46 protein-coding genes (2 of these 46 cut by a window edge) are annotated in these 57671 nt (G+C 42.8%); 38 read left to right on the forward strand and 8 right to left on the reverse strand.

Annotated elements, in window-relative coordinates; genetic code table 11:
* The 5 genes from MHH86_RS15790 to MHH86_RS15810 form a co-directional block, all read left to right on the forward strand.
* Nucleotides 1-2172, forward strand: partial view of a discoidin domain-containing protein gene (locus MHH86_RS15790; RefSeq protein ID WP_076316422.1) — the 3' portion only. 480 nt of this gene lie to the left of the window's left edge; 2172 of the gene's 2652 nt are visible here — the last part of the coding sequence; its start codon lies beyond the left edge, outside the window; it ends in the stop codon at nt 2170-2172.
* A gap of 287 nt (nt 2173-2459) precedes the next feature.
* Nucleotides 2460-5075 (forward strand): phosphoenolpyruvate synthase, encoded by a 2616-nt coding sequence (ppsA, locus tag MHH86_RS15795; protein ID WP_076223650.1) that lies wholly within the window; start codon nt 2460-2462, stop codon nt 5073-5075.
* A 92-nt stretch (nt 5076-5167) separates the two neighbouring features.
* On the forward strand, nt 5168-5776 hold the full coding sequence (locus MHH86_RS15800) for a TetR/AcrR family transcriptional regulator (RefSeq protein WP_036677176.1): 609 nt from the start codon (nt 5168-5170) through the stop codon (nt 5774-5776).
* 171 nt (nt 5777-5947) lie between these two features.
* Complete coding sequence (locus MHH86_RS15805; protein WP_342479348.1) at nt 5948-7273, forward strand: amidohydrolase family protein; 1326 nt, start codon at nt 5948-5950, stop codon at nt 7271-7273.
* Between the two features lie 66 nt (nt 7274-7339).
* Complete coding sequence (locus MHH86_RS15810; RefSeq protein ID WP_081386901.1) at nt 7340-9304, forward strand: M20/M25/M40 family metallo-hydrolase; 1965 nt, start codon at nt 7340-7342, stop codon at nt 9302-9304.
* Here MHH86_RS15810 and MHH86_RS15815 read toward each other — a convergent pair.
* Nucleotides 9251-10060, reverse strand: coding sequence for a MerR family transcriptional regulator (locus tag MHH86_RS15815; RefSeq protein ID WP_340940235.1), 810 nt, complete (start codon nt 10058-10060; stop codon nt 9251-9253). The two genes, MHH86_RS15810 and MHH86_RS15815, sit on opposite strands and share 54 nt — an antisense overlap.
* A gap of 357 nt (nt 10061-10417) precedes the next feature.
* On the opposite strand from MHH86_RS15815, the gene MHH86_RS15820 reads away from it, so the two are divergent.
* Nucleotides 10418-11854 (forward strand): amino acid permease, encoded by a 1437-nt coding sequence (locus MHH86_RS15820; RefSeq protein WP_076223656.1) that lies wholly within the window; start codon nt 10418-10420, stop codon nt 11852-11854.
* On the opposite strand, the gene MHH86_RS15825 is transcribed toward MHH86_RS15820, so the two are convergent.
* Together MHH86_RS15825 and MHH86_RS15830 are read right to left on the reverse strand one after the other, a co-directional pair.
* On the reverse strand, nt 11851-12483 hold the full coding sequence (locus MHH86_RS15825; RefSeq protein WP_038571226.1) for a LysE family transporter: 633 nt from the start codon (nt 12481-12483) through the stop codon (nt 11851-11853). The genes MHH86_RS15820 and MHH86_RS15825 overlap by 4 nt on opposite strands.
* A 119-nt stretch (nt 12484-12602) precedes the next feature.
* Nucleotides 12603-13124 (reverse strand): DUF3231 family protein, encoded by a 522-nt coding sequence (locus MHH86_RS15830; RefSeq protein ID WP_036677170.1) that lies wholly within the window; start codon nt 13122-13124, stop codon nt 12603-12605.
* 702 nt (nt 13125-13826) lie between these two features.
* Here MHH86_RS15830 and MHH86_RS15835 point away from each other — a divergent pair.
* On the forward strand, nt 13827-14135 hold the full coding sequence (locus MHH86_RS15835) for a WGxxGxxG family protein (RefSeq protein ID WP_038571232.1): 309 nt from the start codon (nt 13827-13829) through the stop codon (nt 14133-14135).
* 448 nt (nt 14136-14583) lie between these two features.
* On the opposite strand, the gene MHH86_RS15840 is transcribed toward MHH86_RS15835, so the two are convergent.
* Nucleotides 14584-15132 (reverse strand): TetR/AcrR family transcriptional regulator, encoded by a 549-nt coding sequence (locus MHH86_RS15840; RefSeq protein ID WP_076316426.1) that lies wholly within the window; start codon nt 15130-15132, stop codon nt 14584-14586.
* A gap of 183 nt (nt 15133-15315) precedes the next feature.
* Here MHH86_RS15840 and MHH86_RS15845 point away from each other — a divergent pair, with 183 nt between their 5' ends.
* From MHH86_RS15845 to MHH86_RS15855, 3 genes are all read left to right on the forward strand, one after another.
* On the forward strand, nt 15316-16317 hold the full coding sequence (locus tag MHH86_RS15845; protein ID WP_342479349.1) for an NADP-dependent oxidoreductase: 1002 nt from the start codon (nt 15316-15318) through the stop codon (nt 16315-16317).
* 231 nt (nt 16318-16548) lie between these two features.
* Complete coding sequence (locus MHH86_RS15850; protein ID WP_076316428.1) at nt 16549-17301, forward strand: SDR family NAD(P)-dependent oxidoreductase; 753 nt, start codon at nt 16549-16551, stop codon at nt 17299-17301.
* Nucleotides 17302-17585: 284 nt separating this feature from the next.
* Nucleotides 17586-18158, forward strand: a complete 573-nt coding sequence (locus tag MHH86_RS15855; protein WP_076184953.1) for a TetR/AcrR family transcriptional regulator — start codon at nt 17586-17588, stop codon at nt 18156-18158.
* 221 nt (nt 18159-18379) lie between these two features.
* On the opposite strand, the gene MHH86_RS15860 is transcribed toward MHH86_RS15855, so the two are convergent.
* Nucleotides 18380-20089 (reverse strand): glycoside hydrolase family 2 TIM barrel-domain containing protein, encoded by a 1710-nt coding sequence (locus MHH86_RS15860; RefSeq protein WP_076316429.1) that lies wholly within the window; start codon nt 20087-20089, stop codon nt 18380-18382.
* A gap of 150 nt (nt 20090-20239) precedes the next feature.
* Between MHH86_RS15860 and MHH86_RS15865 the strand changes: the two genes are divergently transcribed.
* From MHH86_RS15865 to MHH86_RS15880, 4 genes are all read left to right on the forward strand, one after another.
* Nucleotides 20240-21082, forward strand: a complete 843-nt coding sequence (locus MHH86_RS15865) for an AraC family transcriptional regulator (RefSeq protein WP_076316430.1) — start codon at nt 20240-20242, stop codon at nt 21080-21082.
* Nucleotides 21083-21195: 113 nt separating this feature from the next.
* Nucleotides 21196-21978, forward strand: coding sequence for an ABC transporter ATP-binding protein (locus tag MHH86_RS15870; protein WP_076303700.1), 783 nt, complete (start codon nt 21196-21198; stop codon nt 21976-21978).
* A 296-nt stretch (nt 21979-22274) separates the two neighbouring features.
* Nucleotides 22275-22958 carry a MarR family transcriptional regulator gene (locus tag MHH86_RS15875; protein ID WP_076130492.1) on the forward strand — a complete coding sequence of 228 codons (684 nt, stop codon included), beginning with the start codon at nt 22275-22277 and terminating at the stop codon, nt 22956-22958.
* Between the two features lie 234 nt (nt 22959-23192).
* Entirely contained in the window at nt 23193-24545 is a 1353-nt protein-coding gene (locus MHH86_RS15880; RefSeq protein WP_076201276.1) for an MATE family efflux transporter, read from the forward strand.
* Nucleotides 24546-24675: 130 nt separating this feature from the next.
* On the opposite strand, the gene MHH86_RS15885 is transcribed toward MHH86_RS15880, so the two are convergent.
* Nucleotides 24676-25653, reverse strand: coding sequence for a biotin--[acetyl-CoA-carboxylase] ligase (locus MHH86_RS15885; RefSeq protein ID WP_038571255.1), 978 nt, complete (start codon nt 25651-25653; stop codon nt 24676-24678).
* Nucleotides 25654-25900: 247 nt separating this feature from the next.
* Here MHH86_RS15885 and MHH86_RS15890 point away from each other — a divergent pair, with 247 nt between their 5' ends.
* The 16 genes from MHH86_RS15890 (at nt 25901) to MHH86_RS15965 (ending at nt 46946) form a co-directional block, all read left to right on the forward strand.
* Nucleotides 25901-26452 carry a biotin transporter BioY gene (locus MHH86_RS15890; protein WP_036677150.1) on the forward strand — a complete coding sequence of 184 codons (552 nt, stop codon included), beginning with the start codon at nt 25901-25903 and terminating at the stop codon, nt 26450-26452.
* Between the two features lie 119 nt (nt 26453-26571).
* Complete coding sequence (locus MHH86_RS15895; RefSeq protein ID WP_036677148.1) at nt 26572-28005, forward strand: helix-turn-helix domain-containing protein; 1434 nt, start codon at nt 26572-26574, stop codon at nt 28003-28005.
* Between the two features lie 161 nt (nt 28006-28166).
* Entirely contained in the window at nt 28167-28874 is a 708-nt protein-coding gene (gene deoD / locus MHH86_RS15900; RefSeq protein ID WP_036677145.1) for a purine-nucleoside phosphorylase, read from the forward strand.
* Between the two features lie 47 nt (nt 28875-28921).
* Nucleotides 28922-30226: a purine/pyrimidine permease gene (locus tag MHH86_RS15905; RefSeq protein WP_076213759.1), complete on the forward strand. Its 1305-nt coding sequence runs from the start codon at nt 28922-28924 to the stop codon at nt 30224-30226.
* A 15-nt stretch (nt 30227-30241) separates the two neighbouring features.
* Complete coding sequence (locus tag MHH86_RS15910; RefSeq protein WP_036677141.1) at nt 30242-31423, forward strand: NupC/NupG family nucleoside CNT transporter; 1182 nt, start codon at nt 30242-30244, stop codon at nt 31421-31423.
* A gap of 20 nt (nt 31424-31443) precedes the next feature.
* The gene (gene deoB, locus MHH86_RS15915) at nt 31444-32631 is read left to right on the forward strand and encodes a phosphopentomutase (protein WP_076190302.1); all 1188 of its coding nucleotides are present in this window, start codon (nt 31444-31446) and stop codon (nt 32629-32631) included.
* 347 nt (nt 32632-32978) lie between these two features.
* Nucleotides 32979-34721, forward strand: coding sequence for an alpha,alpha-phosphotrehalase (gene treC, locus MHH86_RS15920; RefSeq protein WP_076302138.1), 1743 nt, complete (start codon nt 32979-32981; stop codon nt 34719-34721).
* A 50-nt stretch (nt 34722-34771) separates the two neighbouring features.
* Nucleotides 34772-36742 (forward strand): PTS system trehalose-specific EIIBC component, encoded by a 1971-nt coding sequence (gene treP / locus MHH86_RS15925; protein ID WP_342479350.1) that lies wholly within the window; start codon nt 34772-34774, stop codon nt 36740-36742.
* 164 nt (nt 36743-36906) lie between these two features.
* Nucleotides 36907-37626, forward strand: coding sequence for a trehalose operon repressor (gene treR / locus MHH86_RS15930; protein WP_036677129.1), 720 nt, complete (start codon nt 36907-36909; stop codon nt 37624-37626).
* Nucleotides 37627-38279: 653 nt separating this feature from the next.
* Nucleotides 38280-40097, forward strand: coding sequence for a glycosyltransferase (locus MHH86_RS15935; RefSeq protein ID WP_081383661.1), 1818 nt, complete (start codon nt 38280-38282; stop codon nt 40095-40097).
* A gap of 19 nt (nt 40098-40116) precedes the next feature.
* On the forward strand, nt 40117-42423 hold the full coding sequence (locus MHH86_RS15940) for an exosporium glycoprotein BclB-related protein (protein ID WP_081383660.1): 2307 nt from the start codon (nt 40117-40119) through the stop codon (nt 42421-42423).
* A 92-nt stretch (nt 42424-42515) separates the two neighbouring features.
* Nucleotides 42516-44306, forward strand: a complete 1791-nt coding sequence (locus MHH86_RS15945; RefSeq protein ID WP_340940246.1) for a fibronectin type III domain-containing protein — start codon at nt 42516-42518, stop codon at nt 44304-44306.
* Between the two features lie 161 nt (nt 44307-44467).
* The gene (locus MHH86_RS15950; RefSeq protein ID WP_076106604.1) at nt 44468-45478 is read left to right on the forward strand and encodes a phosphotransferase; all 1011 of its coding nucleotides are present in this window, start codon (nt 44468-44470) and stop codon (nt 45476-45478) included.
* A gap of 137 nt (nt 45479-45615) precedes the next feature.
* Entirely contained in the window at nt 45616-46203 is a 588-nt protein-coding gene (locus MHH86_RS15955) for a DUF1349 domain-containing protein (protein WP_076099164.1), read from the forward strand.
* Nucleotides 46204-46362: 159 nt separating this feature from the next.
* Nucleotides 46363-46626 (forward strand): hypothetical protein, encoded by a 264-nt coding sequence (locus MHH86_RS15960; RefSeq protein WP_051490957.1) that lies wholly within the window; start codon nt 46363-46365, stop codon nt 46624-46626.
* Between the two features lie 128 nt (nt 46627-46754).
* Nucleotides 46755-46946 carry a hypothetical protein gene (locus MHH86_RS15965; protein ID WP_342479351.1) on the forward strand — a complete coding sequence of 64 codons (192 nt, stop codon included), beginning with the start codon at nt 46755-46757 and terminating at the stop codon, nt 46944-46946.
* 93 nt (nt 46947-47039) lie between these two features.
* Here MHH86_RS15965 and MHH86_RS15970 read toward each other — a convergent pair whose 3' ends face one another.
* Both MHH86_RS15970 and MHH86_RS15975 read right to left on the reverse strand, forming a co-directional pair.
* Complete coding sequence (locus MHH86_RS15970) at nt 47040-47852, reverse strand: class I SAM-dependent methyltransferase (RefSeq protein WP_038571275.1); 813 nt, start codon at nt 47850-47852, stop codon at nt 47040-47042.
* A gap of 310 nt (nt 47853-48162) precedes the next feature.
* Complete coding sequence (locus tag MHH86_RS15975; RefSeq protein ID WP_076141253.1) at nt 48163-48846, reverse strand: metalloregulator ArsR/SmtB family transcription factor; 684 nt, start codon at nt 48844-48846, stop codon at nt 48163-48165.
* Nucleotides 48847-49012: 166 nt separating this feature from the next.
* Here MHH86_RS15975 and MHH86_RS15980 point away from each other — a divergent pair, with 166 nt between their 5' ends.
* The 8 genes from MHH86_RS15980 to MHH86_RS16015 form a co-directional block, all read left to right on the forward strand.
* A complete protein-coding gene (locus tag MHH86_RS15980) occupies nt 49013-50416 on the forward strand; it encodes an MFS transporter (RefSeq protein ID WP_342479352.1) in 1404 nt (467 codons plus the stop codon).
* A gap of 21 nt (nt 50417-50437) precedes the next feature.
* Complete coding sequence (locus tag MHH86_RS15985; protein WP_342479786.1) at nt 50438-50794, forward strand: iron-sulfur cluster assembly accessory protein; 357 nt, start codon at nt 50438-50440, stop codon at nt 50792-50794.
* 23 nt (nt 50795-50817) lie between these two features.
* Nucleotides 50818-51102 (forward strand): hypothetical protein, encoded by a 285-nt coding sequence (locus tag MHH86_RS15990; RefSeq protein ID WP_076213782.1) that lies wholly within the window; start codon nt 50818-50820, stop codon nt 51100-51102.
* Between the two features lie 153 nt (nt 51103-51255).
* The gene (locus tag MHH86_RS15995; protein WP_244886340.1) at nt 51256-52053 is read left to right on the forward strand and encodes an AraC family transcriptional regulator; all 798 of its coding nucleotides are present in this window, start codon (nt 51256-51258) and stop codon (nt 52051-52053) included.
* Nucleotides 52054-52262: 209 nt separating this feature from the next.
* Nucleotides 52263-53573: an NtaA/DmoA family FMN-dependent monooxygenase gene (locus tag MHH86_RS16000; protein WP_076223664.1), complete on the forward strand. Its 1311-nt coding sequence runs from the start codon at nt 52263-52265 to the stop codon at nt 53571-53573.
* Nucleotides 53574-53598: 25 nt separating this feature from the next.
* On the forward strand, nt 53599-54648 hold the full coding sequence (locus tag MHH86_RS16005) for an NAD(P)/FAD-dependent oxidoreductase (RefSeq protein ID WP_076223667.1): 1050 nt from the start codon (nt 53599-53601) through the stop codon (nt 54646-54648).
* 25 nt (nt 54649-54673) lie between these two features.
* Nucleotides 54674-55621 carry an ABC transporter substrate-binding protein gene (locus MHH86_RS16010; RefSeq protein ID WP_076213785.1) on the forward strand — a complete coding sequence of 316 codons (948 nt, stop codon included), beginning with the start codon at nt 54674-54676 and terminating at the stop codon, nt 55619-55621.
* 133 nt (nt 55622-55754) lie between these two features.
* Nucleotides 55755-57671, forward strand: partial view of an AraC family transcriptional regulator gene (locus MHH86_RS16015; RefSeq protein ID WP_342479353.1) — the 5' portion only. Its footprint extends 3 nt past the window's final position; the window shows 1917 of its 1920 coding nt (coding positions 1-1917); its start codon is at nt 55755-55757; its stop codon lies beyond the right edge, outside the window.

Genomic DNA, 57671 nt, shown 5'->3' on the forward strand with positions numbered 1-57671 from the left:
CAGATGCTTCAGCAGAATAGTGACGGCTCCTTTCCTGCTGCTGACAAGTTGATCCAGGTTGCGAGCCATTACGGATTTGACGGCTGGTTTATTAACCAGGAGACTGAGGGCGGAACGCCGGCCGACGCACAGCAAATGAAAGCTTTCCTAAGTTATCTGGAATCACACAAGTCAAATTCTATGCACATCGTATGGTATGATTCCATGACCAATGAGGGCAGTATCAGTTGGCAAAATGCACTTAACGACAAGAATGCGATGTTCCTGCAAGACAATAAAAAGCAAATTACAGACAATATGTTCCTGAACTTTTGGTGGAAGGATCTTAAAAGCTCGGCAGAGAAGGCTAGAAGCTTGGGCAGAAGTCCATATGACTTGTATGCAGGCATCGATGTCGAAGCCAAGGGTTACGATACAAAGGTGAACTGGAATCTGTTGTTTCCGGATAAAGATCCTGCCGTTACTTCCCTTGGTATTTACCGTCCGGATTGGGCTTTTAACAGCGCAGAGAGTATGGAAGATTTCTTTGTACGCGAGAACAAATTCTGGGTGGGTCCAAACGGGAATCCGAGTAACACCTCGAGCGATCAAGCCTGGAAAGGTATCGCAAACGATGTGATCGAATCATCACCAGTAAATGAGCTGCCTTTCACCACTAACTTCAACACGGGAAGCGGACAGAAATATTTTGTACGAGGGAAGCAGGTGCGGGATAAGGGCTGGAACAACCGGAGTCTGCAGGATATTCTTCCATCCTGGCGCTGGATCGCAGACAGCAAAGGTACCCCACTTACACCAGTGCTCGACTGGTCCAATGCATATTACGGTGGCAGTTCGCTGAAGGTATCAGGCGTGCTGAACCCTAACAATGCGACACATCTGAAACTCTACAAGACCGACCTTAAGATCGAAGCAAGTACAAAGCTGTCTATTACGTACAAAACACAAAATAAGCCAAGCCTGAAGGTTGGTCTCGCTTTCGCAGACCATCCCAACCAATATGTCTTCCTTAACGTGAAGGATAAGACATCGCCAGACTGGACTACTGAAACATTGAATTTGACCCCATACAAAGGGAAACGGATCGTAGAGTTGTCACTGTATTTTGACTCTAAGGATGCAATTAATAATTACAACATTCAAATTGGCCAGCTCTCTATTCAAAATGCTAATGACTCGATCAAACCATTGCCCGCGGTTCGCGATCTTAAGGTCACTCAATCCGATTTCCGCAATGGTATTTATGGAGACGCCCGATTACAGTGGAAACAGCTTGACCAGCAGGTCAAACAATACGAAATCTATCGTGTACTGCCAGATGGTAGTGAAATGTTCATAGGTGCAACACCAAATCATGTGTTTTACGTTCCTGAGATACGAAGAATAGACAAAGAAACGGTCACAGTATTGAAGGTTGTTGCCATCAATGGAAGATACGAGCAAGGTCAACCCTCTAGCGTGAAGATCAGCTGGCCGGATTATCCAAAGCCGATTGCGGAGTTCAAGGCTGATCGAACCCTAGTGGCTCCAGGCGAGAGCGTAAACTTCACCGACCTGTCGACTGAAGTGACAGAAGGATGGTCATGGACCTTCGAAAGCGGAAGCCCGGCGGTCAGCACATCGAAGAACCCAGTTGTGACATTCGCTCAGGAGGGCGTTTATAGCGTGACGCTAACTGCAACCAACAGCTCGGGCCAAGACACAATTACGAAAAAAGGGCTCATCACAGTGAGCAAGGAAGCTAGCGCAGTGAAAAATCTGGCACTTGGTAAAACTGCAACAGCCGATCACGCCTGCGGGGAAAAGGAAGGGGCACCTAACGCCGTAGATGGTAAAGTGACGGATAACAGTAAATGGTGCGCAATTGGCAATCTGCCCCATTGGCTTCAGGTTGACCTCGGCGCCGAACATCAACTCAGCACTTTTGTCATCAAGCATGCTGAGAGCGGAGGAGAGTGGTCCGGTTTTAATACCAGTGATTATACGATTCAGGTCAGCAGCGACGGAACGAACTGGACGGATGTTGTCAACGTCCAAGGAAACTCGGCTGCCGAGTCGACTGATTCAATTGCGTTAGTAAAAGCCCGCTATGTAAAATTATTGATTCTCAAACCTACGCAGGGAGCCGATACAGCAGCGCGGATCTATGAGTTTGAAGTGAAGGGATTATAATATACCCTATTACGACATTCTAATATTACAGCAAATAAACCGTAGGCCACTTGAGGGGCTGCGGTTTATTTGCTTTAACACTAATGATAGCTGAAATCAAAAAAAAAGAACCTGATTTATCTCATCAGATTCTTATATATTGCATATGAAAAGACACGATGATATAATCAACTCACGACTGATATTCAAAGGTTAGGCATAATAATTGCATCTTATATATTTATATTATCATGCCGTTAAATTCTTGTCAATTTTTTTCTCAATTTAATAGTTAGGAGCGATAATAAATGCGTTCTTTAGTTCTCGGTTTTCAGGAAGTGGACAATACACAGCTTTTGCTCGTTGGCGGAAAAGGGTTAAATTTAGGGAGATTATCAAAAATAGAAGGAATACAAGTACCAGAAGGATTCTGTATTACAACAGTAGGATATCACCAAGCCCTCGAACAGAACCAAACGTATCATGCTTTGTTGGATCAACTAACTATGCTAAAAGTAGAAGATCGGGATCAAATCGGTGAAATCAGTAGGAAGATTCGGCAAATCATTATGGAAGCAGAAATTCCTTCCGATGTTGTGAAGGCAGTTTCTCACTATCTCACCCAGCTTGGTGATGAACATGCTTATGCAGTGCGTTCTAGTGCCACCGCTGAAGATTTACCACATGCCTCTTTTGCAGGTCAACAAGATACCTATTTAAATATCATCGGCATAGAAGCAATCCTTCAGCATATCAGCAAATGTTGGGCTTCTCTATTTACGGATCGTGCCGTAATCTACCGTATGCAAAATGGATTTGACCACAGTCAAGTTTATTTATCCGTTATCGTTCAAAGGATGGTTTTTCCACAGGCTTCAGGGATTTTATTTACCGCTGATCCGATTACTTCTAACCGGAAACTGCTATCCATCGATGCTAGTTTTGGACTTGGCGAAGCACTGGTCTCTGGCTTGGTATCTGCCGATTGTTACAAAGTACAGCAAGAGAAAATTGTCGATAAGAGAATAGCAACCAAAAAATTGGCTATCTACGGACTAAAAGAAGGCGGAACAGAGACCCGGCAGATCGACCTCGAACAGCAAAAGACTCAAACACTTACTGAACAACAAATTTTAAAAATAGCAAGGATAGGCAGACAGATTGAAGCCTATTTTGGTTGCCCACAAGATATCGAATGGTGTTTGGACGAGGATACATTTTATATCGTCCAGAGTCGGCCAATCACAACTTTATTCCCCATCCCTGAAGCGAATGATCAAGAAAACCACGTTTATGTATCTGTTGGTCATCAACAAATGATGACAGATCCCATGAAACCGCTGGGATTGGCTTTTTACCTGTTAACGACTCCTGCACCTATGCGTACAGCTGGCGGAAGATTGTTTGTTGATGTCACATCAAGTCTTGCTTCACCTGGCAGCAGAGAAATGATCATAGAAGCCTTAGGTAAATCTGATCCCCTCATAAAAGACGCACTCATAACCATCGCAGAGCGAGAAGATTTTATAAAATTTTCGGCAGATAATGAAAAAGCTTCTACTCCGAGTAAAAGCAATACAAGCCTGCCACCTAGTGATTCTCAAGTACAACTCGAAAATGATCCGACAATCGTTTCTGACCTCATTAAGAGCAACCAAGCATCAATAGAAGAGTTGCAACAAAACATTCAAACCAAATCAGGGGCGGAGTTGTTTGATTTTATTCTGGAAGATATGCAGCAATTAAAGAAGATTCTATTCAACCCACAAAGTATGCGTGTGATTATGGCGGCTATGGATGCTTCAGCATGGATCAATGAAAAAATAAACGAATGGTTAGGTGAAAAAAACGTAGCAGATACGCTTTCTCAATCTGTACAGGGCAATATTACTTCGGAAATGGGTCTGGCGTTACTCAATCTCGCTGATGTGATTCGACCTTATCCGGAAGTCATTGATTATTTACAGCAGGTTAAAGACGATAATTTCTTAGATGAACTGGTTAGTTTTGAGGGTGGGCAGGAAACCCAAGAGGCTTTCTATGACTATCTCAGTAAATACGGAATGCGATGTACCGGAGAAATCGATCTTACAAGAACTCGTTGGAGCGAAAAACCAACTACACTTGTCCCCATGATTCTTAGTAATATCAAAAACTTTGAACCTAATGCTGGCCATCGGAAATTTGAGCAAGGTCGACAGGAAGCTTTGAAAAAAGAACAAGAGCTATTAGATCGATTGAAGCAATTACCCGATGGTGAACAAAAAGCTAAAGAAACAAAACGAATGATTGATCTCATCCGGAATTTCAGCGGGTTTAGGGAATACCCCAAATACGGTATGGTTAATCGCTACTTCGTTTATAAGCAAGCTTTATTAAAAGAAGCCGAACAACTCGTACAAGCAGGAGTTATTCCTGAAAAAGAAGATATATACTATTTAACGTTTGAAGAACTTCGCGAAGTCGTAAGTAGATGCAAACTGGATTACCAGATCATCAGCAAACGAAAAGAAGAGTACAAATTATATGAAAAACTAACTCCACCACGTGTTCTCACGTCTGATGGTGAAATTATTGCGGGTAAGTACAACCGAGAAAACCTCCCAACAGAAGCTATTGTAGGTCTAGCGGTTTCTTCCGGTGTTATAGAGGGACGAGCGCGTGTCATCTTAAACATGGAGGATGCTGATCTAGAAGATGGTGATATATTAGTTACCTTATTTACTGACCCTAGCTGGACTCCATTGTTTGTATCTGTAAAAGGTCTAGTTACTGAAGTTGGTGGACTAATGACCCATGGGGCAGTTATTGCGCGTGAATATGGCTTACCAGCAGTTGTCGGAGTGGAGAATGCTACCAAATTGATAAAAGATGGGCAACGAATTCGTGTGCATGGTACAGAAGGCTATATCGAAATATTGTAATGGTTGAATCACGAATGTAGTTTGACAAATCGAATCTTTTGAATTATTTTTAATAGTGAATCATTAATTCATTATTAAAGGTGAGGGGCAATATGCAGTCTAAAAAAGAAGAAGTAAAACAGGAAATTGAATCCGCCGCTTTAAAGGTATTTTTCCGAAAAGGCTTCTCTGATGCCAAAATGAATGATATTGCCGATGAAATTCAAATTTCTGTTGGCAATATTTATACTTATTTTAAAAATAAAAAAGATTTGTTCTATTCGGTTGTTCCCCCGTCTTTAGTGGACTATTTGAAGAATGTGCTAGTGGAAAATATTCGTATCGATAACCAGACTTTTTTTGATGATGTTAATAATGAGAAAAAATCAGCTATCGTTCAAGAGCAAATAAATATATTAACCCAGTACAGCAGGCAGATTGTCATTATTTTTGAAAAGAATAAAGGGACCGTATATAGCAATGCCAAAAACGAGCTGATCGATCTGATGATCGAAACTAAAAGACCCTATATAAAAGATCATTATAAAAGATACGAAATCGGAACCGAAGAAAATATGATTCTGCTGAAGATCATCGCGAACAATGTCATCAATATGATTCTGGATTTATTAAAGCACGAGATGAGCGCCGATAGCCGGAGAAGGATTTTTGAGGCATTAAGCTTATACTGGCTGCATGGACTAAAAAGCTTAAACGAATAACATCAATGCGCCGAATTTAGGTGTGGGGTAAAACTGGGGCGCAACGCAGCAATGAGGGACAACCAAGTGGATATGCACATTTAGCATCTACGAGGGTCCCTATTTTTTTAATCCAATAATGAATTAATTATTCATTTTTGGGCGGTGTAATCAAGAACGGGGGAAGTTACGATGAAGACAGGTTATGCGTTTATGGACTGTAATGTTATTTATGGAGATGCGAAAAAAGGGACTGATTCCCATATGACGATTTTGATTGATGAAAACGGCTTGATTCAGGAGATCGGGAAAGCAAGCGCTGTAACTGTCCCCACCCATTTCCAAACGATCGATTGTTCGGGGAAATATGTGATGCCCGGTCTCATCAACGCGCATGTTCATCTTTTTGCCGATGGGAAGCCATTTACGCTATCTGCCAGTGAAGGGCTGCTGAATTTTGCGTTTCATCATATTTTGGATACGAGACTGGGCAGAAACATGTTGAAGAGACGGATGAAAAAAAATGCCCTAACCGCACTGCATTCCGGAGTAACAACGATGCGTAGCGTAGGTGAATTTTTTTATACTGATGTTCAGTTGAGGGATGAGATTAAGGCAAATCAATCTATTGGACCTAATCTTTTGGTATCTGGGTATTTCCTGAGCGTAACGGATGGCCACGGTGCACCTTATTTGGCTTTGGTCGGTGATTCACCATGTGAAGGGAGAAGAAATGTAAGAATCAATGTAAAAAACGGAGTGGACCTAATCAAAATATGTGTAACTGGCGGGGTCACCGATGCCAAAAGGATCGGAGAAGCAGGCCGCTTGCAAATGACGGAAGAAGAGGTGGCTGCCATTTGCGAGGAAGCTCATAAAATTGGGATGTGTGTGGCGGCACATGCAGAAAGTACCGAAGGTGTAAGAGTTGCGTTAAAGGGTGGAGTGGATACTATTGAACACGGCGCGGAGATGGATGAGGATATGATCAGGCTGTACAAAAATAATCCCAGAGCCTTAAAGGGCTACACCGCTGTGATTCCTACTTTACAAGCAGCTTATCCCAGTGCGAAATTAGATCCGATCCTGACAAAGTTGAATACAACCATTAAGGAAAATGCCCGGCTTGTGTATGACTCTATGTTAACAGGGCTACAGCAGGCTATAGAACATGATATCAAAATCGGTGTGGGAACGGACGCTGCTATGTCCTATGTAACCCACTATGATCTTTGGCGTGAGCTTGATCATTTCATGCGACAAACAAAGCTGAACGCATGTGAGGTTATTGAACTAGTAACCAAATCAAATGCAGATATTTTGGGAATCGATCACCTGACAGGTTCTATAGATGTGGGCAAATATGCGGATTTAATCATGATGGAGCAAAACCCATTGGAGAACATAAAAGCTTTGTCTGATGTAGCTATGGTTATGGTCAGAGGGAATTTAATACAAACACCATCTGTGACCAGAATTCAAGCAGTGGACGAGCTGCTGGATACGGTTTGGATTTAGGAGTTACTCAGCTATTCCAAAACAAAAGAAAAACCCCCTCTTTACTATGGAGTAACTCCATACCTTATGATACCCTTTGTCAGGACAGATGACCTATGTAAGCCTGCAAATCATCAATCACTCAAAGGAGACAAGGATATGGATCAACAATTGAAGCAAAAGAATCAGTTAAAACAAATTAGCGAGATAATAATGAATTGGGTCGAACGTGATGAGGAGAAGATTGTTCAGTTCTTCTCAAGTCTAGTTAAATGTGAAACCCCTAGCCCTCCAGGTGATACGCGTGAGGCAATGGCGATGGTTCAGAGTTACCTCGACATCGAAGGACTTCCGTACAGGCAAGTCAACGCCAAAGATACCATGCCAAATATCATTTCTTCGGTGCAAATGCCAAGCGAGGGTAGGCATCTGATGTTCAACGGACATCTCGATGTACTGCCTGCTGGAGATGAACCCGGGTGGACTGACGATCCATGGAGCGGAAAGATTGTGAACGGTCGGGTATGGGGACGCGGGACGTCAGATATGAAGGCAGGCGTAACGGCGATGCTTTTCGCCTACACGTATCTATCACAATTACTCGATCAACTGAAGGGCAAACTATCGCTTACCATCGTCTCCGATGAAGAGACTGGATATGGACGGGGCACCGGCTTTATGTTCGAGCAGATCGAAAGCGAAATGGAAGCCGACTGCGTCCTCAGCGCCGAACCCTCTGGAACGGATGCGATTTCGTTCGCCTCGAAGGGTTACATGCAGTTTTCTGTACGAGTGGCGACACGGGGAGCTATATCCGGGTATCCTAACGAAAGCAAAAGCTCGATCCATATCGCCACCGATATCATCCGCGACCTTGACGAGTTGGAAGGTATCGAGGTAGACGTTCCCTCCTCGATTACGGATATACTCTCTAATCCGCAGCGGCGTGAACAGTACAACGAGTCCAGAGGAGAAGGTGCGGCTGAGATTCTGCCATTAATCACGGTTAATGTTGGTACGATCGAGGGCGGCAATTCACCTAGTGTCATTTCACCTGATTGTATATTCTCGGTATCCGTTGTTCTTCCAGTCAGAGCTGATCCGTATACGATTTTCTCGAAAGCCAGAGATATTGTTGCTCGCTATCCCGAAGCAGAAATCAAATTGGAAGGGGTCGATTCGGCGGATGTATCGGATCCAGACAGTGAGATGGCTAGGATCTTGCAGGAGACGGTAGAAGATTTGGGGTGGAAAAAACCGGTGCTGGTTCCTGATGTTGCAATTTCCGATTGTCGGTACTGGCGTTATCGTGGTACGCCTGCTTTCTGGTATGGTCCGGACGGAAGCAATTGCAGCGCGGCCAATGAGTCGGTATCGATCAAGGAATTGCTGCATCTGGTTCGCACCCATGCCTTAGCGGCAACGCAGTACCTCATGAATAATTATATAGAAGAAGACACAGAAGAAAAAAGTGTTGAAGGATCAGCAGTGTCTGAAGAAAAACCTAAGTTCGCTGCACACAAACCAGAGATCAAATCGCTGCCGGCTCTGCGCGTCGCCCGCATCATGGCAAAAGCGAAGAGCTTTAATCACATCAACCCTATCATTGGTCCAATGTTTAATCAGCTCTACCTCAGCCTTACCCAGGCAGGTGTGATTGTTGGTGCGGTATCGCTAGCCACCTTTGAGGAAGACGTGGACGGTAACGGGTTAATTGTGACTGCCGCATTTCCTGTCGGACCAGAGGTTGTCTCCGGAGACGGATTCGAGGTCGTAGTACTCTCTGGTGTTGAAGCGGCTGTAACGACGGTCCACCGTGGCTCAGAAAGCACTGCTGCCACCTGGAATAATCTCCGACGTTGGATTAGTAGAGAGGGGTATCGGCCTCAGGAAGTATACCGCGAGTTCTACATCGTGGCTCAACCGAATCCGCAAGGAGCTCTGGGCTACCGAGTTGCAGCAACTCGTCACACGACGCTAAGCTATAAATTAAATTTTCTACTTTATAGCAAGACTGATTTTCGTGACAAAGTCTTCTTCTCTATTGGTTGACAATGCATTGACCAAATATTCTTCATAAGCATTACCGGATACATGAAACCCTCTATCCCTAATTTCATTTAACAGGAACGGATAAACTTCCGTTATGCTCTCATAGCTGCCTTTATGATAAAGAATGGCATAAAGACCTGCGGATTTTAATTCGGCATTCGGAGTTTCAGTGTGAACAAACAAACGTTCAACTCGGTTAAACCGACCATGCAAGATATCCTCTTTGCTAGTCACAGAACCAATGAAAGCTGGACCTTTCATTCCTGTTTGCTCTAAAAAAACTTCATAATCGTAATTCCATTCTTCGTTAGAGGTATCACCGGTACGTGGATTCGGGGCACTATATATCACGTGTTCCTCCGGTAATTCAACGATTGTAACTTCACCTAGTGTGGTATTTATTAATTCTTCTGATATGGATGTCAACTTCGAAAGGAACCAATAAATTTCTTGTAGCTTTTTAATTTCTTCTTCCACCTTTATGAGTTGTTCTTCAGCAAGCTTGGTCAATTTCTCCGAGGAAGGTGAACTGAAATAGCTCTTCAGATCTTTAATAGGAAAGTTCAACGATCGGAGTGATTGTATAGCCCAAAAGGTATCGAGCTGCTGTAAAGTGTAATATCGATATCCGTTATCGCTTATTCCTGCTGGTTGAAATAGCTTTATTTTGTCATAGTAGAACAATGTATCTTTTTTGATTCCGAATAGCTTAGCAAATTCACCAGTATAAAAATTCGTTAGATTTTTTCTAATCATGAGTAAATTATCCTTTACTATAGAGTAAGTCCATACCCAATAGTACCATTTGTACGGAAAGATATCATTTATACTGCGGTTTAGATGTAGTTACGATTGCCATTCCACAGATCACAGAACAAGAAACTTCCGTAAACATGCGAATCGATACAACGATTCCTACCACAAAAAAGCCATACTGATTAACCAGTCTTTTCTTCTTTATTGCATACTACCCGGTATGAATAACTATAAGCCTGTCAGCCTTTCTGGTCGGGAAGCTTATTTATTATGATTCCTGTAAATAACGTACCCGCCTGAAGGGAATTCTAGAGATGAGAGACATCTCAAATTCTAATCAGGATGAGGACGGAATTCATGAAGCAACCTTCCAGTAAAACTGAAGAAGACGATAAACTGAAATGGTGGCAACTAAGCTTGTTAGGCATAGCAGGCACTATAGGAACCGGGTACTTTCTTGGCTCAGGTCTAGCAATTTCCATGGGAGGGCCAGCAGTACTGCTAGCCTACATTTTAGCTGCTATTGGAACATATGTCGTATTTGATGCACTGGCTCAGATGACAGCGGAAGATCCGGAGCAGGGTTCATTTCGATCCTATGCAAAAAAAGCATTTGGAAATTGGGCAGGGTTCGGGAGCGGCTGGGTATATTGGTTTTCGGAACTGTTGATTATGGGAAGTCAGCTCACAGCATTGTCCATATTCTCGCGTTTTTGGTTCCCGGCCGTACCGATGTGGGTATTTGCTGCCAGCTTTGCTGCCGTGAGCCTATTGATTGTGTTTTTTGGTAATAAGGGCTTTGACAGGGTTGAAAATATACTGGCCATCATTAAAGTGGCGGCTATACTAATGTTCCTTGTTATTGCTGCCGTACTTCTGACGGGTTGGATCGGCGGTTCTAAGTTCTCACCGAAAGTTCCACTTGGGTTTAAAGCGTTGTTTCCATCTGGAGGTATTGGGTTGTGGTCTGCCTTTATTTTTGCTTTTTATGCCTATGGTGGCATTGAGGTGCTGGGAATTATGTCCTACAGGCTAAAGAAACCTGAGGAAGCTCCAAAAGCAGGAAAGGTGATGTTGCTGGGACTGGCTACAGTATACGTTCTCTCAATCGGGCTTGCAGTAATCATGGTGCCGCTTAGTGCTTTTAATCCAAAAGAAAGTCCTTTTGTGCTCGCGCTCAGCAGCGACCATCTGACCTTTATACCGCATTTGTTTAACGGGGTGTTGATCATAGCTGGGTTCTCCACGATGACAGCTTCGCTTTATGCCATTACCTCGATGATGATCACTCTTTCACAGGAAGGGGATGCACCCAAGGTTTTTTCGAAGAAATGGAAGGATAAATATCCGTTTTTTGCCCTTTGTTTAATAGCTGGAGGTTTAGGGGGTGCCATTATGATGTCATTGTGGTTGCCAGGAAAAGTATACGAATACATTACAACAGCTGCCGGACTGATGATCCTCTATAACTGGTCCTTTATATTGCTCTCCTCCCGCAAGCTGCTTAAGCCCAGTCTTCTAAACGGGGTGAAACGCTGGCTAGGCTTAGTGCTGATCGCTACTGCTGTAGCAGGTACGCTATTTCATGCGCTCAGTCGTCCAGGCTTCTACATCAGCCTGCTAATTGTTTCGCTGATTGCCTTGAGTGATTGGATCGTTCAACACATCCGTAATAAGAAGGACAGTTATGTTATGGGGCATGGGGCGGACGAACAGACCCATGAATATCATTCTTTACCGGGCGGTCCTGAATTTCGGATTAAGGGCATCAGGATGCGAAAAAACAAGGTTTAATGAAAAAAGAGAAGTCGGGCAGCCTGTACACCAAAATAAAAACCAAATCCAATCAGCGACAGACCTGACAGAACGGAGATCGCCTTCAATACCCGAACGGTTAGAAATTTACGAAAGAGGCTGGAGGCGGCAGCCATGGTTACATCCCAGAAAAGAATCCCTAGTACGATTGCTCCGCTATAGATCAATAATTGCTGCATCGGATACTCGCTGACCGCCTTGGCTAATATTGAGCCGTAAATACCCAACCAAAAAAGGATCGAGAGGGGATTGAACAAGGACATGAGAAATCCCGACAGATAAGATTTGGATAGTGAGGTATCGTTGCCCCTCAGCCCGTCAGCTGAAATGTCACCTGTATTTTTAATGCTGTCTACACCTGAATAGACGAGGACAAAGAATCCGAACAACCATAAAAACACTTTAACAAACGGAGCATCCAGCAGATGAATGAGGCCAAAATAAACAAGCAGCATGTAGATGATATCGGCACTAACCGCCCCTAAACCGACTATCCAGGCAGGCATAAATCCTCCGCGGAGTCCCTTGTCCAGCTGTGCTGCATTAATGGGTCCGAGAGGTGCCGAGAGGGATAATCCTATAATCATATAACCTATAAATACGTTAATGTTGTCCTCCTCCTTTATATAGTTAGCTTATTCTGATAAAGGCAGTGGTAGGACAACCAAAAAAAGGCCTGCGGAAGATCGCGGGCCTTCTTTTATAAGAAACTAAAGAGTGAGTAGAATTACGCCTTCACGGATTCAGGTCTTTTAACAAGAAGAGGTGGAGGAATCAACCAGCCCTTTTTCTTAGTCAAATGTAGAATTTTAAGGCCGATTGCTGCTTTGGTAAGGTGATATTTAGCAAACAAAGCCCCTATATCTTCTCTGATCGATTGTCCCATTGCCTGACTACATGCCACAAGTCCAACAGCATTATCAGCTGCAAGTTTGGCTGCAATTTCAGGATCTGTGAAACGTGCCCCTACAGGAATATCTTCAAGTTTAGCATCGGGCCGATTTGGCATTACTGGTGCAGATGCAATACCTTGCTCTGAGAGCAGTGTATCACACTCACTGATTTCAAGCTCCGCTTGATCAATTAAAGCTCCTAATATTTTTTTCAGGTCATTGTCGCCCGCGTGGTACATATAAGCTCTGTAACAAGAGAGGGCTCCCTTTGCGACCATTGAGGCTTGCCAAACCGTAAAAATCTCTCCATAATGCATCGGTTCTTCTTTGGGGTTACCGCCTAGAATCCCTGTCATAAATAGTCTCCTTTATTGTTGGATTTGAACAAACATTAGCATGCCCACAACAACAAGAAAATTGCAGCTTTTCACATAAAATAGGTATGTCAATTTGAGGCTTCGGCATCCGTGCAAGTTTAAGAATAAATAGCACTAATTTTCTCATAATAGGATAAATGTGAAAATAAGGAACGATAAAATTGAACACGAGTTGTGGAGGAATCAAATGTTTTTCATCGTGATGATTGGATAGATACTTCCATGGACGATGGCAGATACTATTTTAGAGAGGACTTATCAGTAATCGTTCTAACGGACCGCTTGCAAGTATAATTGCCTTTGCATTCAATGAAGTTGGTTATCACTGGAGAGAGTCGAGTGTATCTCCATCGAGGCAGGGATGGAATGGGAGTCATTGCTTCCAACACCTTTGGTAAAATGTTAAGCCCTGTCCTCGGCGCTTATTTAGGTACATTGTTATGGTTTGCACCCTTGAAAGAATTGAAAAAGAAATCGAGGCACGATCACTTCTTTATATAGCAGCCGTAGGGGCGGAACGTGACTGCTATCCTTATTCGCTGTTACTCCAAGCGAGGGAAAGACAGGAGGGAAGAACAATCAGAAGCAAAGCTATTCCTCAAAATTCTCGGATAGGAAGGATTAAATAGGGGAAAATAGCAATGGGTGCTGCCTGCCCAATATTGTTCTGGAGGGAAAAAAATGAAGAAGATTGCTACTTTTGCATCAGTTGCATGTCTTAGTTTACTTTTAAGTATTCCAGCATTTGCGAACCAAGATGAAGCAAACCTAGGGATACAAACACATTACTCGGCTAATCAAACAAATGATAACCTGAATGCAAGGAATGTTAATGCAACGGGTAATCATAATTCAACAGCGGTCGAGAATGGAAATTACCGAGCACAGGCAGTCGGGGATGAGAATCGAGGCACTAATTGGAGCTGGTTGGGTCTCTTAGGGTTGCTTGGACTTACAGGCTTGCGGAATAGAAGCCGAGAAAAAAGCTAAACTTTTTAGAGTTAAAGGGAACTATAGGGGCCATTTTTATGATTAGAACTTAGAACTGAGGACTGCATTAACAGACTCGGCAAAGAATTTATACCTTTAATTTGTTCTAAATAAAAAGCCGGTTTCAGGATGATCCTGAATAACCGGCTTTACATTTTTTTAGCAAACCATTTTTAGGAGAGATTTAAAGATAATCGCACTTGAATTTGCCATTCACCAGCCACAGGTTCCAGAGTCGTCCGTAACCCGCACATGTTGGCATGCTCAGTGAGGAGTTCCGCGTATTCCACCGAAGCAGGACTTCGCAATGATAATTTTACTCCGAGTTTACGAAAATTGGCGGAACCGGACAAAAGTGGGAGAACAACTACAGTACTTCAGAAGACAGAAGCTTCTGGACCATGTTTATGATTGAAGAATAATTTTTTTAAAACTAAGGGATTTGAATTCAAAGACCCTTATTAATTAAACTCCAGATGCGTTCAAACCTGTCTTGGTAGTCAGGTAAATTCCAGGATTCTTTGAAGGATGGGAGGCTAAATACTGCAAACGCAGAGAGAATCGCCTCAGCCCGTTCCAAGTGGGGATCGTGATAGTCCATGAGGCCGTCAATGATTTGGTAGGAATCCCAGAGAACATTGCGTAATACCAGTGGATTGCTATCCACGTATTGAGTATTCAAGGCAAACATCTTGGGATTCTCGTTATAAGCGCGTTTTTTTGCGTTAACAAATGCCCATAGCCAATCGTGAAGCAATTCTTGCGGTTTAGTTAAATTAGTCATATCTAATTTAATTTGTTCTGAAATCATCCGGTTGAACCAGCTCTTAGATACGGCTGCCCAGAGCTCTTGCTTATTTTTAAAGTGCTTATAGAGCGCTGCATGGGTGATACTTAATTCATCCGCAATTTGTGAGAGTGTCACTTCGGATTTTTCCGTGCGTTTAATTAATGCCTCAGCTGTTTCAATAACAAGCTCTTGAGTGATTTTAGCCACCGTACTGCCAACCCTTCTTTCTTCAATAAATTCCTTTTTATCGTTTATACACTTGCGAGTATTTTAACATATAAAATATCCAGTAACAATTGTTGACATTTGTAACTTATAGTTTTATGCTTATTGCACAAGTTACAAAAACAAATAAATGTTACTTTTTCAATGCATAGGAGGTCATTAATTATGAAAGCAGCACAGATCACCAAATATTCAAAAAAGTTCATAGTAAAAGTGAACGATATTCCAATCCCAGAAATAAGTGATAACGAAGTCTTGGTCCAGGTGAAAGCAGCAGCAGTTAATCATTTAGAATTGCTCATTGGTACCGGAAGTGTAAAGCTGATTCAGGATTATGAATTCCCATTAGTACTTGGTAACGAGCTGACGGGTGTTATTGAAAAAGTGGGTAAGAAGGTGCAAGGTTTCAAAGTTGGCGATGCAATTTATTCACGTCTGCCACTACAAAAAATCGGTGCCTTTGCGGAATACGCGGCAATTAATGCAGATGCCATCGGGTACTTACCCGCCAATCTGAATTTTGTGACTGGTGCAGCTGCGCCATTAACAGGATTGACAGCCTATCAAGGATTAAATGAAGAATTAAATGCTAAAGCTGGCGAAAGCGTGTTTATCCCTGGAGGGTCTGGTTCGTTTGGCCAAATGGCCATTCCTATCGCCAAAAGCATGGGGCTCAAGGTCATCATCAGTGGAAATCCAGAAGCACGTGAACGGACAATGGCCGCTGGTGCAGACCAATATATTGATTATACGACTACGAACTATTGGGAACAGCTTAGTGATGTAGATTATGTGATGGATACCTTGGGACCCAGCGAATTTGATCATGAGCTTTCAATTATTAAAGCAGGAGGCCGCCTTCTTTCTCTGCGGACTGGTCCTAACAAACGTTTTGCAGAAGATCTGGGCTTCTCTGGCTGGAAACAAAAGCTCTTCACCATCGCCGGGGCTAAGTATGATCATAAAGCGAAGAAAAAGAAGATTCAATATCATTTCATTTTTGTTCGCAGTGATGGCGAACAATTAAAGAAAATTACGAAGATTATTGAAGATAATGGAATTGTACCAGCAGTGGACCCTACAGAATTCCATATAGAAGATATTAACGAAGCACTGAATTTTGTTGCTGAAGGTCATCCTAAAGGGAAAGTTATGATCAGATTTTAAGGAGGGGCCTCAATTGTTGTCAAAAAATTCTTTACTGATCATTCTAGAATTGATATACTGATGCAAATTAGAGTTAATAGTGTAGTTTTTCGCCTTAACTAGAATGATCATTCTTGAATATTTTGAAGAAATTTATTAAGGGAGGGATGAATGAGATACAAGTCTAATCGTGAACAAAACTCTATTGAAATGTTGTTAAATGATCAAAAAACTTAAAAGGGAGAGAATAATATGAAATATACAGTGATTACAGGAGCAAGCTCAGGAATTGGGTATGAAACAGCATTAGCGTTTGCTGCACGCGGTAAAAATTTAATTTTGGTAGCTAGAAGATTAGATAAATTAGAAGAACTTAAATCAACAATTCAGAATATTGATCCTAATGTAAATGTTATTATTATTTCAAATGATCTGTCTATTACAGAGCAGGCTTACACACTGTATAACACTTTGAAGGAATACCAAATAGAAACCTGGATTAATAATGCAGGACTTGGTGAAGCTTCTTTTGTGGTAGAACAGAATTTAGATAAAGTTGAAATTATGTTACGTGTTAACATCGAATCCTTGACGATCCTTTCTACACTATTTGTGCGAGATTATGCTGATGTAGAAGGAACTCAGTTAATTAACGTATCATCCGCACTCGGATATGCCATTGCTGTTGGGAGCGTTGCTTATTCTGCATCTAAATATTATGTTAGTGCCTTCACCGAAGGGCTTGCAAAGGAACTAGAGCTTAAAGGCGCGAAATTAAAAGCAAAGGTTTTAGCACCAGCAATAACTGAAACGGAATTTGTGAAGAAATCTATAGATGCTGAAGAATTTGATTACAAAGCAAACATGCCTAAATACCACACTGCCAAACAAATGGCGAGTTTCATGGTAGAGCTTTATGATAGCAATGATATGATAGGAATTGTTGACCAGAACTATGACTTCAATCTGAGAGATCAAATCTATCCAATTATATCTGAGTTTTAAATCGAATTAGATATTAGTCACTAAAACGATCGTTGAAGAAACTGGAGCAAAAAGAACTGGCTTCCATATTCTTAAACGTGGGGTACAACTTTTTTGCAAACGCTGGAAAAAGATTGGACTCTGGATTGTTTATAAGCAGACAAAGTAAGAATTCTTCGGTAAGCATCAGTTAAGTTATCATGTTATGAATAAAATCAAGCATCTTGCTTGATTTTATTTACGTTTTATATATTAGTTTGCGGATCGTTTACTTAAATGTATAATGATTGCTTGAGGTGATTACAATGGCAAGAAGCAAAGAATTTGAAATTAATGAAGTACTAGATAAAGCGATACAACTATTTTGGATGCAAGGTTACGAGAAAACTTCAATGCAAGATTTGGTAGACTGTATGGGAATTCACAGAAGAAGTATCTATGATACATTTGGTGATAAGCACGCCTTATATTTGACGGCACTCCAACGGTACGAATCTACTCAAAACAAAAAAATGAGATTCTTGGTTGAGAAACAAGAACCCGTAAAGGAGATCATTCGACAATTTCTAGAATCTTCGATGAGGAGCGAAGGAGAACCTCAAGGATGTTTCATAGTTAATTCGGGTGTGGAGTTGGGAGTACTGGATCCGGAGGTTGCATCCTTTGTTGAGAATAGCTATTCAAAAACGGAGAAGTTGTTATATGACCTCGTTCAGACTGGCCAGCAAAGAGGTGAACTTAGAATTTCACTGGAGCCCGAGGCTATTTCCCATTATTTAATGAATGCCTGGTTAGGACTACGTACAATGGTAAAAACGGCAACGGATCATGGGAAATTAACAAGTATTATTCATACCATACTGATCACTCTAGATTAAAACTCCTTTATCTATCTGCAGTGTAAGAGGACAAGCACTTGTATCGAATGCCGAAAATAGACAATCAACTTACTGCTACCCGAGTACGCGAAGAATAGAACCGACTTAATACGCCCAGCTTAACTATATAAATATCGCGTCCGACACCAGCTGTAAGGAACTAAGAATGCAGACACTAAAAAAACCCATGTTGACGATGGGCTTCTTAGTCAATGTGGATATTAATCTGTCCAAGATTGATAGATACGGCGCACTTCACGGAAGGATTGTTTAGGTTTGCGGTATTCATTAACCAGACCCTTGTTGTTGAAGCCGCGGGCACGGTCGCGAAAGTTCTTGCTGCTGCTCTTCAGATCGCCGCGGATGTCTGCAAACTGCCAGATGTAAGTCCCGCCAATTTTCGAATCATTTTTGAAGATCGCCAGTGCTTCAGTTACAATATCTGCCTGATAATCCTCGCTGAACAATCTCTGCTCCCAGCCCACATCCCCAAATAGTCCAGCACCACCGAATTCGGTCATGAGCACTACCTTGTCACCGGCTCCCATCTGCTCCGCACGCACATGGAACTGTTCCAGCATGTCTTTAAAGCTGGCTGTATCGCCTTCGTACCAACCAAAATATTTATTAATACCGATAACATCGAATAAAGGAAGTAGAATATCTTCGAGTGGATGCATCGTAGCGTAGGTGACAAGCCTAGTACTGTCGAGTTTCTTCACCAATCCGACTAGAGCTTGTGTGAAAGCATATGCTTCTTGCGTCCGGGTATCAATCTCATTATGAACGGACCAAAAGATCACACTAGGGTGATGCATATGCAAGCTGATCATTTCTTCAATCATAGTCAGTGCACGCTCCTGGAAGAGCGTCTCACTTACTGTTTCGTTCGGCAGAAAGGCTCCCCATATCGGAATTTCGCTCCAGTATACAATCCCTTGCTCATCGAGTAGATCAAGCCAATATGGGCTTTGGGGATAATGAGAACCCCGGACGGAATTGCAACCTAACTCCAAAATGATACTGAGCTCCTTGTGCATCAGCTTCGGAGGGAAGGCGAAACCCCACTCAGGATGCTCTTCATGTCTATTCACACCCTTAAGATAAACGGGTGAACCGTTAATTAGAATCCGATGATCCTTTGTTTCAATATAGCGAAAACCGATCCGTTCAATCTTGTCGTCTTCCTCTGTCCGCAGTTGAAAGGTATACAGTTCTGGAAGACCTACGTTCCACAAACGTACTTCAGGCATAAGCAACTTGAACGTATGACTGAGGGTCTGGCCAGTCTCAATCTGTACTTCTTCCGAGTGCAATTCATGTCCGCTTTCGGAGAATGTGATCTTGGTAGTATGCTGCTCCTTATGGAAGGAATGGAGCTGCACCTGAACAGTAACATCTGCATCTGATCCATGCAGTGCATAATCAATCTTCAGCTGTTCGATGTAAATATCAGGCAAATATTGCAGCTCCACCGACCGTATGATTCCCCCATAATGAAACCAATCCACCTGCTCCGTAGGAATCGTAAGTCGGTCCAAGGTGCTGTCCGTCCGGACGATAATCTCATGTTCTCCTGCCCCTAAGGAAGGAACAATAAATTCAAAAGGTGTAAATCCTCCATAGTGATACCCAAGGTGCTGCCCGTCCAAATAGACGTCGGCGTGGCCCAGCACGGCATGAAAGATGAGTCTGACATGCTGCGAATTCACAGTCTGTATTTTTTTACGATACCAACCGACACCTTCATAATCGTACATTCCCAGTTCATTATTCCAGCACGAGGGCACATAAAGAGACTGCCAAGAATGTGGAAATCGCTCAAACCATTTTTCTTGAACACCCGTATTTAACGGATCCTTCATGAAATCCCAAGGCCCATCCAACAGCGCAGTTCTCCGAATTTGATACTCGCTAAAAGTCCTTAACAAGTGTGTTCCTCCTTTATTTCCTGTAATGTATTGTGAATTTCAGACATCTTGATAATATGGATAGTAACATTTGGAGTTTAAGCATTGAATAGAAAAAAACGTTACCGTCTTGTTTAAATCGCTCTTTTAGCAGCAGGAGGGGATTATTAATTGGAAGAAAATGATTACAAGCTGAATGACCTCACAGTGCATATCCATTTTGTACTCGACAAAGCTACTTATCCCGGCTGGGAGGACATCCGTAACATGGTAAATGTGCACAGCTTGTACTGGATTCATGAAGGTAAAGGGGTTTTCCTGACCAATGTTGAGCACAAAGTAGAGGCTGGAATGCTAATCTATTTAAAACCAGGCCTTAAACTGTCCATGTGCTCGCAGATGGATGCTCCACTTCGCATAACGATGTTGCTCTTCGATTGTGCAGAGCTTGGTTATGATGCGGTATGGAAGGAAGTCAAGCCAATCGTAAAACTGAGACTTCCCTTCTTAAGCCAATATAACCAACAGCAAGCTGAGGAAATTAGCCAGCTGGTCTGGGGGATTCACCAGGACTGGCTGCCCGGACTAACCGATGGCATAGCTGTATCCCGGGCTAAAATGCAGATCCTACTGCATATGCTGCACCAGACCGTACAACCGGACTGGAATCTGATGGAGTCTGGAGCTTTCGCCGCCTTCGAACAGATCAAGAAAACTCTCGAGAACGACTATAAGGATCATCACCGGATTGAGAAATTGGCGGAGAAATACGGCATTTCGCCATCTTACTTGCGGAAGATGTTCCTGAAATTTACGGGGATGGGGCCAAAGGAATACCATATGCACTTACAGAACCAGCAAGCTTGTCGTTATCTGGTTTTTACCGATTATCCAGTTAAGGAAATCGCCAAATTATGCGGGTACTACGAAGAATATCATTTCAGTAAGATTTTTAAACAGCTTAACGGGATCCCTCCGACAGTATACCGAAACAAACAGAGAATCAAAGATTAATTGTCCGTAGAACCGCTGGCGAGAAAATCTTGCGTTTATGTTTTTTTACGGGAAGGACTTTACCATGATAATATTGAACTCATTGAAGCATGTTTAAGGAGGGAAAATTGGGCATGATTATATCACTCAAAAATGTATCATGGCAACGTGATACGACAATGATCTTACGCGATATGAATTGGGAAGTGAAGCAGGGACAACACTGGTGTATCGTCGGTCTGAATGGATCAGGAAAAACGACGATGCTAAACGTCGTGAACGGCTATATCTGGCCGACAACAGGACAAGTCGAAGTGCTGGACCATCGCTTTGGCGATGTGGATTTGAGAGAGCTACGCAAACGAATCGGTTGGGTAAGCACCTCCTTGCAGCAGAAGCTGTACGGCCATCAGACTGCCCTGAACATCGTCCTAAGCGGAATATTCGCGACGATTGGTCTGTATGATAAGACGAATGAAGAGGATCAAAAGCAAGCCGAGGAGTTAATGGAGTTTCTAGACTGCTCTTCTTTGGCTGGTCGTACATATGATACCTTGTCGCAAGGACAGCGTCAGAAAGTCCTCATTGCACGCGCACTAATGGCCAATCCAGATCTACTAATCCTTGATGAGCCGTGCACGGGACTAGATATTTTTGCACGTGAACAGCTGCTGCAGATGATCGAGAAGATAACAAAGCAACCTGGTGGACCAACCTTGCTGTATGTAACCCATCATATCGAGGAGATAACACCATGCTTCACGCACACGCTGCTGGTAAAGAACGGTGAAATCTACAAAGGTGACGAGACAGTAAACTGCTTGCAGTCAGATGTTTTGAGTGATTTCTTCGATACCCCCGTTGAAGTACAGGAACATCATAACCGCAAGTGGCTTACACTTGCCGGTGATAAGTAGAATATCAAGGCACATCGAATAGGCGAGCAAACCGCTCTGAAGTGGTTTGAAGGATTGCTTGCAGATATATAAAATGAAAACTGATCACAATATAATTTTAAAATAACCCGCGCAATGCGCGGGTTTTGTATTTGTTTGCAAGCTTATAAGCCACGTCCATAAACAGTCAAACAACATATTAACGGTACCTGTAAAAAAACATTTTGACATATCTAACAGGTACCGTTATAATACAAATCAACAGGTACCGTTATAAAGTTAAACAGGTACCGTAAAAACTTAATGGAGGATTCATTATGGACATGAATACTGAATTGTACGAAAAACTCGCGAAACTGCAATGGCTGTTGCAAAGGCAACACTTGAAGTCTCATGCCGCGGTTGGTCCTATGGCCGACGCATCACGTGGGCAAGGGAGGATATTAGCGTTTCTTCGGATGAAAGACGGTATCAGCACCAAAGACTTATCCTATATGTTGGACATCCGTGTATCATCCCTCAATGAATTGCTTGGTAAACTGGAGAAAGCAGAATACATCACCCGTAAACCCTCAGAAACAGACAAACGTATCATGTTGATTTACCTAACGCAAAAAGGACAAGAGGAAGAGAAACAAGAGATAGACAGCGGCAACATATTTTCTCGCTTATCGCCAGAAGAGCAGATAGCTTTCGGGGATTACCTAACTCGCGTCATTACAGCTTTGGAGGAAGAACTTGGATCGGACGGAGAACGTGATTTGATGGCTATGTGGATGGAAGCTGCCAAGGCGCGTATGGGAACAGAGGAATTTGAAAAAATGATGGCTATGCGCGGACAAATGCACAGAATGTGGGGAAATTCTAGGGACGAACGCTTTAGCGGAAGGTTCCCTGGATTTGGCGGAGAAGGGCGTGGTGACATGCGCGGATTCGGCTGGCCTTCCAGCGATGACAGTAATTCGTCACCTGACAAGTCACATGGCCCAGACGATAAGTAATTAAAGTCTTTTAGCAAACAGTAGCTGAGGCGCTGCCTTTCCACCAGAGAAAGATGAACGGCAAAGGCAGCGTAATGTGAAACTGAAGAATAGTCAAATTTCGTACGCCAAATCTGAAAACTCGTCGTTAGGGTACAGGTTTGCTTGTTGCTGCGTCACGGATCATATTGGACCGATAGTTAGAATTCTAAGTAATTTCAAAAAACAAAATAAAGAAAGATAGTGGTGAACCTTATGGATGCAGAAAACCTCCATTACTTTGAAAAAGCACCTGTCGCAAAAGCCGTAGCTCACTTCGCAGTACCGATGATGCTAGGCATGTCGATGAGTGTCATATACTCCATTTTGAATGCCTATTTCCTTGGTACACTGGGCAATACTGCGATGTTAACCGCACTCGCACTAACTTTACCGTTATTCGCCGCCATTATGGCGCTAGGTAACTTGATTGGTATCGGTAGCAGTGCATTCATCTCCCGTTTGCTGGGAGAGAAAAAATATGATGATGTAAAGCATGTGTCTTCATTCGCCTTTTACAGCAGTTTAGCTCTCGGTCTTATTTTGATGGCTGCCGGCATCCCGTTGATCGATTCTATCGTTCATGGCTTGGGAGCGACGCCTGACTCCTTCGGGTTCACGAAGGACTATGTCACGATTATGCTTATTGGTTCACCTTTCGTCGTTCTATTCTTCACGCTGGAGAATATCGTGCGCTCGGAGGGGGCAGCGATCACTTCGATGATCGGCATGCTTCTCAGTGTTGTTGTGAATATTATTCTCGATGCGCTAGTCATTTTCGTCTTCCATTGGGACGTGATCGGGGTTGCATCTGCTACAGTCATTTCTAACTTGGTTGCAAGTGCATTCTACGCCTTCCACATGGGATATAAGAGCCAATTCTTAACCATCTCCGTAAAATGGTTCAAAGCTTCCAAAGACATTCTCAGCAATGTATTTAAAATTGGAGTTCCAGTCTTTGTTATGAGTCTCTTCATGGGTGCAATGTCACTCATCTTTAACCGTTTTCTGGTCGAATATGGGGAGCAGGCCATTGCGGCCTTCGGGATTTCATCACGTTTATTACAATTTCCAGAGGTTATCCTGATGGGCTTATGTGAGGGAGTCGTGCCGCTGATTGCCTTCTCTTTTACAGCTAACAAATTACGCATGAAGCACACCATTACTTTTACAATCAAAGTGACTGTGGCATTAGCAGCCGTGTTCGGCATTATTGTATATCTGATTTCAGACCACTTAATCGGTTTATTTACGAATGACCCTCAATTAATTGAACTGGGCAGCTACATTCTTCATGTAACGTTCTTATCCCTGTTCATTTCAGGAACGACCGCTTTGTTTACAGGGATCTTCCAAGCGACAGCACAAGGAACCGCCGCCTTTATTATGTCAATTATTCAAGGTATTACTCTGATTCCAGTATTGTATATCGCTAATCGAATGAACGGTTTCCACGGAGTAGTCTGGTCGCTCGTCATTTCGGATGCTGTTGCGTTCCTTGTGGGGGCCATCATGCTGTATGTTCTGCGGAACAAATTGCAGCCTGATTTAGATACTTTAGTACAGTAAAATCCTAAGCTTTAAGTTGATACTTTAAGTTCATCTAAAAAAACCTTGGATCAGCAAGGTTTTTTTGGCTCGTATGATGACGCAGCCTGCCATGAGGCAGCACATAGCTGCTTTGGAGGCGAAGCTCCAGTTAAATTTTAATGCTGACTTCTCCACTTGAAAGATACTCCTCGTCACCATTCTCATATCTGACTTTCAGATGGCAATCGTCATCGATATCAATGGCTGTTGCTTTACGTTGTTCATTATCCTTTATCACGGTCACAGGTTCTCCAAGTGAAATTAACCTTTTTTTGTATTCGGAAAGAAACAATCTGTCCGTTAAATGCTCATAATATCTCATGAAATTGTTTAGTACTTCTGCAACGAGACGGTTGCGGAGATCACCATAAGGATTGTTTTCGGAAATTACAGTTGTTGCAATCTCGGTAAGATCAGTGGGAAAGCCTTCGGAAGGGAGGACTACATTGATACCGATGCCGAGAACAGCATAATCAAGCCAGCCGTTTTCCAGTGACACGGATGCTTCGGTAAGAATCCCGCACACTTTTTTCCCTTCCATGAAAACGTCATTTACCCATTTAATCTGCGTTTCTTTACTGGATACGCTCTCGATAGAAAGGGCTACAGCTACTGCGGCGCAAGTGGTCAATAAAGCTGAGTCTGTTGCGGACAGCTTGGGACGCAGCAGGATGCTCATATAGATACCCGTTCCAGGTGGAGAAAAGAACTTCCGGCCCATTCGCCCGCGACCAGCTGTTTGTTCTTCCGAAAGAATCACCTTACCTTCAGCTTCTCCATTTGAGGCAAGGTTTTTTACGGCTTCATTCGTGGAAGATATGGTCTTAAAGACTTCAACTCGTAACTTTTGCCCCCGAGTATCCAGGTACTTTGAAATTGCACTGGCTGATAAGATATCCGTTTGTGGTGACATGGAATATCCTTTATTGGTTACAGCTTGTATGGAATAACCGTCTGTCTGTAAAGATTTTATGGCTTTCCAGACCGCGCTGCGCGTCACGGATAACTGAACGGCTATTTCCTCGCCGGAAAAATATTCACCCTTATTACTGTCGAGTAAGGCAAGAATATGTTCTTTTACTGTCATGAACTTAAACCTCCAAAAGTATAACTCTCCGACCAAAACCCATTGAATAGATTAACATCCAACGATTGCGACTGAATACTCTAATTCTATATAACAATAGGAAAAACTCAAGCATGGTATTTTATTCTATTGTAAACCATATAATATTTTATGGTTTACAATAAAGAATATCTCCATTATAATTCAGCTTACTGGACGTATTTACTAACCAGAATACAATCATTGATATCCAATGGAGGTCATTTTTTTGAAGACAAAAGAACTTATTTATGCTGCATTATTCGCAGCACTTATCGCGGTGTTGGGGATGATACCGCCCATCCCACTCGGCTTCATCCCCGTTCCGATCACTGCCCAGACACTTGGCGTCATGTTGGCTGGATGTTTTCTGGGGAAACGGATGGGCGCTCTCAGTCTAATTATTTTCATCATACTAGTAGCCATTGGGCTGCCTGTACTGACCGGCGGTCGCGGCGGAATCTCGGTGCTAGTTGGACCTTCTGCAGGATACATATTTAGCTTTCCAATTGCGGCCGGCCTTATTGGCTGGTATTCCGAAAAAATCTGGCCGAAGGTTCGAACTTGGAAGCTGGTAGCTATCAACATAATCTTCGGTGTATTACTAGTGAGTCTGATTGGTGCCCCTGTCATGGCATTGATAACCAATACTTCGATCTGGGCTGGTCTTGTCGGAGCGTTGGCCTTTCTTCCGGGAGACATCATCAAAGCCGTTATTGCAGCCGTCATAACGATGCAGCTGAAAGCAATTAGCCCTATTGAAGAAAAAACACAAATATAATGTGATGTGAAACTCGGGTAAATAAAACCCGGGTTTTTTTATTGAAAAATAATAGGGTTATGGTTGCGAATTTGTTTATACTATAAAAATTAAAACGAAATTGAAGTGGGTGTAGAAAAATGGATAAGGGATTTAATTTAGCTAGTCAACTATTAACGCTGCTTGATACGGAACATAGATGGTTTACCTTAGCGGAAATTGAAAAAAGTTTAGGGATCTCTGATAAGACCATCCGGAAGATGGTGGAGGAAATCAGCAAGCAATTACCATCTACTGTAACCATTGAGGTTTCTAGAGGAAAGGGAATAGTTCTTCAACGTGATGGGCGAAGTACGATTAGTGAAGTGATTTCTTCTATGTTCAGACAAACCATCTTTTATCGGCTGATGGATTTTTTGTTTACGAATGTAGGGCGACTGTCTGTGGAGGAGCTCTCCGAAGCCATGTTTATGAGTACCTCGTCTTTGAAGAAATTGATTGTGCAATTAAATAATGATGATCTAAAAGCTTATAAGCTACGCATTAGTTTTTCTACCCCCATGATCAAAGGGAATGAAATGAATATTCGATATTTTTATTGGAAGTTATATTGTGATGCGTATGAGTTTACAGGCTGGCCCTTTGCGAATGTTGATTTTGCTTATATTAATCAGTTAATCACAAATATAGAAAATGAGAATAACATTGTATATTTTATCAATTCCAAAAGGAGATTATCGTTTTTGTTGGCCATTGTTATAGAAAGAGTGGCTAAAGGAAAATGTGTGAAAATCGACGAAAATGCTTACCCTTGGGAAAAGGGGATGTTTTATTTTCCAGTGAAAACTATTGCAAAACGTCTTGAGGACAAGCTGTCCCTTAAATTTCCAAACAGTGAAATATTCTTTATGCAATCCATGGTTAGTCTCAGCCAATATCATTATTATGAAGGGTCAGAGATCACTCCGATGAAAGAAGTAGAATTACATAAGGATAAAGAAGAATATCAAATGGGGAATCTGCTTCTAATGTTATTAGCAAAGGTATACCCGAACTTGCATATGCAAGAACGGTTTATTTTGGAGATTTACGGGTTCTTTGACAAGCTATTAATCGAAAATGCCATTCCTGAATGGATGATGATTTCAACAAGTCATTTAACAACATATGTTCAAAAGGAGTGCCAGCAGATTTATCAAGAATTGCAAACCTGTATGCAAACGTGGAATAAAACTTACCCTTCTGTTTTGTTTAATCACTTTCATTTAACAAAGCTAACCTTAATTGTCCGCTCGAGTTTACGTTACAAAAGTAAGAGGGCTTTTTTAGTGATCGGGGAAGAATTTTCAATTCGTCATTACATAGCAGATTTGATAAAAAAAGAAATTGGGGATCAGTTGATCCTTAATACTTCCATAATGAAAGGCCTGACCGACGAGATCATGCAGCAAAATAATATCGATCTTGTCATTAGTAATATCCCGGTTGCATTAAAGACAGTGCCTGTTGTTATTATTTCTACGATCCCCTCTAAAAGAGACTTAGACAACATTCGTAAAGAACTGCTTTTATAATTTGACCAATTATTTTCCGTAAGCTCCGTAAGTTTTTGGTCTAGTTTGTAATGTTAAAAAACCTTATGCTCAATCTAGTTTCGAAACTGATTTTACTTGAAGGCAAGTGGAAAGCGATTTCGGTAAACCTCAGTTTACTATTAAAAGTTGGAGGAAGAACTATGAGTAGGCATTTAGGTGCAAATAAGGGAGAAATAGCAGAGCTCGTTTTGCTCCCAGGAGATCCCTTGCGTGCAAAGTTTGTGGCAGAACACTTTTTAGAGGAGGCTTATTGTTATAACGAAGTAAGAGGGATGTATGGATACACTGGATTATACAAGGGTGTGCCTGTGTCGGTTCAGGGGACAGGGATGGGAAATCCATCGATGAGTATCTACGCGACAGAATTGATCGTCGATTATGAAGTTAAGAAATTGATTCGCATTGGTACATGTGGCGCGATGCAGGAAGAAATCAATATCCGCGATATTATATTAGCCCAAGCAGTATCTTCAGACAGTAATATGACGGAAAAGATCTTTCATGGCTGTAATTTTGCACCAACGGCAGATTTCTCATTGCTAATGAAAGCATATCAACAAGCACAAGCTAAAAATGCCAATGTGTTTGTTGGTAACATCTATAATTCTGATGAATTTTATCGTGAAAATTTAGATCGGCTTCACAAGTTTATGGATTTCGGTGTATTAGCTGTAGAAATGGAAAGTACCGCCCTATACACTTTAGCCGCTAAATATGGTGTAAAAGCTTTATCGATTTTGACCGTCGGCAGTCAATTGTTAAGACAGGAACACCTAACTCATAAAGAAAGTGAACAATCCTTTTATGAAATGGTCGAAGTAGCTCTTAACACAGTCATTGAAGGCTGATTTATTGATAAGAGTGTAGTGTTGTTAGAAAAGAGAGTGAGAAAGAAATGAAGGTAATACTGTCAGGATTGCAGTGGATGATTTTTATGATCGCTGGTGCAATTGCTGCACCCATTGCTATCGCAGATTTATATAACTTAACACCCATAGAGACTTCCGGACTCATTCAGAGCACCATGATTACTTTAGCAATAGCTGGATTTTTACAAGGCCTGATGGGTCATAAATTCCCTATTCATGAAGGTCCGGCAGGGTTATGGTGGAGCATTTTTACCATTTACGCGAGTTTAGTGGGGGGACTTTATTCCTCTAACAACGGCGCTTTACAGGCTTTAAGTGGAGCGATGATCATTAGCGGAGTGTTGTTTATCCTAATTTCAGCATTTAAGCTAATGGATAAAATCGCTCGTCTATTTACTCCAACCATCACCTTTATTTATTTACTTTTATTGATCTTTCAATTAAGCGGATCTTTTATGAAAGGGATGATGGGGATTACCATATCCCACACCATGTTAGATGTTAAAGTGTTCATCCTTAGTGTGATTGTGGTCTGCATTACCTTTTGGTTAGGCAACAGCCGCTTTGTATTACTCAGCCAGTTTTCAATAATTTTCAGTATAGTGATAGGCTGCCTATTATTTATAATCTGCGGTAGTATGCCGGCGGTTTCTCGTGCGGATACTCTATTTAAGCTGCCGGAAATATTCCCATTTGGAAAACCCCGATTCGATGCCGGGACAATTACTACTGCATTTTTACTAACCCTATTATTAATAACCAATGCAGTGGCATCCATCCGTTTGATGGAGACCGTTATGAAACCCAAGCAAGGGGATCATCGTCGTTATTTGCGCGCCGGGTTTACTTCTGGAATTACGCATCTTATTAGTGGTGGTTTAGGAGCGATCGGCTCAGTCCCTATTTCGGGAGCGGCGGGATATGTTGAGCAAACAGGGATGAGGGAGCGCAGATCATTTTTAATAGGCTGCAGCTTAGTGATCTCAATATCCTTGTTTCCGCCTATGATGAATTTCATATCTGCGATTCCAGCTCCCATAGGCTATTCTGTTACCTTCGTCATTTTTGTGAAGATGGTCGGACTAGCGCTAAAGGAATTGAAAAAGGTTATTCATGAAGAGCGAACATTTATTGTCAGTGGGCTTTCCCTTTTAGTGGGTGTAGGTTTAATGTTTATTCCTGCATCAGCTACGGCCCATTTATCTCCGATCGTGATAGCCATTTTAAATAATGGATTAATATGCGGGAGCCTGTTAGCGATTATTTTGGAACAAGGGTTAATGTGGAAAGATGCATTTCGATATGAGGATTCCAAGAAAATTAACCGATAATTTGGAGGGCTAAAAATGCATTATCTAATTTCTATTGCTGGTCTGGTTATTGTTCTATTACTGGCATGGCTAGGAAGTAACAATAAGAAAAAGATTAAATATCGTCCAATCATTGTAATGATTGCTATTCAGATAGGTTTGGGATTAATTATCCTAAAAACGAGCATTGGAGAATTTTTGATTAAAGGGTTTGCTGATAGTTTTGCAAAATTACTTGGATACGCCAATGAAGGTACTGACTTTGTGTTTGGCGGCATTGCAAATGAAGGGGCGCATACATTTTTCCTTTATGTTTTGATGCCCATTGTTTTTATGTCAGCATTGATAGGGATTTTGCAACATTACAAAATACTGCCATTCATTATAAAGTATATTGGTTTGGTGCTAAGTAAAATAAATGGCATGGGTAAATTGGAATCTTATAATGCAGTTGCAGCCGCAATTGTCGGACAAAATGAAGTATTTATTTCGGTGAAAAACCAGCTTGGACTATTGCCAAAACATCGCTTGTATACATTATGTGCGTCTGCAATGTCTACGGTATCCATGTCAATCGTTGGTTCCTATATGACGATGCTAGAACCTCGGTATGTAGTAGCTGCATTGATATTAAACCTATTTGGCGGATTTATCATTTCATCCATCATTAATCCGTATGAAGTTACACCTGAAGAAGATATTGTTGAAGTTCAGGTAGAAGAAAAACAAACGTTTTTTGAAATGCTGGGCGAATATATTATGGATGGCTTTAAAGTAGCCATAGTAGTTGGGGTAATGTTAGTTGGTTTTGTAGGAATCATTGCTTTAATTAACGGAGTCTTCAGTGGCATATTCGGAATCTCGTTCCAAGGAGTGTTAGGCTACGTCTTTGCACCCATCGCCTTTCTTATCGGTGTGCCATGGCATGAAGCTGTTGAGGCCGGTAGTATTATGGCGACAAAGCTTGTTGCGAATGAATTCGTTGCTATGCTTGACTTTGTTAAGATTCAAGAAGGTTTAAGTGGCCGTACTACAGCCATTGTCTCCGTTTTTCTAATCTCATTTGCTAACTTTGGGTCGATTGGTACCATTGTGGGTGCAGTGAAGGGATTGAATGAAAAGCAAGGGAATATCGTCGCACGATTTGGATTAAAGCTGTTATTTGGCGCCACACTTGTAAGCGTTTTATCAGCTTTGATTATCGGTATCATATTCTAGTTGATGCAAGGAGTATTAACATGAAACAAACACCCCGGTTTAAGCGGATTTTCGTCATCGTTATGGATTCTGTAGGCATTGGTGAAGCTCCAGATGCTGACAAGTTTGGGGATGCAGGATCACATACATTACGGCATATTGCAGAAAAAATGAATGGGCTACATGTTCCTGCGTTATCCAAGCTAGGGTTAAGTCATATTGACCCAATACCCGGAGTTCCCAACGTAGAGCACCCTTTAGCTTATTGGACCAAAATGCAGGAAGCTTCTAATGGAAAGGATACGATGACAGGTCACTGGGAGATCATGGGCCTACGAATTGATGTTCCTTTCAAAGTGTTTCCTGAAGGGTTTCCTTATGAATTAATTAATGAATTAGAAGAAAGAACAGGACGAAAGGTGATTGGGAATAAACCCGCTAGTGGTACAGCTATTCTCGATGAGCTTGGACAAGAGCATATGAACACAGGTGCACTCATTGTCTATACTTCTGCAGATTCCGTGATTCAGATTGCGGCTCATGAAGAGGTTATTCCTTTGGAAGAACTGTATCAAATCTGTGAGATTGCCAGAGAGATTACTTTACGTGAGGAGTACATGCTAGGAAGAGTGATTGCTAGACCATTCCTCGGGCAGCCCGGAAATTACAAAAGAACATCGAACCGTCATGATTATGCCTTGAAGCCGTATGGAAGAACCGTGATGAATGAGCTCAAGGATGCCGGGTTCGATGTACTAGCGATTGGCAAGATCTCAGATATATACGATGGGGAAGGTGTCACCAAGTCTTTCAGAACAGTGTCTAACATGGATGGCATGGATAAACTCATGGAGACCCTTCATACTGATTTTACAGGACTTAGTTTCTTGAATCTTGTCGATTTTGATGCACTTTATGGCCATCGTAGAGATCCGATCGGGTATGGGAAAGCGCTAGAAGAATTTGATGATCGATTACATGAAGTTCTAGCGGAGCTATGTGAAGATGATCTTCTTATAATTACGGCAGACCATGGGAATGATCCCATTCATGCGGGCACGGATCACACCCGTGAATATGTTCCTTTACTCCTCTACAGTAAGAGTTTCAATCGACAAGGGGAGCTGCCTATATCGAGGACTTTTTCGGATATTGGAGCAACAGTTGCTGATAACTTTGTTGTGACCATGCCCCAATTTGGTAAGAGCCTCCTACAGGAGCTTAAATAAACTATAATTTGAATAGACACTTTGAATAGAAACAGGATACCTAACTTGTATTAGTAAAAGGTATCCTGTTTGTTTTTTTATCTACATATCTTTGTATCTAAAAAGCTGCCGAGAAAGCGGCTTTTTTTGTTATTACGGATCAAATACTAGGGTAATAATCAATTATTAAAGGGGTTAATTTTAGAGCCACCTGTCGTTAACCCTTTTTTCGATGAATCGCATTCTAATACAACGTTATAAATAATCTATTTTCTACTCATGCCACTCCTTCGATAGTAATAGTATTGACAACCTGTATATACAGGTTTAAACTGTGTGAAGTGTTTGAACTTGTATATACAGGTTTAATGGTTGAAATAAAGGAATTCTTTTTGGAGGTGTTCAACTTGAGTCAGTCCCAGTATTCGGAATGGTGGCGCCGCTCCACGGTGTATCAGGTGTACCCGAAAAGCTTTAAGGACACTACAGGCAACGGAACAGGAGATATTAAAGGACTTATTGAGAAATTAGATTATTTGCAGAAGCTTGGAATCGATATTGTTTGGTTACAGCCGGTTTATGTTTCGCCGCAACATGATAACGGTTACGATGTAGCAGATTATGAAAATATCAACCCGGATTTCGGTACGATGGAGGATTTTGACGAGCTAATACAGGAACTGCATAGACGCGAAATGAAGCTAATGATCGATATCGTGGTTAACCATACCTCGACTGAACATGAGTGGTTCAAACAGTCCATTTCAAGCAGGAACAACCCTTTCCGTGATTACTATATCTGGAAGGACCCGGCTCCGGACGGCGGCTTACCCAACAACTGGCAGTCGAAGTTCGGTGGGCCTGCCTGGCAGTTCGACGAAGCGTCGGGACAATATTATCTTACTCTCTTCGATAAAACCCAAGCGGATCTGAACTGGGAGAATGAGAAGGTACGTAGAGCAGTGAATGATATGATGTTATTCTGGGCTAAAAAGGGTGTCGACGGCTTCCGCATGGATGTAATTAATTTAATCTCCAAAGATCAGCGCTTCCCTAACGATGACGGGAGTGTTCCACCGGGGGATGGACGTAAATTCTATACTGACGGTCCACAGGTCCATGCATACATCAAAGTAATGTATGAAGAGGTGTTTGGTCCGTTTGAGATGGTGACTGTAGGAGAGATGTCCTCAACTACACTGGAGCATTGTATCCGGTACTCAAGTCCTGAAGAGCGGGAATTTTCCATGACCTTCAATTTTCATCATTTAAAAGTCGACTATCCGAATGGACAGAAGTGGGAACTGATGCCTTATGATTTCGAGGCAATGAAACGGTTGTTCGCGCAATGGCAGACCGGAATGCAGAAAGGCGGAGGCTGGAACGCACTATTTTTTAACAATCATGATCAACCGCGTGCTCTTTCCAGATTCACTGATGATAAGGTCTACCGTGTGGAAAGCGCCAAGCTGCTCGCGACAACTCTGCATGGCCTTCAGGGAACACCTTATGTATATCAAGGGGAAGAAATCGGTATGCCGAATCCGGTATGGAAAAGCATCGATGAGTTCCGCGACATTGAGTCACTAAATATGTACCGCATTCTGTGTGAACAGGGGAAAAGCCCGGAGGTTGCCCTCAGCATTCTACAGGAGCGTTCGCGGGACAATTCACGTACGCCGATGCAGTGGGATGACAGCCGGAATGCCGGATTTACCACTGGTACTCCATGGTTGAAGGTAGATGAGCGGTATCCAGACATCAATGTGCAGAAGGAACTGGAAAACCCTGATTCCATCTTCCACCATTACCGCAAACTAATTGCACTTCGCAAGGAGTATGGAGTATTCATAGAAGGTATTTTCAAGAGACTCGATGAAGGTCATCCTGAAGTCTTCGCTTACGCCAGAACAGGAGATGGAGAGACACTTGTTGTGGTCTCGAACTTCAGCAATAAAGAAATCTCTTTCCGCTTTAAAGACAATCACTGGACTGAATTGTCGCCAAGTGGTAAGGACGAGCTTCTGATTGGGAATACAGCAGATGCACCATCATTAACACAAGAGCTTCAGCTTAGTCCTTATGCTTCCTACATGTGGTTAGTCCGCTAACGAGGTGTACTTGAGAAGGAGCACACATCAATTTTGTAAGGAGTGAAGATATGGCTATAGACCGCAAAAATGTTGAAGATATTGTACGGGCGGTTGGGGGCAAGGAGAATATTGAGGTTGCGACGCATTGTGTAACCCGGCTGAGATTCTCGCTGTATGACGAGAGCAAGGTGGATTCGGAAGCCCTGGACCGTAACGAACTCGTAAAAGGACAATTCTCTACGCAAGGGCAGTTCCAGATCGTTATCGGACCAGGAACTGTAGATAAAGTATACGATGAAATGATTCAAATCACTGGTGGTGCCCGCTCTTCCAAGGATGACGTGAAATCAGCGGCAGCACGGAAACAGAATCCATTGCAGCGGGCGATCAAAACACTGGCTGATATTTTTATTCCGATTCTTCCGGCCATCGTAACCGCAGGTTTGCTGCTTGGGATTAATAATATTTTGTCCGGACCTGGTATCTTTTTTGATAGTAAGTCATTGGTAGATGTCTATCCTGCATGGAAAGACATTGCTGCGATTATTAACACGATTGCCAGCACAGCCTTCACCTTTTTACCAGCCCTTATCGGTTGGGCAGCTGTTACACGTTTCGGGGGCAGTCCTCTGCTCGGAATCGTGCTGGGTCTCATTCTCGTACATCCGGATCTATTAAGTGCCTACAGTTATGCAAGTGCTTCAACTGAGGGAACCGTTCCGACCTGGAATTTGTTCGGCTGGCATTTGGAGAAGATCGGTTATCAGGGGCAAGTATTGCCTGTACTGGTTTCGGCCTATATTCTGGCTAGACTGGAGAAGTTCCTCAACCGCCGGGTGCTTGATTCCATTAAACTACTGGTCGTTGCTCCAGTGACCCTGCTGGTTACAGGTTTTCTGGCCTTCACCATTATCGGACCCGTTACGTTCGCCATTGCCAATGCTATCACCTCGGGTTTGATCTATGTATTTGATCATTTTGCGCTCCTTGGTGGTTTGATCTATGGTGGATTCTATGCACTTCTGGTCATCACTGGGATGCATCATACTTTCTTGGCAGTCGATGTTCAGCTCATCGGCAGTGAGGGAGGCACCTTCCTCTGGCCGATGCTGGCGCTCTCCAATATTGCGCAAGGCGCTGCGGCACTGGCGATGATGTTCGTTGTTAGAGAACAAAAGGCAAAAGGGTTGGCGGCTACATCTTCCGTCTCTGCATTCCTCGGCGTGACTGAACCGGCAATCTTTGGGGTGAATATCCGCTATCGCTATCCTTTCATCTTCGGGATGATCGGCTCAGCAATTGCCGGTATGCTCCTTACCGTTAACCAGGTTCGAGCTTCATCCATTGGCGTAGGGGGAATTCCCGGTTTCCTTTCGATTTTCCCGAATCAGTGGGGCGTTTTCTTTATTGGCATGGTTATTGTTCTCGTTGTGCCATTTGCCGCCACAGTATTGTACGGACGTTCTGTAGTGGGTCGTTCCGAAAAGAACACAGCTACAGAGGCTTCTAGTACTACGAGCGAACCAGAGGAATTGAGCGGCCGTCATTCAGTTCAAGGGTCACAGGAATCAGTTAATATTCTAGAGCTTGTCTCACCACTTAGTGGAACTGCTGTATCGCTGGAACAGGTGCCCGATCCTGCCTTTGCTGAAAAGCAAATGGGTGAGGGAATTGCAATCGAACCTTCTGAGGGGAAAGTATATGCTCCCTTTGATGCTACAGTAGCCCATGTGATTAAGAGCAAACATGCGCTTATACTGGAGCATGCCAGCGGTGTTCAGGTATTAATCCACGTTGGAATTAACACGGTGGCGCTTAAAGGTAGCGGTTTTACCAGCCTGAAGAATATTGGTGATAAGGTGCAAGCAGGAGAGCTTCTACTAGAATTTGATATGGAAGCTATCCGCGCAGCAGGTTACCCGGTGATTACTCCAATCATCATTCCTGCAGGTCAGGAGATGGTCGAGAAGATCGAGGAGAAGACCGGACCAGCTACGGCCAAACAAACAAGCATCTTGACTATTCATCTCAAGGGTTGATAAAGGCTATATTGGCAAAGACTTTATACTTTAGAAAGACAGCCCCTTGGGGGCTGTTTTTCTATAAATATAAGAATTTATATGTTCAACGCTATAAATTTCCCTCCAATTGAATCGATGCTTCCAAAGGCATGACGTGATACAATAAAGGGCGGTGATCAAAATTGAGAGAAAATAAATATTTGCAAATTTATAATGAATACAGCAACCAAATCCATTCTGGACAACTGCTGCCGGGAACCAAGCTGCCTTCCGAAAGTGAACTCGCCGAAGCTTACGCTACTTCACGAGAGACCGTGCGCAAAGCGCTGAATCTACTTTTCCGTGAAGGATATATTCACAAAATTAAGGGCAGAGGCTCCTTTGTGCTTGACATGACCCGAATGGATTTCCCTGTTACCGGTTTGATTTCATTTAAAGAGATGGCCGATACCCTGGGTACTGCCTCGCGGACACTGGTAGAGCGGACGATACAAGAGCCGGCAGGCTCCGCAATCGCCAGACATCTGCAGATTCCACCTGAAACTCTGATTTGGAAGGTTGTTCGTGCCAGAGAGATTGAAGGTGAACGGATCATTTTGGATAAGGATTATTTTCGTGCGGATATTGTTTCCTTTCTGAGTGAGGAAATCGCGGAAGGCTCAATCTATGAATATCTGGAGCTGGAATTGGGACTTAAGATCAGTTATGCGAAGAAGCTCATATCTGTTGAACCTTCCACCGAGGAGGATCATAGACTGCTCGATTTGAAGAATTTTACGCATATTGTAGTAGTACGAAACTATGTTTATTTGGAGAACACGGTGCTTTACCAATATACCGAGTCTAGACACCGGCTGGATAAATTCCAGTTTGTGGATTTTGCTCGGAGGGTGAGACGATAAGCTAATCAGAGGGTGTCCCAGTTTGGGATACCCTTTTTTTTATGAGAGTTTCCTGAGAAAAAAATACAATCCGATTGTGAAATATGAAATCTCTATCCATTTCAATCATTATCAGGTGTGTTGGAGTTATATAGCCAATACTGTGCAAATTTTCGATTCAAGAGCGCTTTAGAGGTTCATTCTCACCGTTCGCAAAAACGATATATTAAGAAAAAAACTGCCCTCAGAGGCAGTTTTTTTCTGTAAGACGATCGAATGTTGAATCTCAATAGGAACAGATAAATGATTAACGACCCTATCTTTTCATGTAAAACCCATTAAATACCATATTGTCATATGACAAAAGTGATGACAACCCACACTATTTAAATGTTCTTTATACATATATATTGTTGGAATATGGAAACAGCGATACCTTCGTTGCCAGTCGCAACAAATACGGTATACGTTGCATGCCAGAATTAGTAGGTGGAAATTTCCTGCATTCTGTAAAAATTATTTATTGCATTAATAGAGCAGAGTTGCATACCCGGCTGTCTTTTTAAGCTTATCATTATTTGTGAAACTGGCTAATAGCAACTTTGGTTGTCTTGAATGCAACGCTAATAGAATGGTAGATTTAGGGAAAATGTCGAATATAGGAGGAAAAGCGATTGAATATTAGCATTATATTGTTGGCTCAGCACTTTAACCTGACCGTACAATGTCTGGATCGGATTAAGAAATATACGTCTATGTCCTATGAGCTGATTGTCGTCTCGGATAACGAATCTGCCGAAGTGTCGAATTACCTTGCGTATGAATACGGCGTTCATGTCATTCATAGCCGGAGCAAAGGGGTTGCAGCAGCATTCAATCTGGGCGCGGTGTCATCTTCGGGAGATCATCTTGTATTCATCCGCGATCAGATTATGGTTAACGAGGGATGGTTAGAACAGTTGTCGGGCTGTCTGGACCATCATTCCAATGCTGCAATCGTGGGTCCGAGGATGAATGATGTTAGCGGCGCTCAACGGATTCCGATTGTATATCAGAACATGGAGCAACTCTATCAGTCGTCATCGATGCTTTCCATCGGGAAATCAATGTCTTGGACCCGGGTTCCTAGACTTGTCAGTTTACTAATGATGATACCCCGTCGCTACTTTGAGCAGATCGGGTCCTTTGATGAGCGATTTGAGGTCGAATCTTACGAGGATGACGATCTGTGTTATCGCACGTTATCTATGAACCTGGATATTTACATAGCCGAAGGATGCGTAGTCTTCCGGAAGGAACCTCCTTCAGTAGATCCTAATGATCCTGATTGGTACAATAACCGATTAATCTTAAATCGTGCTATGGCCCTAAGCAAGTGGGGATTCGATTTAACTTCTTCCTTGTATAGTGGCACAAGGAAAGTCACTGTCAGCCTATGCATGATTGTAAAAAACGAAGAGCACACCTTAGGACGTTGTTTATCCAGCGTGAGGGAGCTTGTCGATGAGATCATTATTGTTGATACAGGTTCGAGTGATGGGACCAAAGAGCTCGCGGCATCTTATGGAGCACGGGTTTATGATTTCGAATGGGTGAACGATTTCTCCAAGGCAAGAAATTATGCCTTCAGTCTCGCTACTCAAGAGTACCTGCTGTGGTTGGATGCGGACGATTATCTGCAGTTAGAGGATGCAAAGGCTCTCCAGTCCATCGTATCCGAACTACCATGGGATATCGATGCTGTATCGATGCATTATTATCTCGACTGTGACAAAGACGGAAGTGTAACTTCGAGCTTGAGACGTAATCGCCTTCTAAGACGAAATTGTGAATTCCGTTGGATTGGAGTCGTTCATGAGTACCTTGAGGTCGCAGGCAATGTGTTCTATGCCGAGTTAGGCATAACACATGATCGAAAGCATACGCAGTCCTCGCGTAATCTTCTCATCTATGAGGGGATGTTGAAAGCGCAAACGAGGTTCACTCCGCGGGATTTATTTTATTATGCCAACGAGCTATACGATCACGGCCAATGGCAGCGAGCGATAAAGCAATATGATGCCTTCATTGTCATGCCGAATGGCTGGTTGGAGGACAAGCTACTTGCGAGTCGGCGTGCCGGAGATGCATTGTCACAATTAGGTCTCTTTCAAGAAGCCAAGCTTAAAGTACTTCAAGCTTTTGCCTTGTCGCCTCCCCGAGCCGAAGCCTGTTGTCAATTAGGGTCTTATGAGCTAATCGAACAACGGTTCGAGAATGCTGCTTTTTGGTACAAGCTAGCCACGGAAGTACCAAAGCCGACTGAGCTTAACGCTAGAGTAGACCTTCCGGCATGGACGTGGCTGCCGCATTTGCAATTATGCGTCTGTTACGATCGCTTAGGACAATACGAACAAGCGCATTATCACAATGAGATAGCTGGGGGCTATGTACCGGATTATCCGAGCGTCATGGTTAATCGCGATTATTTGAAGCAATACATAACTTTATAAATTTGAGGGGGATTTAGTAATGGCAAGATTAAAGAGGACGAAGGCAAGTGGCAAGAAAAGTGGCAAGCAGTTAGCTTACAAGAGCTCAATGGCATTTATTCTGATGAGTCAGTTGATTGCACCCTTGAGCCCTGCTTATAGCAGTATTCTACCCCGGGCAAGTGCAGCAGCTTACAGTGATGTCGATTCTACCTCATGGGCATATCAGTATATCACTAAAGCTTCCACGCTTGGGGTAATCGAAGGAGACGGTACCGGCAACTTCAGTCCTAACCGTCCAGTCACGAATCAGGAAGCGGTTGTTATGGTGCTCAGGTTCATGGGATATGAACAGCCTAAGGTTACTAGTGGAAGTCTACCCTTCACCGTAGATTCTTGGGCTACTGCTTGGATACAACAAGCGATTGACATTGGCCTCGTGGTTCCAAGCGAGGAAGGGAGACCCAGCACCGTAATCTGGGGAAAAGAGCAAGCAAGTCGTGAGTGGATAACACGTTTAATTATTCGTGCCGCAGGCAAGGAATCCGAGGCTATCGAGTTTAGGGATAGCGACATAGGTTTCTCGGATGCATTAGACGCATCGGACTGGGCAGCAGGCTACATTAATGCCGCAGTTAACCGCAAGGTCATATCTGGCTTCCCTAATAATACTTTCAAGCCTAAGCAGACGGCTACTCGCGCCGAGTTTGCAGCTATCTTGTCTAAGACTGAAATATTTGCGAGCAAGGTATCCGATCGGATTATCCATGGCTCTGTCGTCTCGATGTCCAAAAATTCGATCGAACTCTTAAGCAGCAGCGGTCAGACAGAGAAGTTCGAAATCAATAGCAAATCTGTTCTGTTCGGGGACAATGGCAAGGGCGTGTTTCCTGCGGGGTCTTTGGTGACGCTTATTCATAATGGAGGAATGGCATCCTTCGTTGAAGTGTTGGGATTAGGGGCTGTAGGCCAGACTAGTTCGAAAGGGGAAAAAGGAGACACAGGTGCTACCGGCCCAGCGGGTCAAAATGGGGCATCTGGTTCAAGTGGACCGCAAGGTGTCACTGGTGCGACCGGAGCGACTGGTGCAACCGGAGCTGTCGGGGCAATTGGGGCTGTTGGAGCTACTGGCACAACCGGGGCTACTGGTGCTAATGGAGCGACTGGTGCTGTCGGAGCAACTGGTGCTGTCGGGGCTACTGGGGCTGTTGGAGCTACTGGCGCAACTGGAGCAACTGGTGCTGTCGGGGCTACTGGGGCTATTGGAGCTACTGGCGCAACTGGAGCAACTGGTGCTGTCGGGGCTACTGGAGCAGCCGGAGCAAATGGGGCAACAGGTGCCACGGGTGCTAACGGTGCAACTGGCGCTAATGGAGCGATGGGGTCAACTGGCGTAACGGGTGCACAGGGTATTCAAGGGATAACCGGTGCTACCGGATCGACTGGCGCAACTGGCATTGGTCTTGATAGCATTGCTCCGTTCAATTCAGCGACTTCCTATCATGCAGGACAAGTCGTTACTTATTTAGGAAGTATCTACATCGTTACTATAAACAACCCATCTGGAGTACCTTCTGATATAAATAACGACTTTACCCTGCTTGTCTCTAAAGGTGAAACCGGAGCTACCGGGGCACAAGGAGTTCAGGGAATTCAAGGCGTAACTGGCGATACAGGCGCACAAGGAGTTCAAGGGGTGACTGGAACTACCGGAGCTACAGGTGCAATAGGAGTTCAAGGAGTAACTGGCGCAACCGGAGCTACGGGAGTACAAGGAATTCAAGGGGTAACCGGAGCTACCGGGGCATCTGGCGCATCAACTATAATTCCATTCTCTTCCGGATCACCAATTACTGTAACAACAATCGTCGGGGGATTAAAAGGTACAGTTGCGATGCTTGGATTTGGCAGTTCGTACTCAGGAGCTAGTATAGTAGGTGGAAAAATAGATTTAACCAGAAGTAATGGTTCTGATCCTACAAAAGATCCGTACAACCAAGCTTTTATCGTTCCACGTAATGGTACGATCACTTCAATATATGCTTTTTTCAGCCCAACTTTAGCGTTTTCTTTAATAGGCACGACCATAAACGTTCAAGCAGAAATATATAAAGCGGATAGTAATAGCAACAGTTTTACACCTATTATTGGTTCAGCAGTATCCTTGGCGCCTAGTTTGACAGGAATAATTTCTATTGGATCTACTAGTGACGGATCAGTCAAAGGCATAAATACGGCTGTTCAGGCTGGCGATCGCTTAATGTTAGTGTTCTCTTCGACGGCTTCCGGTCTAAGCTTGATAAATACTGTAACAGGTTATGCCAGCGCCGGAATTGAGATTAAGTAATTCAAGATTTGAGGTAGGAACCATCCATTTTATTTGATAGGAAGTGATTAAAAATGGCAAGGAAGCTATTTCCGATAAAAAAATTGAGCTTAATGTTGGTGTTAGTTCTTATATTTCCATCCGTCATTCAATTCCCGTCTGTAGGAGATGCAAAAGGATGCTCTTTTGAACAAGTAAAGCTATTGGCTGCACCAGCGAATCTGGCAGTCAGCGATTCAACCTCCACAAGCATTCGCCTTACCTGGGATGCCGTAGAGGGAACCTCTAACACGGATGTGAGTTATAAGGTAAATCTAATGGAGTCTACCAATCCTAGCGTAACCGATGTGGTCTATACCTTCGATTCAGGCGAATTAACGGAGTATACGGTGAAGGGATTGGTTTCCGACCGGAGCTATACATTTACGGTCCAAGCCGTAAACATATCCGGACCCGTGTCAAAAACAAGTCCACCTTTAACCGCAAGTACGCTTCCAGCGGAAGCGTACCCACCAACAACGAAGGAAGAGGAACTCCCTCTAGCCGATCAAGAATCACCGAGTACGCCCGAGCTAACTCTTTTCAGTCGCACATCAGATAGCATTAGCTTGGCATGGACTTCATCCGAGGATAATGTCGGAGTTGCGGAATATGTTCTATATAAGGACTCTGATCTGTTGGCAGAAGTAACAGTTAGCACAACGGTCTACACGGCCGTCGACTTGAAGGCTGGACAGGAGTATACCTTTGTAGTACAAGCTATAGACGAAGCAGGGAACAAATCAGCAATTAGTAACGAGTTGAAGGTTAGTACACTTGATGTTGTAAGTAATGTTGGTCCCATTATGAGCATGGGCAACGGGAATTCCTTTCATACATTGACTGTACAGCCGGATGGTACCGTATGGGCTTGGGGCAATAATAGGATGGGCCAGCTCGGTGATAGCACAACCATTGCTCGTAATAAGCCTGTGCGAATTGTTGGCTTGCCGGAGATAAGCGCCACATCCGTTGGACAAGACCATTCCATCGCGCTCGCGACGGACGGAACGATTTGGACATGGGGAAGCAATAGCGTGGGCCAGCTGGGTAATGGTACGTCGGCGCCCCAGCTTGTGCCGCAGCAAGTGACTGGATTAGTGAATGTCATAGCGGTTCAAGCAGGTGAGCAGCATTCGCTAGCGTTGTTGTCCGATGGAACGGTGTGGGCATGGGGACTTAACACATATGGGCAGCTTGGAGATGGAACCACCGAGGATAGTGCATTACCGGTGCAGGTTGCAGGTTTGGACTCAATCGCATCGATCTCAGCCGGAGCCTTTCATAATCTAGCGGTTAGCCACGATGGTCAGGTTTATGCATGGGGGTTCAATGCCTACGGTCAGCTCGGAGATAACACAAAAATCGACCACGTGACCCCAGTGCAGGTTGCTGAGTTAAGCAGCGTTACTTCCGTATCTGCCGGCTTCTATCACAGCATGGCAGTGAAAAAGGACGGAACCGTATGGAGCTGGGGAACGAACGTTAAGGGAATCTTGGGGGATGGGACAACCGAAGATCATTATACTCCCGTTCAAGCCTTGGATCTTGGTTCAGTTATCAGTGTATCCGCTGGCGCCTTGCATAGCATGGCTCTGAAAAGCGATGGAAACGTATGGTTATGGGGAGCGAACAATGAGGGCCAGCTCGGTGGTAGTGCTGAGTCGGAGCGTTCCCTCGCTTCTAAGCTCAACATTGGCAGTCGTATCGTCGCTATTAGTGCAGGTTATATGAGCGGCGGTGCGGTTAGTGAGGAGGGGACCTTGCTGACCTGGGGGTATAATGGATTAGCCCAGCTTGGTGATGGCACTTATACTAATGTCATAGAACCTGTTGCAATTTCGCTTGTAGAAGAATCTTATTAGATTTGAAGAGTAGGGAATTTCAGGCCTAAATGGCAATGAATTCCCTATTTTTATAGGTGAGTCAAAAAGAGAAAACTCTTTTTATATTCATACTTTATCATTACAGCTATCCGTCTAGACTGTTAAAATGATGGAAGTATGGTAGACAAAGGAGATAAGCAATGAATAACGGTTTTCAGATCAATACTGAGGAGAATCGACTCCGAACTCTGAGACAAGTAAAGCAAGCGGCGTTTCATGCTTTGCAGGAATACGAAATAGACTGGAACTCCATTCACTTCATTCAAGTATCCGAACATGTCACCTTCCGCATTGTAAGCGAAGTGGGGGAACAGTTCTTGCTCCGTATTCACCCGAATAACAAACAACGCGAAGGAACCATTTCAGAAATAGAGTGGTTGTTCGCATTGAAGAGTAAGGGACTCATCTTGCCCGAAGCTGTAATCAATCGTGAAGGGGCCTTTATTACGGAAACGTCGGTGTGTGACGGACAACGGTTTTATTCGAGCTTAATGAGATGGGTCGCGGGAAAGCATGTAGACAAAAGCGAACTAACGGAGGAGGGCATCCGTAAAACAGGATCATTGATGGCAAAGCTTCATGAGGCCAGCTCTGATTTTAGTACTTCCAGCGGCTTTACTCGTCCTTCTTGGGGTGCACTGAGCTTTAAACGGGACTGGGATCACCTAAGTCTACATCGCAAACATTTCATATCGGATGAGGGTTTTAAGTTGTATTCCGTAGCTGCCACTAAAGTGGCGACATGTCTCGAAACGTTCACAAGACATGAACAAAATTACGGGATGATCCACGCGGACTTACATAATGGAAATGTCATTTTTCAGGATAATGAACCGTACCCTATTGATTTTGGCAGGTGTGGCTTCGGCTACCATCTTTACGATATAGCTCAGGCTATTATGGGATTATACCCAACACAAAGAGCTTATTTCGTCGAAGGATATCAGAGAATCAGAAAGCTGGAAGATGAACATATAATGAAGCTAGAGTGCTTCTTAGTCATGGCAATAATCGAAGCCTATAGCTTTCATGCAGAGAATCCGCTAGAGACCGAGGGTTTGATCGAAGAGCAGCCATATGCTCAAGCGATTTTGAGAGCTTATGTGAACGGGACAACCTTTTTATTTAATTCTCTGGATACTTCAATATAAAAGATTAGAAAATGATGTGCGTTATATTCTTCAAATGGTATTATTAGGATGAACTGCTGAAAACTATTTAAATTGTATTTGGAATCTTAGCAATGAAAATGGTTGACAAAACTTTATAAAAAGTGAGGAGTAGAGCAATGAACTTTAATAAAGAACAGCTTTTTTGGATAAATCCAATCAATGATTATTCTATTACAGAAAACAGGATTGAATTTGTAACGATGCCGAATACAGATTTTTGGCAACGAACCTATTATGGTTTTAGAAATGATAATTCACCTGCACTGTTAATGAAAACTGCTGAGAAGTATTTTTCATTTATAGTAAGAACAGATTATGATAGTGCAAATAGATACGAGCAGTGTGGGATAGTCATCTATCAGGACAGTGACAATTGGTTCAAAGCATCGGTAGAATATGAAAATGAGGAATTCCAAAGACTTGGAAGTGTGGTTACAAATCACGGATATTCAGATTGGGCAACAACAGATATCGATGCAAATATTAAAACAATGTATTATAGACTAAGTCGACGTGAAAGTGATTTCTGTATTGAAAGCTCTTTGGATGGAACTACATTTGAACAGATGCGTATTTTTCATTTGTTTGAAGGGAATGAGGAAATAAATTTTGGCTTATATGCTTGTAGCCCAGAGAATTCTTCATTTAAAGGTGTCTTCACGGAAATGGAAATTACTGAGTGTAAGTGGTTGGAGCATAAATAGTCGTTTACGCAGCTGAAAGTGAATATTACTCAATAATGGCCTTCCTATAAAGGAAAGGTCTTTTTTAGTGGAGCGGTTATAAAGTTGTCATCAGTTTCCGATTTCTACATTTACTCATGTGGTAAAATTAAGATAAGTGGATCTTGGGAGGAGAGGACATTGAGTCTTGTGATGATCATTTTGTTACTGTTCTTAAATATTCCAGTATATAGATTTTTGTTTCGCGTGTTCTTCGTGGATAATGATGATTATAACGAATCGATTAGGCATACTTTTACGCCTAACATCATTTCTTTATTCCGGGGAGAGTATTGGAAGGATAGAATGAATACGGCAAGACTTCAGTTTTTTATACTCATTTGCGGTGGGATTGTTGTTTTGGAATACCTTGTTTTGCATAAAATAATTGATATTTTTCGTTAAATAGAACTTCATTTAGAAACTTCTGCTTATGGTGAGCAGGAGTTTTTTTATCTTGCATAAGCACCGCTCTATTATGGAAAACTTATGTAGTGCGAATAAACAGCATGAATCCATTTTGCGAGGTGATAATGATGACAAATCAAGATCCGCAGGAGCTTCTTAAAAGTAAACATAAGCTAGATGAGCAGAAGAGGCAGTTCACAAATTTTGCCCGAAGTGCTTCCGGTCATGGTGAAGTAGAAGCAGGCCAGGAATTCAGTAATGACCGAGTGCCAGATGATCAAAACCGTATGAAACCTGTTGAGAACAGACAAGATTGATCTTAAAAAAGCTATCAAATAAGCCGATCCTTTTCTGGATCGGCTTAGAATAATAATTATTACGTTGTAAGGTTGTTCAATAGGTATCGGATGCTAGAGTTTTCTTGCTTTAATTACAAAAGTTACAGGAAGCATCTTTGCTTTTTTTGCAAAATCGCTTTTATCGTCCCGCGACTGCATAAGTTCATCATCAGATTGCTCAATCATTTGCTCAATAACAAATCCAGCTTTAGAGAGCGCATTCACATAGGTTGATAATTTACGATCCGATAAGGTTAGCGTACTTTCTTCAAGAGATACTGAATACCAAGATTCATCGAAATAACATTTTTTGAAAACAAGCATATCATTTTCTGCAACAACACATTTGTGTATAGGGTGAGACCAGCTGAAAATAAATGATCCATCTTTTTTAAGGTAAGAAGCAATCCGGCTAAAAGTACCCTCAAGGTCTGTTGTCCAGCCTATGGCATAAACCGAATAAACAAAGTCAAAATAATCCTCTGGCAGGCCACATTCTTCTTCCATGGGAGAACAGATCAAATTTGCTGAAAGTCCGTGCGCCGTCAAAAGTTGCCTAGTCTTTTCGATTTGATTCTCTGATATATCCGTACCCCATAGTTCAGATGCATTGCGTTCCCCCAAATATTGCAAAGATTGACCGCTTCCACAGCCTATCTCCAGCAACTTTTTCCCTGAGACATCACCAAAAAGTTGACATTGTTCTTCTGAGACAAATGCTCCATATAAAGGTAGTGCGGTAGCTCCTAAAACATCATTTCCTTTTGTATCCCAAAATAAGCTGTTTGTTTCATGAATAGCATTCGTATTCATATCGACCGAGATGGCGACGCCAACCTCACCCGCGCCTATAACGTTTGTTCTATGACCAGAATTTTTGTCCATGCAGACACCCGCCCCAAATATAGATTATATAAGCCTAAACATATCTCCCGACTTGCGCGTAATCCTAATAACATATATCGAACACGAACAAGCTGAAATATCAACCATAGAATAATCTACCATTTTCCCATGAACATAACCATCCATAATTTTCTATTAAAACTTCCATTTATGAAATAAAGCATGATATGACCATATCAGAAAAGGAAAGTTATGCCCCATGAATTTGTTACAATATGTAAAACCGCTGCAAGGTACCGCTTCAAATTATGAATATTTCAACGGGAACACCCTTCCCTTAGTGGCGCGGTCATTCAGCATGGCAGCTTGGAAACAGGAGCTTATTTTGTCTAACCGTATATACACAGTTTCTTCCTCCCGCTAATATGTACTCCCCCCGTTCAATATGAACATTATTACCTAGAACAGTTTTAAATAGATGTAACTCATTTTTGCATAACCCGGTACATACAGCAGCAGCTTCACAGATCGGGCAATGTTTCTCAATGAATAAAAGACTGCCATCATCCTGCTCCTTAACCTCGGCCATATAGCCTTCATTTGTTCGAATCTCGGCCAGTTTCTCCAGCTTCCCTCTAACGTCTGCTGTATCACCAAGTTGCTGAAGATATTGTTCTTGCATATTCTTATTCCGAACAGCCAGCAGCTTGTCCAGCCCCTCGTTTCCGAAAGCTTCTTTCATGGAATGGATCAGACTGACGGATAAATCCGAATATCCGCTTGGAAAAAACCGATCGGCCGCGGGGGTTAAGATCCATAGCTTGGTGGGCCGACCCATGGGACGGGCCTCTTCTTTATTAGTAACCAGCCCTTCTTCTTTCAGCGCATTCAAATGTTGACGAATAGCCATTCCAGATAGCGAAAACTGCGAGGAGAGTGCCATAACATCCATTCCCCCTTGCTGCTTTAACAGATCAATGATCGCTCTTCGGGTCTTGGTTGAGACATCCTTTTTGGTTTGATTTCGGCTCAAGGTGCACCTCCTTTTGAAGCAACTAAATCTACATCACAGACTACATTTTAAACAAAAATGTTGACAAAGTCAAAGCTGAACTGTAGCTTAGACATTATAAACAAAAATGTTTACTAAGTGTCCGGATACGATGTATACATACCAATTTTCTTGGAGGTCACATTTCATGTCGTCTAATCATCAAAGTATTTTCAGCCCACGTTATTTTGCACTATCCATAGGTATTATTCTGTCAGTGATGGCCGTTGGATTCGAAGGTCTGTCCGTAACCACCATTGCCCCTTCGATTGCTGGAGATTTGAACGGCCTTAGCCTGTTTGGCTGGATATTCAGCACGTATCTGCTTGCGCAGATTATCGGAACTCTGGTCGTCGGTCGAATCATAGATAGAAGAGGACCTGCAGTACCGTTCACTATCGCACTACTTTTGTTTATCGTTGGGTTGATCGCTGCCGCAACATCAGGCGATATGTATACCATGATAGGATCACGGGCCATGCAGGGTTTGGGTGCCGGAGCTATGATGACTTGTGTGTACACAGCAATATCCTTAAGCTACCCGGATGAATTACGCGCCAAAATACTAGGAGCGTTTGGTACGGCCTATGTTCTTCCGTCCATGCTCGGTCCATACGTTGCAGGTCTTATCGCAGATCAGTGGTCCTGTCGGTTTGTTTTCTGGGGAATATTACCGATCCTGATAATTTCAGCGCTGCTTAGTTTACCTGCGTTCACGAAATTAAAAACACCGAAGACACAAGGGGATATCGGAGCTTCATCGACTTGGATGGCTTTACTGTTAACGATGGGTACAGGGGTTTTCTTGGTTGGTCTAAGCATGCTTCCGAGTATTATGGGATTTGTTTTAGTCCTTATCGGCTTAGTACTGATGATATTTCCGCTCCGCAAACTGCTGCCGAAGGGAACTCTTACGCTTCGAAGAGGCATGCCAGCTATCCTGGCAACACGTGGGCTGTTCTTCGCTGCCTATACCAGCACACAGAATTTCTTGGTATTGGCTCTAATCGATGTGAAGGGAATAACGCCTTCTCAGGCCGGATTGATTGTAGCGAGTGCTGCGTTGAGTTGGTGCGTCATAGCGTATCTGCAAGGACGGTGGGATTCGGCAGATCAGGGGCGTGGACGGCATACGCGAATTATTCTGGGTGTATTGCTGCTTGCCATAGGGATTACTATCGTATTTTGGATACCCGTGGTGACCGTTACCGTTGCAGTTTTTGGACAGATCATCGCTGGAATCGGCATTGGATTGGCGCATCCGATTAGCGGTGTTGTGGCGTTTTCTCAGACAAGAGAAGGAGGTGTCGGCAACACCTCGGCAAATCTGCAATTTGCGGATTCTTTTACACCCGGTGTAGTTATCGGGATCGGCGGTTCCATTCTTGTGGTTTGTCAGGCTGGCGGAATGTCACTCCAATCCGGATTAATTGTAGCAATGGGTTTCCATCTCTTGTTGATTGTAATGAGTTTATTTGCGAGCACTCGGATCTCACCAGTAGCTGAACAGATAGGAACGGGTATCCAATCTTTAGGTTTGAAAAACAAATAAACGAAGGAGGAGTTCACAATGATCATCGAGGTCAGTGATAAGGCATCAGAAAAAATCGCCGAAATCTTATTAAGTGCGAATATCCGAAATCCATTCCTTAGAGTGGGTGTTGATGAAGGGGGATGCAGTGGATTATCCTATACCCTAGTCGTAGATGAACAGCAGGCAGAAGAGGATATTGTATTAAATAAAAAGGATTTTAGTATATTGGTTCACCCGAATAGTATTCCTTATATTGACGGTCTTGAAATTGACTATGAAGAGAGTGGAATGGTAGGCGGATTCACTATGAATAACTCTAATGCAAAAGCTTCATGTGGATGCGGAGCCAGTTTCAGAATGGCCAATTATCGTGGCGAAATAAAAAAATGTGATTGAACAGCAGAAAGGAGAGAAGAGGAATGATATCATTTGCAGTATCCGAAAAAGCATTGGATTCATTTAAGAATGAATGGGGTTTGGAAGAGGACCAATATGTAAGAATTTATGCAAAATATGCCAATGGAGGCTCAGATGCCTTCACTGTTGGAATTAATGCAAGTGCTACACCGATCGATCCCGCATGGGTTCAATCCATTGGCGGATTTCATTTCTTTGTTGAAAAAACTGATGTTTGGATTTTACAGGATGAACTTCTTCAAATTGATTGTAATGAAAACGGCATATTTTCAACCAAAATCTCCTGAGCATCTTCTTGGGTACAATGTACATTAGAATATCTACTACACTTCTAGCAATTTCGCACACTATTGTCTATACTGTTTTAAATAAATATCAGAATTGGATCTGATTTTAAAAGAAGCATGGTGCTAGGAAGCAGGTGCAGAACATTGATAAATTTGGACAAATTAGCAAAGGCATTTACTAAAGGTGTCTATGAAATAGAAGATAGAAGCCGCTTAGTCATCCAGCCCAAAAGCTTATTAAGTGAATTCACCACCGTTAAGCATGGATTTCTATTTATCATTCGCGGGGGAGCCAGAATACGTGTGAATGGAACGGTATATGAATTACGGCCAGGATCAGTTTTTCATGCTGCTCCGGGCATGCAGATGGATTCACAGGTTATAGGACAATCTGAGCTCGAGTATTACTCACTTTTTTATAAATTGGATATGCCGGAAGAAATGAATAGTACTCACGAATTTGACTCTCATTTCAAGCTGGAGCCGGGAGCGAATCTAAAGATTATTGAATTACTAATTATGCTCCATCAGAATGCCCATCCATCCGGAGAAATTGGTAAGCTGCGTATCAAGGAGTTGTTCTTAAGCCTGATGCACCAGGTTCTGATTGCGTGCAGTTACAGAGAGAACGATAGTTCTCCGAATCAAAGAATGGTAGACGAAGCTCTTGCGTATATTAAACTTCATTATATGAATTCACTTACACTCGGTGAGTTAGCGGAACAGCATGCAATGAGTGCCAACCGCTTCTCTTACCTCTTTCATAAATATACGGGACTACGACCAATCGACTATGTCGTTAATTATCGTTTGGAACGGGCCTGTGAATTACTCAAAGCAGGTAATTTTCCTATCCGCGAGATTGCTGACCGTGTTGGTTATGACAATCCACTATATTTCAGCCGATTATTCAAAAAGAAATTTGGTGTTTCTCCCTCTGCCTATAAGTAATGTACATAATGAGCTTCTTGTGCTTGAACTACGTCTGCAGCTACTGGTGATAAGCCAGAAGTGCAGACTTTTTTTTATTTAGATTAAATAATGATGCATGCTGGATTTGAGATTTGTACATTTGAATTTATTTAAATTTTTGATAAACTCACCTTTGTAACTGAGAATCATTATCAGTAAATTGATTTATAAATGAAAGGCTGGTAGATATGACAGAAAAAAGACCAAGACAATTATGTATTGGCCTGTCCTTAAATGCAACCTGGATGAAAGGAGACGGCTGGCGACACCCGGATAGCGGAGTAGAGAAGATGGAGTCTATTGATTACTATATTAATTTGGCAAAAATGGCTGAGAATTCAAAGCTCGATTTTCTTTTCAGGGCTGATTATCTGTATGTTAGCCCGCAGATGTTAGGAGACTCCTCAAATTTCGGCAGCCCCGACCCTGCATTGTTTTTTGCAGCGATAGCTCGTGAAACCGAGCGGATCGGACTGGTAACGACGATTTCCACTACTTTTAATCCGCCGTATGTTGTTGCAAGGCAATTGCAGTCCTTACACTGGCTGAGCAATGGACGCGCCGGCTGGAATATTGTCACTTCGATTGAAGGTGCCAATAATTTCAGCGATTCACCTATGCCGTCACCGGAAGAAAGATATGCCAAGGCTATGGAATTCACGGATGTTGTACGCAAGCTTTGGGAGAGTTTTCCGAATGAAGCGATTGTTATCGACCGTCAGTCAGGTATGTTTTCGGATAAGGATAAAGTGACTGCCATTAATCATTCCGGGGAATTTTTCAGTGTAAAAGGGCCGCTTACTTTGCCTGCTCACAAATCAGGAACACCGCCGCTATTTCAAGCTGGTGCTTCAGACATTGGACGGAATTTCGCCTCATCTGTAGCTGATGCTATTTTTGCGGCAATGCCGGATATCGAATCGGGAGTGGAACTAAGGAATGATCTGAGAAGAAGAGCGGCTGAGCAGGGCCGTGATCCGGATGCTATCAAAGTTTTGCCGGGCTTATATTTTTTCCTGGCCGATACGCGCGAAGAAGCACTTAAATTACATAAGGCTGCACATGCGAATTTAAGCCTTGAACGCAGACATGCTTCGCTCAAATCGGTGATGGGTCTTGATTTAAGCGGTTATCCCTTAGATAAGCGAGTAACTGACGATATATTACCCGATTCCAGTCAGGCCGTCCGCAGCCGGACTCATGCCGAATTGTTACGGCGGTATATTATCAAAAACCAGCCTACAGTGAAAGAAATCTTGGACAGGCCGGAGGTTGTCGGATCTGCACATTGGGTATCTGTCGGGACAGTAGAGGATGTGCTGAACGATATTATTGAACGGTTTGATGCGGAGGCTATGGATGGCTTCATCGCCTTGCCAGGCGGCTCGGAACAATCTATGGAGTTGTTTTTTGAGAAGTTGGTACCGGAGCTGGTTGAAAGAGGTTTATTCCGGAGTGAATATACTGGAAGCACTTTCCGTGAGCATTTAGGGATTTAAAAAAGAGAAATGAGGCGATTGAACGATGCATGAAGTGGAATTGTTTGATGTTACGATTATTGGCGGCGGTCCGGCTGGATTATTTGCTGCATTTTATAGCGGACTCCGTGAAATGAAAACCAAAATTATAGAATTCCAACCTGTACTTGGCGGCAAGGTGCATGTCTATCCGGAAAAGATGATCTGGGACGTAGGAGGCTTACAGCCTATTCTTGGCTCACAACTTATTGAACAAATGGTTGCTCAAGGGATGACTTTCCAACCGGAGGTTGCCTTTAATGAAAAGGTCACATCCATCTCGCAAGATGAAGCAGGTTACTTTATTTTACACACCGCCGCAAACCGGAAGCATTTCACTAAAACTGTGATATTGGCCATTGGAGGAGGCATTCTGAAGCCGGTCAAGCTCGAAATCGAGGGTGCCGAAAGATTCGAAATCACAAATTTGCATTATACGGTGAAGTCACTTGCCCGATTTAAAGAGAAGACTATCCTAATATCGGGAGGCGGCCATTCTGCTGTTGACTGGGCGAATGAACTGGCTCCGATTGCCAAAAAGGTGTTTCTGACGTACCGGAAAGAGAACTTAAAGGGGCATGAAGCCGATATTTCACGCTTGGCAAACAATGGCGTAGAGTGCTTGTTAAATACTTCAATCGAAAAGTTGATTGCCACACCGGATCACGAAAGAATAGGGACTGTACTGCTGAAAAGTAATGACAACGGAGAGGCATTTGAGCTGTCTGTCGATGAGGTCATCATTAATCACGGTTATGAGCGCGACAAAGAACTGCTGGTGAACAGTGAAATTAAAATGGATCTGTGGGAACATCAGATTTCAGGATCAGTAACGAGCGGGACATCCGTGCCGGGTATTTATGCGGCAGGTGATGTTCTACACCATGATGGGAAACTGCACCTGATCGCGGGGGCATTCCAGGATGCTGCCAATGCGGTAAACCAAGCCAAACAATACATCACACCGGAGGCAAATTCGTCCGGGATGGTGTCTTCACATAATGACCTGTTCACGCAGAAAAACCGTGATTTAATGAAGCATTTATACAGACAGTAATGATAACAACTCAAGGGGGAGCCAAATGAAAAGACTATATGGATGGATTGCATCCTTAATTATACTTGCAGGATTACTGGCTGGATGTTCCGAAACTTCAGTCACGCCTACACCGGAAGCCGGCAAGATCGATGAAGCGGGATGGCCTAGAACAATTGCGGATGCCAGCGACAATGGAGTGGTGCTTAAGACACGTCCTGAGCGTATAGCGGTTTTGCATCCCTTGTATTTAGATTACTTTTTTGCTCTAGATACTCCTCCAATCGCATCAACCAATGCAGCGGAAGCGATGAAGGATTTTGCTACTTTACAGCCTTATGCTGGAACTGCTGAAATTATTGATTTGGGCAGCAGCAATGCGAACCTGGAAATGATCATGGATGCAAAGCCAGATGTGATTGTAACCTTCAAGGGTTCTGTTGATAGCAATTATGAAGAGTTGAATAAGATTGCACCAGTCATCTTAATTGACTACACCGATACCTGGGAAAAAACGGCCATGCTGTGTGCTCAGATTGTTGGTAAAGAGACATTAGCGGAACAAGCCATTAAGGAAACCCAAGAAATGATTGCAAAAACAAAAGAACAGTTAAGTAGTCTTGAGAATAAAACATTTGCTTTACTACGGGTCGACGGAAAAGCCAATTTTAATGCTCAAGGCTCTAAAAACACGATGTACTACAATCAAACTGTAGGCTTTGGGTTGTTGCCACCAAAGGGATATCCTGAAGAGGGAGGGGCACTTTCTCTGGAGGGAATATACAGCATGAATCCAGATTATATTATTATCCAGCATGATATGGATATCGCAAAGGCAGCCATCAAGGACAAGGAAACTTCGAACGTGTGGAACTCACTGGAAGCAGTGAAAAACAATCATGTACTTATCTTTGATAACTCACTCAATAGCGCAAGTATCCTGGCTGTCCGTTTGGCTGCAGATCATTTTCTGCAATTGGCGTCTGAACAATAAAATTATATTACAAAATCCGATTGCACCTTTTAGGGCAATCGGATTTTTGTTATTAAGTTAAATATCTTGACTGTTATTGATAATGGTTATCATTTATGATGAGTATTAGACAGATAACGGAGGGGTAGTCATTATGCACAAAAGCAATCAAATATTGCTTTGGGACCAAGCGACGGTCAAGTTATTGGATGTGCGCCGTATTGAAAGGGTTCGGGGCGAAATTCTTCATAAATATAAGATTCCTGCCAGTATATTTTTACTTTCGGTACAAGGGAGCGCTCAAGTTCAATTAGATCAGTCTGAATTTTCTTTTACAGGATTTCAAGTCCTGCATAGCGGGAAAGGAGCGACCCTTAATATTGTTCCGACAAGCAAGAATTTTGTTTACTATATCATTTATTACCGTGCATGGATGCAAGAGGAGGATCTGTTCCAAACACAATATTGTTTTTCCCCAGATGCACCCATTTTACTTTATAACAAAATGCAATTGATGTATCAAAAATGGAACGAGCAAGAAGAGAGACTCAATGTAAAATCACTTTTTTATCAATTCATTCATCAGGTTTTAAAAGAATTACATAGAAAAGAGACTGAAGTGAAACAAACAAGTGTTGCAGTCCAGGTAATCACCTATATCCAGGAGTACTATGCGGAGCCAATTACATTAGATTCGCTTGCGGAAGTATTTAATTTCAGTGCTTATCATTTGTCATCCTTGTTTAAAGAGCACACAGGTATGAGTCCGATTGATTACTTAATTCGGTTTCGGCTTGAACTTGCAACGGAGCTTTTAATGACAACAGATGCTTCGGTCGGGGAAATATCAGCAAGTGTTGGTTATAAAGACGTATATTATTTCAGCCGAATTTTCAAGAAAAGAAAAGGTGTATCCCCTGCACATTTTAGAACAAGAGAGTTTCAGCGGCCTAAAGTTGCTGAAAGTCCATTAAACTTCCCCACATCCTCTATTTTTGAACCCATCGTTCAACAGTATATTAATAATGATAATCATTATCATAATAGGGAAAAAGGGGAATTACCTATGTTTAAAATGACAAAATCTCAGACGACGGCAGCTTTACTGCTTTGCAGTTCTCTATTATTAGGTGCTTGCTCAAGCGGGACGGGTACTGCTACGAAGGAACAAAGTAATGGGAATGGAACCGTAAATCAAGCAACATCAGAAGAAAGTACGAACACTCGAATAGTATCAACGCCTAAGGGAGATGTGGAACTACCAGCAGAGCCGAAAAGAGTGGCGGCTGACCAATATATGGGGCATTTATTGAAATTAGGAATTATACCCATCGGAGCAAGAACGTTTATGCTGGATGAAGGGTGGATGGAAAAAGCGGACATACCCAAAGAAACGATCGAGAAAATTGAGGATTTAGGGGATTTTCCTTTAAATTTGGAAAAATTAACGATGCTAGATCCGGACTTAATTATCGGTTCGATCGATGAGAACATAGAACAATATGAGAAAATTGGGACCACTGTTTTTCTGCCTTATTGGGAGGGGTTAAAAACAGCAGGGCCGCTTGATAAATTTAGGAGTGTAAGCAAAATATTCGGAAAAGAAAAAGAAGCAGAAGAATGGATTACGGAATATGAACTGAAAGTAGCTGAAGCAAAGTCGAAACTTGCCGGGGTTATCAAGGAAGGGGAAACCGTTTCGATTGTTCAGTTTTCACAAAAGGCCGTGTACGTCTTAGCGGCAAAGGGAGGAAATTATGGTTCTTCCACTATATACAATATGCTGAAGCTACCTCCAACAGAAAGTGCCAAAAATATGGCGGAGGGGTTTGAATCCATTTCACTTGAAGTGCTTCCAGAATACTTAGGTGATTATGTTTTTGTATATAATGGCGATGCGGATGCAACCAATAAAGCAATGGAAAGTAACATATGGAAAGGCATCCCTGCAGTGAAAAATGGCAAAGTTTATTTGTATGGCGATAATTATCATGATGAATTCGTAATGGAGGACCCTTTTTCATTAGAGCTTCAGCTTGATACGATTGTGAATTTGTTACTTGGTTATCAG

This window comes from Paenibacillus sp. FSL F4-0097, assembly GCF_038593125.1.
Lineage (GTDB): Bacteria > Bacillota > Bacilli > Paenibacillales > Paenibacillaceae > Paenibacillus_AQ > Paenibacillus_AQ odorifer.

Excerpts from the sequence above, each read along its gene's own strand:
- ppsA (WP_076223650.1), top strand. The coding sequence starts at position 2,460 with ATGCGTTCTTTAGTTCTCGGTTTTCAGGAAGTGGACAATACACAGCTT.
- MHH86_RS15800 (WP_036677176.1), top strand. The coding sequence starts at position 5,168 with ATGCAGTCTAAAAAAGAAGAAGTAAAACAGGAAATTGAATCCGCCGCT.
- MHH86_RS15805 (WP_342479348.1), top strand. The coding sequence starts at position 5,948 with ATGAAGACAGGTTATGCGTTTATGGACTGTAATGTTATTTATGGAGAT.
- MHH86_RS15810 (WP_081386901.1), top strand. The coding sequence starts at position 7,340 with ATGATACCCTTTGTCAGGACAGATGACCTATGTAAGCCTGCAAATCAT.
- MHH86_RS15815 (WP_340940235.1), bottom strand. The coding sequence starts at position 10,060 with ATGATTAGAAAAAATCTAACGAATTTTTATACTGGTGAATTTGCTAAG.
- MHH86_RS15820 (WP_076223656.1), top strand. The coding sequence starts at position 10,418 with ATGAAGCAACCTTCCAGTAAAACTGAAGAAGACGATAAACTGAAATGG.
- MHH86_RS15830 (WP_036677170.1), bottom strand. The coding sequence starts at position 13,124 with ATGACAGGGATTCTAGGCGGTAACCCCAAAGAAGAACCGATGCATTAT.
- MHH86_RS15835 (WP_038571232.1), top strand. The coding sequence starts at position 13,827 with ATGAAGAAGATTGCTACTTTTGCATCAGTTGCATGTCTTAGTTTACTT.
- MHH86_RS15845 (WP_342479349.1), top strand. The coding sequence starts at position 15,316 with ATGAAAGCAGCACAGATCACCAAATATTCAAAAAAGTTCATAGTAAAA.
- MHH86_RS15850 (WP_076316428.1), top strand. The coding sequence starts at position 16,549 with ATGAAATATACAGTGATTACAGGAGCAAGCTCAGGAATTGGGTATGAA.
- MHH86_RS15855 (WP_076184953.1), top strand. The coding sequence starts at position 17,586 with ATGGCAAGAAGCAAAGAATTTGAAATTAATGAAGTACTAGATAAAGCG.
- MHH86_RS15870 (WP_076303700.1), top strand. The coding sequence starts at position 21,196 with ATGATTATATCACTCAAAAATGTATCATGGCAACGTGATACGACAATG.
- MHH86_RS15875 (WP_076130492.1), top strand. The coding sequence starts at position 22,275 with ATGGACATGAATACTGAATTGTACGAAAAACTCGCGAAACTGCAATGG.
- MHH86_RS15880 (WP_076201276.1), top strand. The coding sequence starts at position 23,193 with ATGGATGCAGAAAACCTCCATTACTTTGAAAAAGCACCTGTCGCAAAA.
- MHH86_RS15885 (WP_038571255.1), bottom strand. The coding sequence starts at position 25,653 with ATGACAGTAAAAGAACATATTCTTGCCTTACTCGACAGTAATAAGGGT.
- MHH86_RS15895 (WP_036677148.1), top strand. The coding sequence starts at position 26,572 with ATGGATAAGGGATTTAATTTAGCTAGTCAACTATTAACGCTGCTTGAT.
- deoD (WP_036677145.1), top strand. The coding sequence starts at position 28,167 with ATGAGTAGGCATTTAGGTGCAAATAAGGGAGAAATAGCAGAGCTCGTT.
- MHH86_RS15905 (WP_076213759.1), top strand. The coding sequence starts at position 28,922 with ATGAAGGTAATACTGTCAGGATTGCAGTGGATGATTTTTATGATCGCT.
- MHH86_RS15910 (WP_036677141.1), top strand. The coding sequence starts at position 30,242 with ATGCATTATCTAATTTCTATTGCTGGTCTGGTTATTGTTCTATTACTG.
- deoB (WP_076190302.1), top strand. The coding sequence starts at position 31,444 with ATGAAACAAACACCCCGGTTTAAGCGGATTTTCGTCATCGTTATGGAT.
- treC (WP_076302138.1), top strand. The coding sequence starts at position 32,979 with ATGGTTGAAATAAAGGAATTCTTTTTGGAGGTGTTCAACTTGAGTCAG.
- treP (WP_342479350.1), top strand. The coding sequence starts at position 34,772 with ATGGCTATAGACCGCAAAAATGTTGAAGATATTGTACGGGCGGTTGGG.
- MHH86_RS15940 (WP_081383660.1), top strand. The coding sequence starts at position 40,117 with ATGGCAAGATTAAAGAGGACGAAGGCAAGTGGCAAGAAAAGTGGCAAG.
- MHH86_RS15945 (WP_340940246.1), top strand. The coding sequence starts at position 42,516 with ATGTTGGTGTTAGTTCTTATATTTCCATCCGTCATTCAATTCCCGTCT.
- MHH86_RS15950 (WP_076106604.1), top strand. The coding sequence starts at position 44,468 with ATGAATAACGGTTTTCAGATCAATACTGAGGAGAATCGACTCCGAACT.
- MHH86_RS15955 (WP_076099164.1), top strand. The coding sequence starts at position 45,616 with ATGAACTTTAATAAAGAACAGCTTTTTTGGATAAATCCAATCAATGAT.
- MHH86_RS15965 (WP_342479351.1), top strand. The coding sequence starts at position 46,755 with ATGATGACAAATCAAGATCCGCAGGAGCTTCTTAAAAGTAAACATAAG.
- MHH86_RS15970 (WP_038571275.1), bottom strand. The coding sequence starts at position 47,852 with ATGGACAAAAATTCTGGTCATAGAACAAACGTTATAGGCGCGGGTGAG.
- MHH86_RS15980 (WP_342479352.1), top strand. The coding sequence starts at position 49,013 with ATGTCGTCTAATCATCAAAGTATTTTCAGCCCACGTTATTTTGCACTA.
- MHH86_RS15990 (WP_076213782.1), top strand. The coding sequence starts at position 50,818 with ATGATATCATTTGCAGTATCCGAAAAAGCATTGGATTCATTTAAGAAT.
- MHH86_RS16000 (WP_076223664.1), top strand. The coding sequence starts at position 52,263 with ATGACAGAAAAAAGACCAAGACAATTATGTATTGGCCTGTCCTTAAAT.
- MHH86_RS16005 (WP_076223667.1), top strand. The coding sequence starts at position 53,599 with ATGCATGAAGTGGAATTGTTTGATGTTACGATTATTGGCGGCGGTCCG.
- MHH86_RS16010 (WP_076213785.1), top strand. The coding sequence starts at position 54,674 with ATGAAAAGACTATATGGATGGATTGCATCCTTAATTATACTTGCAGGA.